The organism is Pseudothermotoga thermarum DSM 5069 (assembly GCF_000217815.1).
GTDB lineage: Bacteria > Thermotogota > Thermotogae > Thermotogales > DSM-5069 > Pseudothermotoga > Pseudothermotoga thermarum.
This window is the reverse complement of record NC_015707.1, coordinates 115,344-173,014: the sequence shown is the minus strand read 5'-3', so window position 1 is coordinate 173,014 and position 57,671 is coordinate 115,344. Positions and strand designations below refer to the sequence as shown.

Annotated in this window: 48 protein-coding genes and 4 pseudogenes (2 of these 52 cut by a window edge); 19 read left to right on the top strand and 33 right to left on the bottom strand. The window is 40.2% G+C overall.

The features are described 5' to 3' along the window. Positions 1-1,459: the 5' portion of an adenosylcobalamin-dependent ribonucleoside-diphosphate reductase gene (locus THETH_RS00860; protein WP_013931497.1), read on the bottom strand. It extends 1,058 nt beyond the left edge of the window; 1,459 of the gene's 2,517 nt are visible here — the first part of the coding sequence; its start codon is at positions 1,457-1,459; the stop codon falls past the left edge of the window. 53 nt (positions 1,460-1,512) lie between these two features. Beyond that, positions 1,513-2,136: a redox-sensing transcriptional repressor Rex gene (locus tag THETH_RS00855; protein ID WP_013931496.1), complete on the bottom strand. Its 624-nt coding sequence runs from the start codon at positions 2,134-2,136 to the stop codon at positions 1,513-1,515. A 101-nt stretch (positions 2,137-2,237) separates the two neighbouring features. Here THETH_RS00855 and rlmD point away from each other — a divergent pair, with 101 nt between their 5' ends. The 3 genes from rlmD to THETH_RS00840 all read left to right on the top strand — a co-directional run bounded on the left by rlmD (position 2,238) and on the right by THETH_RS00840 (position 5,585). Beyond that, positions 2,238-3,569 carry a 23S rRNA (uracil(1939)-C(5))-methyltransferase RlmD gene (gene rlmD / locus THETH_RS00850; protein ID WP_013931495.1) on the top strand — a complete coding sequence of 444 codons (1,332 nt, stop codon included), beginning with the start codon at positions 2,238-2,240 and terminating at the stop codon, positions 3,567-3,569. Between the two features lie 65 nt (positions 3,570-3,634). Next, the gene (locus THETH_RS00845; RefSeq protein ID WP_013931494.1) at positions 3,635-4,597 is read left to right on the top strand and encodes a redoxin domain-containing protein; all 963 of its coding nucleotides are present in this window, start codon (positions 3,635-3,637) and stop codon (positions 4,595-4,597) included. A gap of 316 nt (positions 4,598-4,913) precedes the next feature. Next, on the top strand, positions 4,914-5,585 hold the full coding sequence (locus tag THETH_RS00840; RefSeq protein WP_013931493.1) for a SagB/ThcOx family dehydrogenase: 672 nt from the start codon (positions 4,914-4,916) through the stop codon (positions 5,583-5,585). Between the two features lie 65 nt (positions 5,586-5,650). Here the strand turns inward: THETH_RS00840 and THETH_RS00835 are convergent, their stop codons facing one another. Together THETH_RS00835 and THETH_RS00830 are read right to left on the bottom strand one after the other, a co-directional pair. After that, a complete protein-coding gene (locus THETH_RS00835) occupies positions 5,651-6,643 on the bottom strand; it encodes an AIR synthase family protein (protein WP_013931492.1) in 993 nt (330 codons plus the stop codon). 11 nt (positions 6,644-6,654) lie between these two features. Next, positions 6,655-7,101: a hypothetical protein gene (locus THETH_RS00830; RefSeq protein WP_013931491.1), complete on the bottom strand. Its 447-nt coding sequence runs from the start codon at positions 7,099-7,101 to the stop codon at positions 6,655-6,657. 179 nt (positions 7,102-7,280) lie between these two features. On the opposite strand from THETH_RS00830, the gene THETH_RS00825 reads away from it, so the two are divergent. Next, positions 7,281-8,522 carry an MFS transporter gene (locus tag THETH_RS00825; RefSeq protein ID WP_013931490.1) on the top strand — a complete coding sequence of 414 codons (1,242 nt, stop codon included), beginning with the start codon at positions 7,281-7,283 and terminating at the stop codon, positions 8,520-8,522. Positions 8,523-8,549: 27 nt separating this feature from the next. Here THETH_RS00825 and THETH_RS00820 read toward each other — a convergent pair whose 3' ends face one another. Beyond that, positions 8,550-9,689, bottom strand: coding sequence for an ATP-binding protein (locus THETH_RS00820; protein WP_013931489.1), 1,140 nt, complete (start codon positions 9,687-9,689; stop codon positions 8,550-8,552). A 226-nt stretch (positions 9,690-9,915) separates the two neighbouring features. On the opposite strand from THETH_RS00820, the gene THETH_RS10890 reads away from it, so the two are divergent. The 3 genes and pseudogenes from THETH_RS10890 to THETH_RS10880 all read left to right on the top strand — a co-directional run. After that, positions 9,916-10,347 (top strand): ATP-binding protein, encoded by a 432-nt coding sequence (locus THETH_RS10890; protein ID WP_052295949.1) that lies wholly within the window; start codon positions 9,916-9,918, stop codon positions 10,345-10,347. 139 nt (positions 10,348-10,486) lie between these two features. Then, a complete protein-coding gene (locus THETH_RS10885) occupies positions 10,487-10,708 on the top strand; it encodes a hypothetical protein (protein ID WP_245530512.1) in 222 nt (73 codons plus the stop codon). Next, positions 10,651-10,860: pseudogene (locus tag THETH_RS10880) on the top strand (ATP-binding protein); the annotation flags it as partial. The gene THETH_RS10885 and the pseudogene THETH_RS10880, both read left to right, overlap by 58 nt. 258 nt (positions 10,861-11,118) lie before the next feature. Here the strand turns inward: THETH_RS10880 and THETH_RS11125 are convergent. After that, positions 11,119-11,373: pseudogene (locus THETH_RS11125) on the bottom strand (integrase core domain-containing protein); the annotation flags it as partial. Positions 11,374-11,448: 75 nt separating this feature from the next. Then, positions 11,449-11,565: pseudogene (locus tag THETH_RS11120) on the bottom strand (IS3-like element ISKol7 family transposase); the annotation flags it as partial. 81 nt (positions 11,566-11,646) lie between these two features. On the opposite strand from THETH_RS11120, the gene THETH_RS00805 reads away from it, so the two are divergent. Beyond that, positions 11,647-12,876 (top strand): IS256 family transposase, encoded by a 1,230-nt coding sequence (locus THETH_RS00805; protein ID WP_041446485.1) that lies wholly within the window; start codon positions 11,647-11,649, stop codon positions 12,874-12,876. On the opposite strand, the gene THETH_RS00800 is transcribed toward THETH_RS00805, so the two are convergent. The 13 genes from THETH_RS00800 to THETH_RS00740 all read right to left on the bottom strand — a co-directional run bounded on the left by THETH_RS00800 (position 12,873) and on the right by THETH_RS00740 (position 29,132). Then, the gene (locus tag THETH_RS00800) at positions 12,873-13,109 is read right to left on the bottom strand and encodes a hypothetical protein (protein WP_013931487.1); all 237 of its coding nucleotides are present in this window, start codon (positions 13,107-13,109) and stop codon (positions 12,873-12,875) included. The two genes, THETH_RS00805 and THETH_RS00800, sit on opposite strands and share 4 nt — an antisense overlap. A 126-nt stretch (positions 13,110-13,235) precedes the next feature. Then, complete coding sequence (locus tag THETH_RS00795; protein WP_013931486.1) at positions 13,236-14,831, bottom strand: glycoside hydrolase family 2 TIM barrel-domain containing protein; 1,596 nt, start codon at positions 14,829-14,831, stop codon at positions 13,236-13,238. 12 nt (positions 14,832-14,843) lie between these two features. After that, positions 14,844-16,304, bottom strand: coding sequence for a xylulokinase (gene xylB, locus THETH_RS00790; RefSeq protein ID WP_013931485.1), 1,461 nt, complete (start codon positions 16,302-16,304; stop codon positions 14,844-14,846). 12 nt (positions 16,305-16,316) lie between these two features. Continuing rightward, positions 16,317-17,642 carry a xylose isomerase gene (gene xylA, locus THETH_RS00785; protein ID WP_013931484.1) on the bottom strand — a complete coding sequence of 442 codons (1,326 nt, stop codon included), beginning with the start codon at positions 17,640-17,642 and terminating at the stop codon, positions 16,317-16,319. Positions 17,643-17,663: 21 nt separating this feature from the next. Further along, positions 17,664-18,764: an aldose epimerase family protein gene (locus THETH_RS00780; RefSeq protein ID WP_013931483.1), complete on the bottom strand. Its 1,101-nt coding sequence runs from the start codon at positions 18,762-18,764 to the stop codon at positions 17,664-17,666. Positions 18,765-18,779: 15 nt separating this feature from the next. Beyond that, positions 18,780-20,822, bottom strand: a complete 2,043-nt coding sequence (locus tag THETH_RS00775) for an alpha-glucuronidase family glycosyl hydrolase (protein ID WP_041446337.1) — start codon at positions 20,820-20,822, stop codon at positions 18,780-18,782. A 49-nt stretch (positions 20,823-20,871) separates the two neighbouring features. After that, on the bottom strand, positions 20,872-22,830 hold the full coding sequence (locus THETH_RS00770) for an ABC transporter substrate-binding protein (protein ID WP_013931481.1): 1,959 nt from the start codon (positions 22,828-22,830) through the stop codon (positions 20,872-20,874). Between the two features lie 15 nt (positions 22,831-22,845). Continuing rightward, the gene (locus THETH_RS00765) at positions 22,846-23,901 is read right to left on the bottom strand and encodes an ABC transporter ATP-binding protein (protein ID WP_052295946.1); all 1,056 of its coding nucleotides are present in this window, start codon (positions 23,899-23,901) and stop codon (positions 22,846-22,848) included. Next, positions 23,871-24,875, bottom strand: coding sequence for an ABC transporter ATP-binding protein (locus tag THETH_RS00760; protein WP_013931479.1), 1,005 nt, complete (start codon positions 24,873-24,875; stop codon positions 23,871-23,873). The genes THETH_RS00765 and THETH_RS00760 overlap by 31 nt, the downstream gene beginning before the upstream one ends. 15 nt (positions 24,876-24,890) lie before the next feature. Continuing rightward, positions 24,891-25,934, bottom strand: coding sequence for an ABC transporter permease (locus THETH_RS00755; RefSeq protein ID WP_083815758.1), 1,044 nt, complete (start codon positions 25,932-25,934; stop codon positions 24,891-24,893). A gap of 74 nt (positions 25,935-26,008) precedes the next feature. Continuing rightward, on the bottom strand, positions 26,009-26,992 hold the full coding sequence (locus THETH_RS00750) for an ABC transporter permease (protein ID WP_013931477.1): 984 nt from the start codon (positions 26,990-26,992) through the stop codon (positions 26,009-26,011). A 279-nt stretch (positions 26,993-27,271) separates the two neighbouring features. Further along, the gene (locus THETH_RS00745; RefSeq protein ID WP_013931476.1) at positions 27,272-28,237 is read right to left on the bottom strand and encodes an acetylxylan esterase; all 966 of its coding nucleotides are present in this window, start codon (positions 28,235-28,237) and stop codon (positions 27,272-27,274) included. Between the two features lie 25 nt (positions 28,238-28,262). Further along, on the bottom strand, positions 28,263-29,132 hold the full coding sequence (locus THETH_RS00740) for a fumarylacetoacetate hydrolase family protein (RefSeq protein WP_013931475.1): 870 nt from the start codon (positions 29,130-29,132) through the stop codon (positions 28,263-28,265). A gap of 122 nt (positions 29,133-29,254) precedes the next feature. Here THETH_RS00740 and aglA point away from each other — a divergent pair, with 122 nt between their 5' ends. From aglA to THETH_RS00695, 9 genes are all read left to right on the top strand, one after another. Further along, the gene (gene aglA / locus THETH_RS00735; RefSeq protein WP_013931474.1) at positions 29,255-30,664 is read left to right on the top strand and encodes an alpha-glucosidase AglA; all 1,410 of its coding nucleotides are present in this window, start codon (positions 29,255-29,257) and stop codon (positions 30,662-30,664) included. A 20-nt stretch (positions 30,665-30,684) separates the two neighbouring features. Further along, entirely contained in the window at positions 30,685-32,295 is a 1,611-nt protein-coding gene (locus THETH_RS00730) for a mannitol dehydrogenase family protein (RefSeq protein ID WP_013931473.1), read from the top strand. 7 nt (positions 32,296-32,302) lie between these two features. After that, positions 32,303-33,391, top strand: coding sequence for a mannonate dehydratase (uxuA, locus tag THETH_RS00725; protein WP_013931472.1), 1,089 nt, complete (start codon positions 32,303-32,305; stop codon positions 33,389-33,391). 236 nt (positions 33,392-33,627) lie between these two features. Further along, positions 33,628-35,499, top strand: a complete 1,872-nt coding sequence (locus tag THETH_RS00720; protein ID WP_013931471.1) for an ABC transporter substrate-binding protein — start codon at positions 33,628-33,630, stop codon at positions 35,497-35,499. A gap of 98 nt (positions 35,500-35,597) precedes the next feature. Continuing rightward, on the top strand, positions 35,598-36,605 hold the full coding sequence (locus tag THETH_RS00715) for an ABC transporter permease (protein WP_013931470.1): 1,008 nt from the start codon (positions 35,598-35,600) through the stop codon (positions 36,603-36,605). A 15-nt stretch (positions 36,606-36,620) separates the two neighbouring features. Continuing rightward, the gene (locus THETH_RS00710; RefSeq protein ID WP_013931469.1) at positions 36,621-37,481 is read left to right on the top strand and encodes an ABC transporter permease; all 861 of its coding nucleotides are present in this window, start codon (positions 36,621-36,623) and stop codon (positions 37,479-37,481) included. A gap of 4 nt (positions 37,482-37,485) precedes the next feature. After that, complete coding sequence (locus THETH_RS00705) at positions 37,486-38,478, top strand: ABC transporter ATP-binding protein (RefSeq protein ID WP_013931468.1); 993 nt, start codon at positions 37,486-37,488, stop codon at positions 38,476-38,478. After that, positions 38,475-39,434, top strand: a complete 960-nt coding sequence (locus THETH_RS00700) for an ABC transporter ATP-binding protein (RefSeq protein ID WP_013931467.1) — start codon at positions 38,475-38,477, stop codon at positions 39,432-39,434. Before THETH_RS00705 ends, THETH_RS00700 begins: the two co-directional genes overlap by 4 nt. Before the next feature lie 27 nt (positions 39,435-39,461). Next, positions 39,462-41,786 carry a glycoside hydrolase family 3 N-terminal domain-containing protein gene (locus tag THETH_RS00695; protein ID WP_013931466.1) on the top strand — a complete coding sequence of 775 codons (2,325 nt, stop codon included), beginning with the start codon at positions 39,462-39,464 and terminating at the stop codon, positions 41,784-41,786. Between the two features lie 54 nt (positions 41,787-41,840). Here the strand turns inward: THETH_RS00695 and THETH_RS00690 are convergent, their stop codons facing one another. From THETH_RS00690 to malE, 4 genes are all read right to left on the bottom strand, one after another. Next, positions 41,841-43,001 (bottom strand): ROK family transcriptional regulator, encoded by a 1,161-nt coding sequence (locus THETH_RS00690; RefSeq protein ID WP_013931465.1) that lies wholly within the window; start codon positions 42,999-43,001, stop codon positions 41,841-41,843. 83 nt (positions 43,002-43,084) lie between these two features. Then, positions 43,085-45,562, bottom strand: a complete 2,478-nt coding sequence (locus THETH_RS00685; RefSeq protein WP_013931464.1) for a sugar ABC transporter permease — start codon at positions 45,560-45,562, stop codon at positions 43,085-43,087. After that, the gene (locus THETH_RS00680) at positions 45,562-47,301 is read right to left on the bottom strand and encodes a DUF4896 domain-containing protein (RefSeq protein ID WP_013931463.1); all 1,740 of its coding nucleotides are present in this window, start codon (positions 47,299-47,301) and stop codon (positions 45,562-45,564) included. Before THETH_RS00680 ends, THETH_RS00685 begins: the two co-directional genes overlap by 1 nt. Positions 47,302-47,358: 57 nt before the next feature. After that, positions 47,359-48,534 carry a maltose/maltodextrin ABC transporter substrate-binding protein MalE gene (gene malE / locus THETH_RS00675; RefSeq protein WP_013931462.1) on the bottom strand — a complete coding sequence of 392 codons (1,176 nt, stop codon included), beginning with the start codon at positions 48,532-48,534 and terminating at the stop codon, positions 47,359-47,361. A gap of 239 nt (positions 48,535-48,773) precedes the next feature. Here malE and THETH_RS00670 point away from each other — a divergent pair. Further along, a pseudogene (locus THETH_RS00670) lies at positions 48,774-49,006 on the top strand (hypothetical protein). Here the strand turns inward: THETH_RS00670 and THETH_RS10750 are convergent. After that, entirely contained in the window at positions 48,950-49,096 is a 147-nt protein-coding gene (locus THETH_RS10750; protein ID WP_169310332.1) for a hypothetical protein, read from the bottom strand. The pseudogene THETH_RS00670 and the gene THETH_RS10750 overlap by 57 nt on opposite strands. 145 nt (positions 49,097-49,241) lie before the next feature. Beyond that, positions 49,242-49,469 (bottom strand): hypothetical protein, encoded by a 228-nt coding sequence (locus THETH_RS00660; protein ID WP_013931459.1) that lies wholly within the window; start codon positions 49,467-49,469, stop codon positions 49,242-49,244. A gap of 142 nt (positions 49,470-49,611) precedes the next feature. Between THETH_RS00660 and THETH_RS00655 the strand changes: the two genes are divergently transcribed. Beyond that, positions 49,612-50,835, top strand: a complete 1,224-nt coding sequence (locus tag THETH_RS00655; RefSeq protein ID WP_013931458.1) for a sn-glycerol-1-phosphate dehydrogenase — start codon at positions 49,612-49,614, stop codon at positions 50,833-50,835. Here THETH_RS00655 and THETH_RS00650 read toward each other — a convergent pair. From THETH_RS00650 to mutS, 7 genes are all read right to left on the bottom strand, one after another. Then, the gene (locus tag THETH_RS00650; protein ID WP_013931457.1) at positions 50,832-51,701 is read right to left on the bottom strand and encodes an acetamidase/formamidase family protein; all 870 of its coding nucleotides are present in this window, start codon (positions 51,699-51,701) and stop codon (positions 50,832-50,834) included. The two genes, THETH_RS00655 and THETH_RS00650, sit on opposite strands and share 4 nt — an antisense overlap. Then, complete coding sequence (locus tag THETH_RS00645; protein WP_013931456.1) at positions 51,685-52,998, bottom strand: replication-associated recombination protein A; 1,314 nt, start codon at positions 52,996-52,998, stop codon at positions 51,685-51,687. Before THETH_RS00645 ends, THETH_RS00650 begins: the two co-directional genes overlap by 17 nt. Before the next feature lie 18 nt (positions 52,999-53,016). After that, a complete protein-coding gene (locus tag THETH_RS00640; RefSeq protein WP_013931455.1) occupies positions 53,017-53,940 on the bottom strand; it encodes an SDR family oxidoreductase in 924 nt (307 codons plus the stop codon). 2 nt (positions 53,941-53,942) lie between these two features. Further along, entirely contained in the window at positions 53,943-54,479 is a 537-nt protein-coding gene (locus tag THETH_RS00635) for a metal-dependent transcriptional regulator (RefSeq protein ID WP_013931454.1), read from the bottom strand. 5 nt (positions 54,480-54,484) lie between these two features. Next, the gene (locus THETH_RS00630) at positions 54,485-55,072 is read right to left on the bottom strand and encodes a uracil-DNA glycosylase (protein WP_013931453.1); all 588 of its coding nucleotides are present in this window, start codon (positions 55,070-55,072) and stop codon (positions 54,485-54,487) included. Between the two features lie 146 nt (positions 55,073-55,218). Next, positions 55,219-56,034 carry a hypothetical protein gene (locus THETH_RS00625; protein WP_013931452.1) on the bottom strand — a complete coding sequence of 272 codons (816 nt, stop codon included), beginning with the start codon at positions 56,032-56,034 and terminating at the stop codon, positions 55,219-55,221. A 1-nt stretch (position 56,035) separates the two neighbouring features. Further along, positions 56,036-57,671, bottom strand: partial view of a DNA mismatch repair protein MutS gene (gene mutS / locus THETH_RS00620; protein ID WP_013931451.1) — the 3' portion only. 797 nt of this gene lie beyond the right edge of the window; only the last 1,636 of its 2,433 coding nucleotides appear in the window; its start codon lies off the right edge, out of view — the gene reads right to left on this strand; the stop codon is at positions 56,036-56,038.

Below are 57,671 nucleotides of genomic sequence, written 5' to 3'. Positions count from 1 at the left end.
CAACATTTCTTTTGTATTTCTTTGCAATCGTGTTGAAATGTTCGCGTATTTCATCGTCGTAATCGCTCACATCCATCGAAAACGGAATAAATCCGTTTGGATATCTGCTGTACTCAAAAAGCGGGAAATTGCCTTTTTCCTGTCCCAACCTTGAAGACTCTTCATGCGCATGAAGAGCCATGAAAGCCATCAAATTCTTTGCCAAAGAACGAGCTTGCTCGCTGTTGTAAGGGATCTCCATTTTGTAAAGCATGTCGGCAAATCCCATTATTCCAAGCCCAAGCCTTCTTGATTCCTTTACAGCTTGGGTTATCTTGTCTATTGGAAAAACGTTGACGTCTATGACGTTATCCAAAAAACGAACGGCCGTTCTTATCACCTTTGCAAAGCTTTCCCAATCGAATACACCCTTATCGTCGCACAGTTTTGCCAAATCTATCGAGCCCAGATTGCAGGCTTCGTATGCACTCAAACCTATCTCACCGCATGGGTTTGTGGATATGATCTCTCTGTACGGATAAAGTGCGTAGTATTTGTTCATTTCGCCTAGAAAGACCATACCGGGATCTCCAGTTTCCCAAGCGTTCTGCGCCATTTTCTTGAAAATTTCGCGAACCTTAACCTTCGTCGGATGATGCCACTTTGGATGTTTTAACTCTATTTCCTCGTCATTCTCGTACATTCTTAAAATTTCCAGCCTGTCCATCGGTATTCCAACAGAGATGTTGAAGAACTTCAAAACCCTTTCACCGTCGTTTCCCTTCTTGGCATCGATGAACTCCATTATGTCTGGATGGTCGATGTTCAAAATGCCCATCAAAGCGCCTCTTCGTCTGTAACCTTGCTCAACGATTGAAACAGCTGTGTTGAAAACGTGCATGAAGCTAACAGGTCCGCTTGCCTTGCCATGCGTTCCGGCCACAAAGCTTCCCTTAGGCCTTAGTGCGCTGAAATTGCTTCCTATTCCTCCTCCAGCTTTTGTGATGAGCGCAAATTCTTTGACAGCGTTGAAAATGCCTTCTATGCTGTCCTCAACTGGTACGACGAAACACGCTGAAAGCATGTGTAAGTGGTTTCTTGAATCGAGAATTTTTTGGTAATCTTCTAGTTTCATCTGCTCAAGTGGCTTGTACAAAAGTTCGTAATCTGCTCCTATGCCGGCGTTGAACAGCGTAGGACTGTTTGGCAAAAAGATCCTGCTCGCCAAAAGGTCAAAGAAGTCTGACTCAACTTGCCTTACAAAATCAAGCTTTTCTGCAGCTGTCATTTTCTCAAGTCTTGGGTTGTTTATCAGCTCGGCAGCTGCAACAACACGTGCAACCCTACGACAGACATCGAACCACGAATTTTCAACGAATTCCCCCGAAGGTTTTTTGAAGAAATAACGTTCCTTCAATATCTTGAGTGCGTTTTCCGACAAAGGCTTTTGCTTGTACCTTTCGATCAACTGTCTGTACATAAAAATCAAAACCCCCTTCCGGGGGTAAATTATACTATATATTGTGTTACTATCTATTGTATACCACGGGAAATGAAGTGGACCAAGGTCTTGAAAAAGACGGTTATGTCCACGTACTCAACGGGTATAGAACAGGTCAACGTAACCGGAGCAAAACATATTATACCCTTTATACCAAGTTTTTCCAAACGTTCTGCAAGTGGATTGGCGGCATCGGCTGGAACGGCTAAAACCGCTATTTCAGGCTTGTTCTTTTTGACAAATTCGTCAAGTTCATCCAAACTTCTAACAGTTAACTCTGGTGTGATTTGAGTACCTATCTTTCTTTTGTCAACATCAAAGACTGCCACAACTTTGAAATTGTCTTTTTCAATTTGCTTGTACCTTGCTATGGCCTTTCCGATGTTTCCAGCCCCAAGGATTATCACCGACCACTGTTTGTTCAAACCAAGTATTTCCTTGATTTTTTCCTTAAGTTCTTTGACGTTGTATCCAACACCACGACGTCCAAAAGTTCCAAAATAAGAAAGGTCCTTCCTAACCTGTGAATCTTTTATTTTCAACATTTTTGACAATTCTTTTGACGAAACTTTCTCAACGTTCTTTTGTTCCAGTCTTTCCAAACATCGATAGTAAACAGCTAGTCTTCGTATCGTTGGTTTTGGAATTTCCTGCAACTTTCCTCCCCCCTCATTTGTTATTCTTTTCACGAATAGATTATACACGAAAATATGCCATAATTATGTTGTTGGCAGTGTTGTTCAAGGAGGAGAAATATATGGCCAAAGTTGAAATTTTGCAGATAGAAAAAATAGTTCACGGTGCGAAGGGAATTGGAAGGCTTTCAAACGGAAAAGTTGTTTTGGTTGAAAACGCCTACCCTGGAGAACTTGTTAAGGTTCAGATAATCGAAGAAAAAAGCGACGTGGCTTTTGGACAACTTGTTGAGGTGATAAGGCAATCAAAGGAGAGAGTTAAGCCGCGTTGCAAGTACTTTGGCATCTGCGGTGGATGCCACATGATGGATGTAAATTACAAATACCAGTTGCAGTTGAAAAAAGAAATGGTTGAAGATCTGATAAAAAGAATTGCAAAGTTAGATATACCGGTTGCCGAAACGGTCGCAAGTGATCTTGAATTCGAATACCGCAACAAGATGGAGTTTGATTTCTTTTACGCAGGAAAAACATCTCTTGGGGTGAACAAAAGAAGGTCTAACGAATTGGTCGCCATCGATGAATGTCCAATATCGCCAAAGATATTCTCGAAGCTTTTAAAAGAAGTTCCGCAAATAGTTGACCTGCATCGCGTGAGCATATACGACAGACAAACTGGTCAGGGAAAGTTGAAACATTTGGTTTTAAGACATTCCCATTCCAACGATGAAACGATGGTGATATTTGTGACAAAAACCCAAGGTTTTGCCGAACTCAAAGAGCTGAAAAACTCCCTTTTGAAGAAAGTTCCACAGATAACTTCGATAATTCACGTCATGAACTCTTCAGACAGTGTGGTCTTAAGGGGACCTTACAAAACAGCTTACGGTGAAGGTGTCTTAACAGTGGAGTTCGACTATGAAAAGTTGCAAATTCCTCCAACTGCTTTCTTTCAAAACAACTACTTCGTTGCGAAAAAAATGGTGGATTATGTTTCAAAAATTTTGGAATTGAAAGGCAACGAGCTTATCCTTGACCTTTACGCTGGAGTTGGAACCTTTTCTATAAGACTTGCCATGCTTTCAAGATACGTTGTGGCTGTGGAAAACTCCCGCATAGCTGTAAAAGCCGGAAGAGCGAATGCAAACATAAACCGCTTGAAAAACATAAGGTTTGAAGAAGCCGACGTTTTGGAGTTTTTGAAAAACTTCGAAAAAAAGCCAGACGTGATAGTCTTAGATCCACCACGAACAGGTGCGGACAAAAAGGTGGTTGGAGAAATACTCAGGCTTGAACCGGAAAAGGTCGTTTACATTTCCTGCGAACCTTCAACGTTTGCTAGAGACCTTTCCTTCTTCATCGAAAAGTACAATGTTCTATCCATCCAACCCTTCGATATGTTCCCGCAGACATACCACGTGGAATGCGTGGCTTTCATGAAAAGAAAACAGTGAGCAGGTTGCCTCTTTCTTTTGCGACAATGGTTTTATAATTTTTTATAAAAAAAGGAGGTATAACGATGAAAACAATTCCAGAGTTTGTTTTAAAGGATGCTTATGGAAAAGAATTTAGCTACAAAAACCTATTCGGCGATTATTGGGTGATCTATTTCTATCCAAAGGCAGGTACGCCTGGCTGCAGCATGGAAGCAATTGATTTTACCTCACACATTGAAGAATTCGAAGGAAAAGTTGTGGGAATTTCGCCAGACAAGCAGCCTGCGCTTTGTAGGTTCATCGATTCGAGAAAGCTGAAAGTAATACTTTTGAGCGATCCAGACAAAGCCGTTGCGGGGAAATTCGGTGTGGTGGAAAATGGAAAAATAGTTCGTTCAACCTTCATCGTTGATCCACTTGGAAGGATAAGAAAATCTTGGTTAAAGGTCAAAGTACCAGGCCATGTGAAAGAAGTTCTTGAAGAGTTCAAAAGGATAAAGCAAGAGGACAAACAGATAAGCCCAGATATCTTGGCAAGAAGAGCTTACAGAGGTTTGAGAAGTGATCCAATACCAAAGGAAGATCTAATTAGATTGATAGAAGCGGCTCACCTTGCACCTTCTTGTTTTAACAACCAACCTTGGAGGTACATTATTGTGACCGACAAACAAACGCTTGAAAAACTTTGGGAGAGTTTGACAAGTGGAAACTATTGGATGAAAAACGCACCGGCAATGATAGTTGTCTACACAAAGGAGGATTTTGACTGTAAACTCAGCGATAATCGAAATTATGCACTTTTTGACACAGGACTTTCCGTAGGCTTTTTGATGGTACAAGCCACGAGAATGAATTTGGTGGCTCACCCCGTTGCAGGGTACGATCCATTGAAAGTCAAGGAAATCTTTGGTATCGACGGCATTGTGATAACTTTGATAGCAGTTGGGAAACGAGGCAATTTTGACAGTTTAAACGAGAAACATTTGGAGCGTGAGTTTGGAGAAAGACAAAGAGAGCCATTTGAGAAGATTTTAAAAATTTTTTAGAATCATCTTCTTATTTTTCAAACTTTTCTCGATTTTTCTGTAACTATTGTTTGTTTTGGCAATTGAAGAATAACCGCGTTAATGAAAGATGAAAAATTGTTTTTATTTGTTAAACATCTTTTGCGGTAAAAATATTTTAAAGATTTTTAGCTAAGACAAAATTTTTCTGCCAGATAGGACAATCCGCCTATGGTGGGCTTATGAGAATATCTGAAGAAATAGCTTGACAAAAGTGGAAAGTTCATGTATATTAATACACAGGAAAAGTGTATTTTTTCACAAATTGCAAACAACATTTTTAAAGGGGGGATAACAGGTGAAAAAGGTTTTTGCGGCAGTTCTAGTAATGATCTTTGTCTTCGCAGCTATTGCAAGTGCCACAGTCATCAAGCTTCCAGATCCAGCTTTTGATGGAACAATGTCTCTTGAACGAGCTCTTTATCTGAGAAGGTCTATCAGAGACTACACTGATCAGCCTCTAACACTTCAACAACTTGCTCAACTTTTGTGGGCAACATATGGAATCTCTGAACCTGAGCAAAAGCTTAGAACAGCGCCTTCTGGAAGAAGGGCTTACCCACTGGAAGTTTTCGTTATGGTTTCTGAAAACGGTGTAGTGGGTCTTGAAGCTGGTGTCTATCAATATGATGCAATTGAGCATTCTTTGAAGCAGATTCTCAAAGGCGATGTACGCGCTCAACTTGCTCGCACAGGATCCGCTGCAATAGGAGTAGCCCCAATAAGCGTTATTATAGCTGCAGACATGGAGAAAGCAGCACAGGTGCTTGGTAATCCTGATGTTGCTCCAAAATACGTGTACTTAGAAGTCGGTCACGCTGCACAGAACCTTTATCTGCAGGCAACAGCTCTTGGACTTGGTTGTGTGGTAACAGCTGGATTCAGAGCAGAACAAGCCCAAGCTGTACTCAAGATACCTGAAAAATACACACTCATCTACATAACACCAGTAGGTTATCCAAAACAATAACGAAGTTTATAGATACAAAAATGCGGGGGGATGCATCCCCCGCATTTTTATCAACAAGGTGTTTATCACCTTTGAAATCTTTCTCTAACCTTGTAAATCTCGTCGGTTAAATCCTCGCAAATGATTCTTTTGTGTACTCCATCGACCAAGTAGAAACCTTTCTCGATGATTTTCCCTATCACCGTCGCTTTTATGGAATGTTTTTCAAGCGTTTCGACAAGCTTATCCGGCTCGAAAGTGCATATCAACATTGATCCACTGGAAATAAGTTTTAAAGGATTGATATCAAGAAATTCGCATACAGCTTTGGTTTCATAAAGAACTGGAATTTTCTCTTGATAAACTTCAAACCCAACTTTCGACGCTTTTGCAACTTCACAAAGTGCCCCGATTAAGCCTCCTTCGGTTATGTCGTGCATTGCAGAAACGTTCAATTGAGAAGCTATCAACCCTTCTTCGACAACACTTATTTGCTCTAAAAGTTTCTTACAGTTTTCTATGAAATCCTTTGAAAATTTCTTTGAAAGTATTTCTTCAAAATCGTAAGCCAATATAGCTGTTCCTTCCAACGCAACGTGTTTTGTAACGACTATCCAATCACCTGGTTTGGCATTTGAAGATTTCACAAGTCTGCCTTTTTCAACACTGCCAATCGCTGTTGTACAGATCAAAGGTTTGCGAACGACATCGGTGACTTCTGTATGTCCTCCAACAACTTCTATTTGAAGTTTTTTGCAAGCTTTGTCGATTTGTTCCATAAGTTCGACAAAATCTTTCTCTTCAAGTTCCGGTGGTAAAAGTATCGTCGTCAAAATGGCAACAGGTTTTGCACCGCAAGCTGCAAGGTCGTTGCATGCCACGTGAACTGCAAGATAACCACTTTTTGCATCGGCGCAAGTTATAGGATCGGTCGTAACAACAGCTAGATTTTGTCCAAGGTCTATGGCAGCACAGTCTTCACCGTATTCGGCGTGCAGAACAACCTCGTTTCTTCTAAAACCGGTATGTTTAAATATCACTTCTTTCAAAAGCTTTTCAGAAACTTTTCCAAGTTTCATAGGCTGTCCCTTTAAATTTCATCGAAATCGGTAAACTCTTTTTCTAGTCCTTGTTGTAACTTTTGCATCATAATCATTTCCATTTGAAAATCTTTGTAGAGCATTCTTGAAATGTGCATCAGGTAAAGAATATCCATCACATAGCGGTTTAGGTTACCGATTTTACTTTGGTAATTTTTTTCATCAGAATTAGAAACTATTTTGACAACGTATGGAAAACCATATCCATACTCCAAAACAAGGTTGACCTCACATTCGTTTTCATCCACAAGTCCATGAAAGTTTTCTCTGGATTTCAAAATATCATTCAAACCAGCGATAAATTCACTTGAGAAATTTCCCTTGATCTCGACAATCACTTTTATTGGCAATTGAACAACACTTTCAATGGATGAAAGTTGTGAGATAAAGCTTAAAATTGATCTTTCATAAACTTCTTTTTCAGTTAAGTTGGCCATAAAAAGTCTGTTTCCTCCCTTAAAACGATTTGATGTTTCACGTTGAATTTTAACATCAATCATATTCTACATCGATTTTTGTTTGATGCTTGATTTGCTGTTTGATTGCCTTTGTTCTTGACTGCGCCGTTAGTGATGTTTTAGACTAGAAGTGCTATTTGGCTGTAGAGGGATTGGACATGAAGCTGAGCGAAAAAGATTACAAGTGGAACTTTTTCGTCAACTCGATAGACATGGCTTTTTTCAACGTGGGAATGACCATGGCATCTATATCCACGTTGCTTCCTTTGTACATAAAAAACCTTGGTGGAACGAACTTTGAAATCGGTCTTGTTCCTGCCATAGCAAATCTTGGATGGGGCTTGCCGGCTTTGATCGGTGCCAGGTATGCAGAAAGATATCCTAGAAAGCTTGATCTTGTTCTTCGTGTTACCGCTGGTGAAAGGCTGCCGTACTTTTTCATGGCTCTGACCAGCTTTTTCATAGCTGGCTTGAACCAAAAGCTTGCCATTTATTTGGTACTCCTTTTGCTTGCCGTTGCAACCTTTTCGATGGGTTTTTTGGGACCCCCGTGGATGAGCATGATCGAAAAGGTTATAGATCCCAAACAACGTGGCACCGTGTTTGCCATGGGAAGCGGTCTTGGTGCCATAGCCAGCATAGGAGGATCTGCAATCGCAAGGTATTTGTTGCAAAGGTATGGATTTCCGTATAACTTTGGATACTGCTTTCTCTATGCTTCGCTGGCTTTTGGCCTTTCTTTCATTTTCCTTTGTTTGAACAGAGAACCACCCGATGAAGTAAAAATCGAATCGCATAAAAGATTTTCAGAATACATTGCGGCTATCAAAGATATCTTGAGAGATACAAATTATCGAAACTACATAATAGAAAGAGCTATCACCGTTTTTGGTCTAAGTTCAAATGCTTTTGTGGCAGTTTACATAACCGGGAAACTCTCCATACCCGACTACAGGGCGGCAGAATTCACAGCCGTTCTTATGGTTTCTCAGGCCGTATCTTCTTTTTTGTTGGGACCTCTTGGTGACAAAAACGGACACAAAATCAGTCTTGCAATCGGTAAAGTTGCCCAAATAGCAGCGACGATAATCTTGTTGTTCCACACCAATTTGTTTCTTGCTTACTTTGTATTTGTCTTTCTTGGAATAGTCAACAGTTCAGGAAATGTCAGCAGCTTGGCTTTGACAATAGATTTGGTTTCCGGCAAAAGAAAGGAACTGTATGTGGGAATTCAAAACTTTATCCTTTCACCTGTTTCGTTCGTTGCACCTTTGATTTGCGGATTTGTGGCCGATCGATTTGGCTACGAACTTTTGTTCGTGTTCTCGTTGATTTTAACCACAGCCTCACTTGCGTTTCTTGCAGTATTCGTAGTTGATCCAAGAAGATCTTTGAAATAACCATAGCACAAGGGTTTGCAAGGTCGTTTAAACTATTTTCCCGGTTATCTTGACATAACCTTCTTTTTGAACCAAAAGCCCGTTTGTCAAAAATTTTTCGAAGATGTCGTACGCGGTGGATCGTGCAAAACCTTTTGATGTCAGCAAACTGACAAATTCCTCACGAGTTCCAGAAAAACCTTTCAACACGTTTAAAGCTTTTCTTTGAAGTTCGGTTAGAGAAAGCATTCGCAAAAATTCCTCTGACACTTCTTTAATAGTTTCTATTACACTGTCATAAGTTAGTTTCTTGTCTTTGATATGTTTAATCACAACCTTTTGGGTTATCCAAAGTGCATCCCTTGGATTTCCATCGGAAAAATTCGCAAGAACGTCCAATATGGATGTATCTTCAAGCCATTCTAGATCTTTGTCAAACCTTCTTATCAGCATTTCTTTGATGTGATGTTCTTGCAAATCTTTGATAAGTACCACGTCTTTTATAACGTTCTCAAGATTTCCCACTCCGTTCATCCTCAACCTGTCTTGTATGTACTCTTTGTAAATGCTTTGGGGTAAAGTAACTATGGTAACCACGTCTTCTTGAAGAAGTTCAAACTTCAAAGAATCCAAAATTTTTATCACTTCTTCTTTCTTTTCTTTGTCCAGCTCGTCGATCAACAGAACTACCTTTCCAAACTCTTTTTTAGCCTGGATCAAAATCTTTCTCAGATATTCGTGCGCTTTGAAAATGTTGAAACGCGGGGTGGTCGTTTTTCCACTGTCAAGGTTTGCAGAACCTACAAGCGAAACTCCTAGGCTAAAGCCCCTCACCGTCGACACTTCTTTGGTAATCCATTCTTTTATTTGTTTTGCAAGTTTTTCCAAACCTTTGGTTTTCAAAAAATTTTCAGCAAGAGAGTAAAGCATGTTGTACAAAATTGAATCTGAACTTTCACGGTAAACCAAAGATATGGGAACTATTTTTTCCTCTTTGGAAGACACCATGTTGAGCAGTGTGGTCTTTCCAGAGCCAGTTCTTCCACAAAGTCCAAAGATGCCAAAAGAGTGATATTCAACTATTTCCTTCAGCAAATTCATCTCACTTTCCCTGTTGACGAACAAATCCGTTTCTTTTCTGCTCAATGGCTTGTCGCTCAGTCTTTTCAAAAGCTCAACTTTGCTCATCTTTTCATCTCCTTTTAGTCATTTGCTTCAATTATACCGCAGATTCTAATTTCGACACTAATGACAAAAGCGACAAAGTTTGGACGGGGGTAAGGAAAAGATTAAGTGACATGTTCCAAGTTCGAACGGCAAATGAAATGTTGTCGATTTCCAATTTTACCGATCGTAATCGGTAAATTTGGCCATATTTACCGATTTATATTTGCATACTCGTGACAAAACGTCTTTGCACAAGGTTACTTCAAAATACACCATTCGAGGACCAAGACAGGTTGGAAAAACTACCTTCTTGAAACTTTACATCAAAAAATTGCTTGAAAGCGGTATTCCACCGTCAAGAATTTTGTTTTTAACCTGCGATGATTTGAAGGATAGATTTGAGTTAATAGAAGTGATAAAGAACTTCTTTCAACTGTACGGAAAAAGCGGCGGGATATCTTACATGTTCATCGACGAGATAACGATGATTCAAGATTGGCAGAGCGGCATAAAGTACCTTGTGGATATCGGACTTTTGGAAGATTGCTTGGTGGTTCTAACCGGATCGTCTGCGTATGATTTAAAGATCTCAAGCGAACGACTTCCAGGAAGAAAGGGTTACAACAGAGATTTGTTTTTTTTACCCAAAGGTATGGACACGTTGTTGAGTACTTTCTGAAATACACGACAACTGGGGCTTTCCAAAAGCGATAGCCGATTTTCTCAAAGAGGGACGCATCGGTGAGGTCACAAAGATTGCATTTCAAGATTTCTTGATAGGTGACGCACAAAAGTATTTGGGTTCTCGAACAAGTGTTTTGGAAATCTTCAAAAAGTTACCAGACATCGTAGGGCAAAGGTTTTCATGGAATTCTTTAAAAGATGTTTTTTCTGGAAGGATACAGAGTGAAGAAACTATTCAAAAGTATTTTGAATACCTTGGTTATAGCTTTATTCTTGCAAACGTCTTCTACGTGGACATATCAAGCAAGACGGTGAGGATGAAGAAACAGAAAAAACTTACCCGATTGATAGGATGATAGCAGAAGTCGTGATGGAAATCAGCGGTAAGACCATTGAAATGCCGAAAATTATGGAAGCGTTGATCTTAAGACATTTGTTGAAAGAAAGCGATACTATTAGTGGACTGAACCTGTACAGCGGACCGTACTTTTGGTATTCGGACAAGGGCAAAGAAATTGACTTTGTATGCGAAACAGATAACTTGCTGATACCCATAGAGCTGAAGTATCAAAACACGATAAACAAATCCGATTATTCCACGGTGAGGCACGTTTTTGGAAAAGGGATAGTCATAACAAAAGACATTATATTCAAGGACGACAACATCATTGGAATCCCGGCTTGGCTGTTTTTGGCTGTTGTTGATATGCAGCCTTTTCTTGGAGGACAATTACCTGTAATGCTCCCCGAATTTTTAGACAGTCTTTTACGCACTTTCGCTAAACTCATAGCTCTCATAATACTCCCTCGGACTCTTGTATCCCAAACTGCTGTGTGGATAACTCCCGTTGTAAAATCCTTCAAACTCCTCCGTCTTCTTCACCAATTCCATATAACTCATCTCCCCCTCTGCCCATACCACCTCCTCCTTGTACGTCCTAAAATACCGCTCCGTTAGTGCGTTCCCTTTCGGATTGTTGTAGCTCGTAAATACCTGCTTTATCCCTAAAACCCCGCACTCCTCCGCCTCCATTCTGTATGACTGTTTTTTTAATGTCTCTATTACTATGGCTTGCTTACCTATGATCTGCTCAAGCTCTTGGATCTTCTTCTCAAGTTGTTGAACTTGGTTGGCATTCTCTGGGCTTTCCAATGCACTTCTACCAGCTTCCAAAAACCTGTCTCTCCATTTGTAATACTGCGCTTGGCTAATCCCATGGGAGTTCGGATAATTTTGTGTCTGGTGGTAAGATTATTGTACAATAAGGAGGTGTCAAGTATGTCGAACAAATTTCTGGAGGACAGGGAATACTTTGAACAAGTCAAGAAAAGGTCTTTAGAGATGTTGCTTAAGGAATATGCGGATGATTCTGATCAAAAGCAAAGGGAAACACTTGCAGATTTGTTTGAAAGGCTTTTGAACACGATAATGCTTTCAGAGAGAAAGATATATCTTGAGACTGAGGAAGGGGACAAAGGGAACGGGAAGTATGAAAGGGATCTTTACAGCACGTATGGAATTTTGGAACTTGAAGTACCGAGGACGAGGAAAGGCGGTTTTAGGCCACATTTATTGAAGGAAAAGTACAAGAGGCTGGACGAATCGTATGTTAAGTTATTGGAATCGATGATAGCGAGTGGGTTTTCGGAGTCTGAGATAATGAGTGTTTTGAAGAGGTTAGGGTTACCATACTCGGAGAAGGAGCTTGAGAGGATAAAGGAAGGGTTGAAGGAAGAATTGAGATGGTTCAAGGAGAGGGAGCTACCGAGTGAGGCATTTGCGCTAATAATAGATGGTTACCACAGTGAGATAAGGGAAGAAGGGAAAGTAAGGTATGGGGTATGTTACATAGTATTGGGGATAGACATGGAGGGGAAGAAGGACATATACGGTTTGTACACGTATTTGGGTAAGGAGAGCAGGGTGGAATGGGGGAAGGTATTTGAGGATTTGGTGAGACGTGGCTTGAAGAGGGTGATGGTAGTAGTAAGCGACGATTTAAGTGGCTTAGGGGAGATAATAAGGATGGTATATCCATTAGCGGATCACCAGCTTTGTGTGAAGCATTTGAAGAGGAATGCGGATAGGCAAATGAAGCGAGAGGATGCGAAGGGGTTCAAGGAAGGGTTGGACGAATTGAAGAAACTCAGCTATGAAGAGGCATTAGGGAAGATGGGGAAGCTGCTTGAGAAGTACAAAGAGGAGTATCCGAGTTTTGTGAGATATTTGGAGGGTAAGAAAGAGAAATACGTGGCATATACGAAATATCCTGAGGAATTGAGGGGATACATATACACGACGAATGCGGTGGAGAGCATAAACAGCAAGATAGAGCGAGTAAGGATTAAAAGTGGGGGATATTTTGGGAGTGTTGAGCTATTGGAGTTAAGCGTATATTTGCACAGGAAGAACCTGAGGGAGACAAAATGGAGGAACGGGATAATGAGGGTAAAGGGATGTATGTATGAGCTGAACCAGATGTTTCAACTGAGGTATTTTGTCCAGACACAAAATTCACCCTAAGTCTCTGCTTTGCCTTTCTCTCGTGTCTTACTGACCAACGCATAGATCACTTTCTTCCTCTTAACCTCATTTATGTTCACCTTCATCTTGTCTATAGCTACTACTGCATTGCCTTCTATCTTCTCAGCAAATATCTCTTCTTTCATTCTTGCCCACCATTTCCTCAAGGCTTCATGACTGACTCCAATTATGGCTGCTGCCTTCCTTAATGCAAGTTCATACTTTCGCCTCATGTGGAACTCTTTGTCTTTGAAAAAGGTTTGGTATAATTTGGTATAGGTACTCGGTGATATTTGTTGTTGTAACTTTCATCTTTACGGAAACCTCCTTTCGGTGAGAAGAGTTGGTTTTTGTTTATTTTATCGTATTTCCCGGCTTAAGTTGACACCTCCAGGTTTTTTCATTGAATCAGTCTTAACAAGCTCTTCAAGTTTTTCAACGTGTGTGTACATTGTACTTAAAATGTCAACAACTTTTCCTTGCTGATCTGGCTCGTAGTGAACAGGGCGTGTTGGATCCAGGCTTTTACAAAGTTTAGCCATTTGTTCGTGATTTCTTCCAAAACCCGATTCATTTCCAAGCGACCACATTATGACAGATGGATGATTTTTGTCCCTTTGAACCATTCTTTCAACACGATCAAGATAGGCTTTTTCCCATGTTGGATCGTCGCTTAACTTGTTTATTTTTCCCACTAACGCAAAACCATGGCATTCAAGATCTGCTTCATCTATAACGTATAAACCATATAGATCACAAAGATCGTAAAAAAGCGGATGGTTGGGATAGTGAGAGGTTCTAACTGCATTTATGTTGTGCTTTTTCATCATCACAACATCTTCAATCATCCATTCGATTGGAACAGCTCGACCAAGATCAGGATGAAAGTCGTGACGATTAACACCCTTCAACTTTATAGGTACACCGTTTAGAAGCATTAAACCATCTTTGATCTCAATTTTTCTAAAGCCAATTCTAATTGGTATGATTTCCAAAACTTGTCCAGTTTGGCTTTTTACAATCACAACAAGAGTGTACAAATTTGGAGTTTCGGCGGTCCATTTCTTTGGATTTTCCACATCAACGGAAATTTCAAATTCCTTTTGCTCTGCATCCAAAATAAATTCATCCCAGATCACAGGCTTGATAACTTCTTTCATTTGTTCGTCAACAAGTTTATATTCAACCTGATAACAAATCTTTTTACCTATGGGATTTTTCCAAAGTGTTTTGACTTTCAGCTTTGCATCTTTATATTCCTCATCTAAATCAGTCTGCACAAATATATCATATAAATGCCCTTTTGGCCTTGCTAAAAGATAAACATCTCTGAAAATACCACTCAACCACCACATATCCTGATCTTCAAGGAAGGTTCCTGCTGACCACTGGAAAACTCTAACTGCTATCGTATTTTCACCAAAACGTACAAAATCGGTTATATCAAATTCCGCAGGAAGTCTACTTCCCGTGCTGTAACCCACTATCTGTCCGTTGATCCACACATCGAAGGCGCTGTCAACTCCTTCGAATCTCAACCAAATGTTTTTGTCCTTCCAGTCCTCTGGGATGAAAAACTTCCTTCTGTACAAACCCGTTGGATTTTCGGCCGGAACCTTTGGAGGGTTCAATGGAATTACGTAAAGAAAACTTGTGTAATGAGGTTTACCAAAACCTTGCATTTGCCAGCATCCAGGAACTTTGATTTGATCCCAATTTGAATCATCAAAATCTTCTTTTGGGAAATCCTCTGGTGTATCATACGGCGTGTTCAAAAGCTTAAATTTCCAAGCTCCATTTAAGAATTGAACCAGCCTGGAACAGCCAGGCTGGAAGTTTAAAGCAATACTAAGATCATGATATGGTATGTAATAAGACCTACTTGGCATCCTGTTAATGTGTAATATATCGATCCTTTCCCAGTGGTTCATGTTGCTATCAAAAAGTAGCTGCATATCCTTCACCTGTTATTCAAGCTTTCTTGTTGTTGACATTAGTTCTTTCAACGATGAATAAAGTTCTCTGTAGTATTTTATTCCTTCCTCATAGACTTTTGTCCATTCTTCAACTGGTAAGAATGTGCTTTCAACTTGGTTCCATTTTTCGATGGGCGCACCATCTGCCATTCCTGCTAGCATTGCAGCCCCTGTTGAAGCTCCTTCGTTCTTTGTCAGCCGTTCAAGTTTAACATTCAAAATACTTGCAATGATTTTAATCCAAAGTTCGCTTCTTGAACCTCCTCCGGTGATCTTCGCAACTTTTGGTGTACTGACTAGATCTTGTATAGCATCTCTACAATCCCTCAAAGCAAAACCAACGCCCTCCAAAATTGCTCTGGTCAAAGCTTTTCTATCCGTGTTTCCGGAAAGGCCGAAAAATACTCCTCGCGCATCAGGATTTTTATGCGGGGTTCTTTCACCACTGAGATACGGTAAGAAAAAGATTCCGTTATGGCAGGGTTTGGTGTTCTCGAGCTCCTCTATCAACGATCCTACATCTTGATTATTCACCAACCGTGCAAACCAATCGAGAGAAAAAGTAGCAGACAGCACCACGCCCATATGATAGAACATATCGTTGATCACATGTCTAAAGGTATGAACTCTTCCGGTTAAATCTGGAACATAACTTTTGTTGGTTAATATTACCGTTCCGCTTGTGCCAACACTTATAACCATCACATTCTCAATGAAGGCGTTCATTCCAAGTGCAGCACAGGCGTTGTCTGCCCCTCCTGCAACGACGAGGGGCCGAGTTTTAAACCCGATCTCCCTCGTCACACCCCCCACCACTTCCCCCACCACGGCCTGAGACGGAACAACCTGTGGGGGTTGTATATGCGAGTCTGAAAAAACCTTTAAGGCTTCTTCGTCCCATTTGTTTTCTTTGACATTGAACAGGGATGTACCTGACGCATCGCTTGGTTCAGTACAAATTTTACCAGTTAATTTCCATGCTATGAAATCTTTTGGAAGCATAAATGTACTTGCTTTTTTGTAAACCTCAGGTTCGTTGTTTTTAACCCAAAGAAGCTTCGGAGCGGTGAATCCAGTGAGTATTGGATTTCCAAGTCTTTCAATAACGACTTTTTCTCCGCCTAATTGATCAGTTAAAATTTTGGTTTCCAGGTAACAGCGCTGGTCATTCCAAAGAATTGCAGGTCTTAAAACATTCCCAGCTTTATCAACTAGAACAAGAGAATGCATTTGACCTGTTAGGCCTATAATTTTGGGTTCAATTTTGGTTTTTGCCAATTTTGACAGTAAAACTTTGACAGCTGCCCACCAGTCCTCTGGATTTTGCTCATACCACCCAGGTTTTGGTGAACTGATTGGAAGTTCTTGCGATTGGCGAAAAACTATGTTCCCTTCCCAATCAAAAACTATAAGTTTTACCGAAGTTGTACCAACATCTATTCCAGCGTACATCTTCTCATCCCCTCAACATTTTACGGTTGTAAGGATGTAATAATTCAACATCATTTCAAGTTCTTCCTGCCTTCCAGAAGCAGGTACCCCAACTTCTTTGTCCAAAACGTATTGCTCAAGTTCTTCAAAGTTCGTTTGGTTGTTTCTTATTTTCAAACCTATTCCCTCGTTGTAACTTGCATATCTTTCTTCTATGATTTTATCTATCTTTCCATCTTTGATAATCCTATGGGCAATTTTAAATCCTAGTGCAAAGGTGTCCATGGCAACGATGTGCCCAAGTACAAGATCACGTAAGGTGTACGATGCCCTTCTTGGTTTTGCATCAAAGTTCAAACCACCTGTTGTAAATCCTCCCGCTTTTATTACTTCGTACATTGCCAAAGTTGTTTCGTAGATATTTGTTGGATATTGATCAGTATCCCACCCCAGCATTAGATCACCTTGATTCGCATCGATACTACAGAATTTACCATTTATTCTAGCATATCTTAGTTCATGCGCAAAAGTATGACCTGCCAAGGTTGCATGGTTTGCTTCAATGTTGAATTTGAAGTAAGGATCCAAACCATAAGTTTTCAAAAATGCCAAACAGTGTGCTGCATCGAAATCATACTGATGCTTTGTCGGTTCCATTGGTTTTGGTTCAATCATGAATTGGCCGTTGAAACCTATCTTTTTCGCATAGTCAACAGCCATACTCAAAAACCTTGCAAGATTGTCAAGCTCGAGTTTCATGTCGGTGTTCAAAAGAGTTTCATAGCCTTCCCTTCCGCCCCAGAATACGTAACCTTGGCCTCCAAGTTCTTTGGTGATCTCAAGTGCCTTTTTAACCTGCGCAGCAGCGTAGGCAAAAACATCCGCGCAAGGTGATGTGGCAGCACCTTGGCAGTACCTAGGGTTAGAAAACAAGTTTGCAGTTCCCCACAAAAGTTTCAAATTGGTTCCTTTAAGCCTTTCTTTTAAATAATTCACAACTTTGTCAAGCATCTGATTGGTTTCACGTAGTGTTTTTCCCTCTGGAGCTATGTCGCGATCATGAAAACAGAAATATTCGATACCAAGCTTTTCACAAAATTCAATAAGCGCGTCTATTCTTGCGAAAGCTCTGTCCATTGGGTCACTGAAACGATTCCAAGGCCTATCAAAAGTGCCATCGCCAAACATGTCACTGCCTGCACCAACAAAGGTATGCCAGAAGGCAACGGAAAATTTAAGATGATCTTTCAAAGATTTACCATCGATGATCTCGTTTGGATTATAATACTTAAAACTCAAAGGATTTGTACTTGTTGGACCTTCGTACTCAATTTTTGGAAATTCCTTGAAGAATTTCATGTTCACCTCTCCTTTCTTTTTTTATTCAAAATTCATCGGCAATTTGTCAAAATATCTAAATTTATAAATTGTTTTGTGATGATAAACTTGTCCAGGTAACAACAAAGCGGATGGAAAATTTTCATGATTTGGTGCATCTGGAAAGTTTTGAGTTTCTAAACATAAACCAGCATATCTGTTGTAGATTCGACCATGCTTGCCACGAACATTTGACAGGTAATTACCAGTGTAAAGTTGCAAACCAGGTTGTGTAGTATAAACTTCCATGCAGATTCCGGTGCTTTCCTCAAATAAAGCAGCTGCAAATCGCAATTCGCCCACTTTGCCTTTGATGACAAAGTTATGATCGTACCCTAAAAAACCTTCTTGAAGTATTTGCGATATACCATCTGAAATTTTTCTCGGTTTTCTAAAATCAAGTGCGGTTCCTTCAACAGGTTTTATTTCACCTGTTGGGATCAGATTTTCATCAACAGGCGTGTAGAAATCACCATTGATAACCAAATAGTGATCCAAAATAGTGTCTTTTGCCGATAGGTTGAAATAAGAATGTTGCGTCATATTGACAACTGTTGGTTTGTCAGTGGTCGCGAAGTATTCCACAACAAGCTGCAAATCGGCAAGAGTGTAAGTCACAGTAACATCAAGATTTCCTGGGAAACCCTCTTCACCATCTGAGCTTTTATATTTCAAAACTAACACCGCTTGTTTGGAATTTGTTTCCTCAAAAGCAGCATCAAAAACAGCACTGTGAAAACCATTTAATCCGCCGTGAAGTGTATTGGGCCTATCACCATCGTTCAAAGGCAGTTGATAAATTTTATTGTCAATTTGAAACCTTCCATTTGCTATTCTGTTTGCATACCTTCCAATAATACTGCCAAAGAAGTAGCTTGAATTAAATTTTTCATATTCTTCTAAAGTATCGAAGCCCAAGACTACATCGATCAATTTGCCATTTTTATCTGGAATCCAAAGTTCTTTGATCGTTCCACCATAATTTAGAATTTTGCATACCAAACCACTTTCAGAGCTTAAGGTATACTGATAAACAGATTTACCTTTGGACGATAGACCAAACAAATTTTTCTGAATCAGCTTGTTTTGGAATATTTTCAACATTTTCACCTCCAAAAATTATGGATAAATTTTGCGACCTTTTTCGTCTTTTATACCTGTTCTTCGATAAAAGTACGTGTTTATAACATCGCGCCATTCAATTGCATGCTCTAATTGAAGTTGCAATTTTTTCTTTACTCTTGAAAATCTTACCGCATCGATCTTACCTTCGAGTTCATCCCACAACTTGATAAATTCTTGCACCTTTTCAACACCCTCAAAGTGTAAGTCGTAGATGTTTTGCAGCAACGTTTTTCCATTTTTCATCTTGAAATTGTATGGAACTCTGTGGAAAAACAGCAATAGCTCTTCAGGACATTTGTGGATGTCATCGTAAATACTTCGCCATGGTTCGTGGTACTGCAAGGTAAAACCGGTCCCTCTGGAAGTTCTATCAACCCCTATTGCCTCCCAATTGGCTCGATGATAGGTACCCCAATGTGAGTACTCATACCCTTCCGGATTTGGACCGTAGTGATGTCCTGGATTTACCATCCATCCAAGACCAAAGGGTGTTGTATAACTTTCATAAACTTCTCTTGAGTTCAAAAGCATATAACTGATATTTCTAACCACTAACTCATCATCTCCAAAGGTGAGTTTTATCCATTCTTCCACGATTTTCTTCACATCTTCATCTGGATCCCAAGCAAGCTTCCCAAAGGTCCAAAGATTTGCTTGGGCAAGATCGTGACTTGTCCAGTTTGGATCATCACCTATATTGGCCACCCCTGCTATTCCATTGTTTTTTCTACCATAAAGTGTACCATCAATTATTCTTTTCACGAAGGAATTATTTCCCTTTGAAAAAGTATCAAAATCCAATATTTCTTTCCACATCGTTCCAAGGTAGCAAAGATGAATTTGCTGACCTGTATACTCTTGAGTTATTTGAAGCTCTAATATTTGATTGGTTTTTTCCATGCCACCAAAGAGAGGGGAAACAGGCTCTCTTATTTGAAAATCCATTGGACCATATTTTATTTGAATTGCAACATTATCAGCAAACTGACCATCCAATGGTTTGAAAATATCGTAAGCCGCTTTAGCTCTATCAATTTTGTAGTCTCTCCAATCTTGCTGACAGTTGTAAACAAATGCTCTCCATATAACCAAACCGCCAAACGGTTCGAGTGCTTCCGCTAACATGTTTGCTCCGTCAGCTTGAGTTCTTCCATACATATGCGGTCCGGGGTTGAATTCGGAATCAGCTTTTATGAGAAATCCACCAAAATTCGGTATATAATCGTAAATTTGTTTGACTTTCTCTTTCCACCACTTCTTTACTCTTTCGTCAAGCGGGTCAGCTGTATCAAGACCTCCAAGATGAATGGGTGAAGCAAAACTGACGCTTAAAAACAGCTTTATGCCATAACGTTGAAACAGTTGTGCAAGCTGCGATAATCTTTTCAAGTAAGCTGGTTCTATCAGTTTTAAAGCAGCATGACGAACATTCACGTTGTTTATCACAACAGAATTTATCCCAATTGAGGCAATTAAACGAGTGTAATCTTTAGTCCTTTGGTTCAGCAAAATCTTGTTGTTTGAAAAGAATATAGATTTTCCAGCGTATCCACGTTCAATTGTGCCGTCCAAATTGTCCCAATGATTGAGAAAGCGAAGTTTGATCTTTGGATTGGAAACAACGTTCAGTTTTCTCAAATCTTCACCAACTCTAACTCTGTTGATGAACTCAAACGTACCATAGAGTACACCAGCAGCCGATATGCCTGTAATGATGACAAATTCGGCGTCTTGCTTTTTTACGTACTTCAACACAAATCCTTCTTCAGACAACTGTTCATCAAGATTCACTTCAACTGGTAAGTCGGAAAGTTTGCCGATCAAAACATGTCTACCTTGCTTTGGAAAAACTTTGAAAAACCTGGGACGAAATCCAAGAAAATCAGTTACAAAGATTGCAAGCTCCTCTTTGACCACTTGAAACTCGTCTGTCGGATCAAAAAGGCAAATGTAGGAAAACCATTTGGAAAGCTCATTTTTATCAACATCGCAGTGCTTTTTGTAATCCAACCAGCACATTTCATAACCGTTTGGCATCATAACATGCCTCCAGAAAACCGGGGGCTTTTTGCCCCCGGAGTTTTTGTCATTTCTGTTTTATGAAGAACTGCATTGGCATTGCGTTGATGTAAGTTCTAAGGATGTCGTCAGACACAATCTTTGCAGGAACATTTTTAAAGTTGTTCTTAACCACAACTGGTGCTATGTCCTCTCCAACTGTTCCAATCATCCAAATGTTTTCCCTGTGAATCTTCGTTATTTCAGCCATGATCTGTTTGAACTTTGCTGGGTCAGTCTCCTTTTTGGCCTGTTCCCATAGATCGACAAGTTTTATGACATCCTCAGGTGGTACAGCTGCATCGGCAGGTGGTTGTTCACCTTTCTTGTAAGCATCAATCCAGCTTCCCCATGCAGCCCACCATGCAGCCGCGTAGGTTGTGCTGCCTGGTATAACCCAAACAGGTTCAGCTTGCGGTATAACTGCTCTATCCATTGACCAAACTTGAGCGTCATAATCGCCTGAACCTATTTTTGATTCATAAAGACTTCTTTCTAAGCTCTGAACCTCTACTTTGATTCCTATCTTTTTCCAATGCTCCTTAACCATTGTCCAAACGTCAACATCAACCTGTCTTGTAACCTGTATTGTGAATTGCAACGGTTTTCCATCCGGTCTGAGTCTGTATTCTTTCTTTGCATCCCACTTCAACCCAAGTTCATCAAGCAGTTGATTCGCCTTCTTCACATCATACTCAGCATATGCCTTCTCCCAAAGAGGATCATAATACGCCGACCCACTGACAAACGACGCTTGCCTCGGCTTCGCCATACCATTGAACAACACTTCGCTTATCTCTTCCCTGTCTATCGCCAACGACAAAGCTTGCCTGAACTTCTTGTTGTTGAATAACTCCCTCAAAACTGGATCTTGATGATTCGGATTGAACATCAATTGGCTGACAGAACCATTTGCGGTTATCCAATTAAGCACCCTGTAGTCGCCCTTCTTTTCGTTTTCTTTCAGCAGCGTGTAGTTACCTGCACCAGCTCCAAGCATACCAATGTGCCTGTGCTGCATATCGATTTCACCGGCTATGGCTTTCAAGAGAATCATTTCATCGCTCATCACATACTCGTGCCTCACATAGTCAATGTACGGAAGTTGATTCCCTTCAATGTCAACTGCCCAAAAGTACGGGTTTCTCTCCATTATGAAGAACTGTCCAGATGGATCAGACGCCGCTTTCCACGTCCAAAGAACTGGTAACTCCAAATTCCTTATCGGATCGTTCTTCAAATTGAACAAGTTCACCCATGTGTCTTGCTTTTCCTGTGCCATGACCTTCTCTATCTCAGACATCGGCGTGTACTTCGGATGGAACTGCTTCAGATAATGCTTGGGCGCACCTGTAAAGCCTGTGCTATAGGCAACTTGTAGCATGAACAAAGCGTTTGGCGCTGCAAACTCAAATTTGATTGTGTAATCGTCTATCTTTTCTACTTTGACAGTTTGACCACCATGTCTGTACCATGCAGGCTTTGTTGGTGTTATATCGTCGTTACCGACAAGATCTTCAACCCAGAAGATGATGTCATCAACTGTGTAAGGATGACCATCTGACCATTTCACACCTTTTCTAAGATGGAAAATGAAGATCCTTCCGTTCTCAAGTATTTCCCAAGACTTGGCAAGACCTGGTAAGAATTCTCCACCATCAGCGCTCCAGTAAACAAGGTGAGGTTCTGCAAGCTTGAAAATCCCCCATCTGTCACCTAGACCTTTCCAGACTCTTCTCCAAGTTCCTCCAAACTGTCCAACTTCTTCTTCCGGCACGATCACAAGCGGTTCTTCTGGTAACCTTTGCTCAACAGGTGGAAGCTTCCCTTGCTTTACAAGTTCTGTCAGCATCGGTGACTCTTTGTACTGTGTGATCCTCTTGCCAGTAGCCTTGTAGTATTCCTCTGGCGTGGCGTAAACACTCCAACCGAAACTCAAGACCACCAAAACAGCCAAGGCTAAAATCAGCAACAACTTAACCCTCATACCAACACCTCCCCCTCAAAGTGTTTTAACAGACATTCCCTTCAAGGCAAGCTTTTCAGCAAAATGGCACGCAACAAAATGTGGTTCTTCGGCTGTGCCAAGGTTTTCAAACTTTGGTGATTCTTCTTGACAAACCTTCTGCGCAAAAGGACATCTTGGATGAAAGTAACATCCACTTGGTGGATTCATGGGATTTGGTACCTCGCCTTCGATAGGTCGAAGATTTTCTGCTCGAAAACTAGGATCAGGCTTTGGAACAGAATTAAGCAAGCTTTCTGTATAAGGATGTTTTGGATTTTCAAAAAGTTCTTCTGTGCGGGCAAATTCAACTATCTTTCCAAGATACATCACTGCAATACGATCTGCTATGTGGTACACCACTCCTAAATCGTGTGAGATGAAAAGATAAGTTAAACCAAACTTTTCTTGTAACTCAGCAAGCAAATTAAGTATCTGCGATCTTATTGATACATCTAAAGCTGCTACAGGTTCATCGCAGATAACAAGTTTTGGATTCAAAGCCAAAGCACGGGCTATAACTATTCTCTGCCTTTGACCACCGCTGAAAGCATGCGGATATCGAACCATGTAGTCTGGATGAAGTCCAACAGCTTTCATTAACTCTGCTACTCTGTCTTCTATTTCCTTACCGCTGGCTACTTTGTTCACCACCAATGGTTCAGCTATTATATCCCTTACCTTCATCCTTGGATTGAGAGAGGTATAAGGATTTTGAAAAACCATTTGCATATACCTTCTGTAAGGCTTCAACTCTTTCTTGGATAGTTTGGCCAGATCAACCTCTTTCCCATCCACTCGAAGAATGATCTGACCTTCTGTTGGATCAATTGCACGAAGAATGCACTTGGCTGTTGTTGTCTTTCCACACCCAGATTCGCCAACCAAAGCCAAAGTTTCGCCCTCTTTTATGTCAAAGCTGATATCATCTACAGCCCTTACATAACCAACAACTTTTTTGAAAAAGCCACGCATCACTGGAAAATATTTCTTCAGATTCTTTACTTCAAGCAATGAATTTTTCACGATCTCACTCCCTTGTACAAAAAGCATTGAACCACATGTCCGGGTTTTACTTCAACAAGCTGCGGTTCTTCTACATCGCACAATCCTTTTATAAATTGCGGACATCTTGGATGAAAACGACAACCTGAAGGTAAATTGTACGGATCAGGTACGTTGCCTTTGATTGTCTCCAACTTCGATTTGCGCGCTCCAAGTCCTGGGATGGAAGCAAGCAAAGCTTTGGTGTATGGATGAAGTGGATTGGAAAAGATTTCATAAACTGCAGAACATTCGACAATCTTACCTAAGTACATCACAGCAACTCTATCTGCCATCTGAGCTATTACTCCCATATCGTGGGTGATCAAGATTATGGAAGTTCCATATTCCTTTTGCAGTTGTTTCATCAAATAAAGTATCTGAGCTTGGATAGTCACATCTAACGCCGTCGTAGGCTCATCTGCTATCAATATCTTTGGATTCATAACCAAAGCAGCAGCAATCATACATCTTTGAAGCATCCCACCAGAAAGTTCAAAAGGATATGCATCGAAGATCTTCTCAGGATTTGGCAGCCTGAGTTTTTTCAACATTTCTATCGTCATTTGCCTTGCTTTAGATTTTGTCACATCCTTGTGCAATAAAATTGCTTCCATTATCTGTTCTCCAACAGTGTAAACAGGAGAGAAAGAAGCTGCAGGTTCTTGAAATATCATCGTTATATCCTTTCCCCTTATCTTCCTCAATTCATCACTTTCTTGATCAAATTCCACCAAATTCAACGTATTTGAACCGTTTGGAGAAAAAAGTATTTCTCCTTCTAAGATCCTTGCGGTTTTTGGAAGTATACGCATTATCGATAAAGCAGTTACACTCTTTCCACAACCGGATTCTCCAACCAGCCCAAAAATTTCTCCTTCTTTTACCTCAAAAGAAATTCCATCAACTGCTTTAACAGTTCCTTCGTCAAGTTCGAAATAAGTTTTTAAGTTCTTTACTTTCAAAACTTTCTGCGTTTCCATAAAACCAACCTCTCCTTATACCTTGTAAGGATCTGCTGCATCCCGCAATCCATCGCCAACAAAGTTAAAGCAAAGCACAGTCACTATCACGAACAAAGCAGGTATCAAAAGCCATGGATATAGAGCTAGTGTTCGGATGTTTTGTGCTTCCTGCAAAAGAACGCCCCAACTGATGGCTGGTGGACGTAAACCTAAACCAAGGAAACTCAAACCAGTTTCACCAAGAATCATCCCAGGTATCGCCAAAGTCACAGAAGCGATCAAATGACTTGTTAAAGCTGGAAGCATATGTTTGAAAATTATTCTAAACTCACTTGCACCCGCAATCCTCGCCGCTACAACGTAATCTTCCTCTTTAAGAGCTAGGAATTTGCTTCTAACAACCCTTGCCAAACCAGTCCATCCAACCAAAGAAAGGATAACCGTTATAGCAAAATAAACTCTTACCTGGGACCAATGTCTTGGCAAAGCCGCTGCCAACGCCATCCAAAGTGGTATAGTTGGTATGCTGATGATGATCTCGATAATTCTTTGAATGACGTTGTCCACCATACCACCATAATAACCAGAAATGCCCCCGACTATTATTCCCAAAATCATACTGATTGCAACACCCACCAAACCAATTGTCGTGGATATTCTTGCACCGTGGAGTATCCTTGAAAACATATCTCGACCCATTCTGTCAGTTCCAAACAAGAAAATTGTTCCTTCTTCAACCCCAAAGAAGTGAACATCTACCTTCCAAATGCCAAGAAATTTGTATGGATCCCCTTTAACGAAAAATTTTATCGACAAAGGCTTTGTTTTGTCTTCTGTATAGATTCTCCTCAAAGTTACAGGATCTCTTTCTATCTTATAGGCGTACACAAAAGGCCTTACTAACTTACCATCTCTGAAGATATGAACTTTTTGTGGAGGTGCATAAACATATCTTGCGAACGTTTTATTAGGATCATAAGGTGCAAAAAATTCACAGAAAATTCCTAAAACATAAAGTACAAACAGAATTATCAAACCAGTCACTGCTAATTTGTTCTTTTTGAACCGCCACCACATCAGTTTCCATTCTGGAGCAAGATATAATTCTTCTGATCTTTCTTCAAGATCTTTTCTTGCCACGCTTTTTCACCTCATTCCAAGCGTATTCTTGGATCTAACCAGGCTAAAAGAATATCTGAAATTACTGTACCTATAACGGTGAAAATGCTTAAGAACATCACCAAGCTTCCTGCTAAATACATATCTTGCGACATCAAAGCATCCAAAAGAATTGTTCCAACCGTTGGTAGATTCAAAACAATTCCAGTTACAACAGCACCTGAAACAATACCTGGTAAAGCCCAACCAGCGGTACTGGCAAAGGGTATCACGGCTACTCTAAGTGGATATTTCCAAACTAATTCTTTTTCTGGAACACCCCTTGCTCTTGCAGCCGTAACGTAGGGCTTTTCAAGCTCGTCCAGCAGGTTTGCTCGAAGCGTTCGTATCAACCCTGCCATACTTCCCGTACCTATGACAATTACAGGTATCCATATGTGCTTTAACAAATCCACAAACTTTTCCCAACTCCACGGAGCGTTAACATACTCTGGGGAGAACAATCCTCCAAGAGTCACACCAAATGTGGTGAAGGCAAACCAAAGTAAAATCAATGCCAAAAGAAAGTTTGGAGTTGCAAGCCCAATATAACCAAGAACGGTGAACGTATAATCACCTATTGAATATTGATGCGTACCTGAGTAAACACCTATGAGAAAACCTGTAACCCAAGCAAAAACTGTTGACAACACAGATATGAGAACGGTGTACCAAATCTTTGGTCCAATCAAATCTGCCACAGGTTTTTCCCACATGAAAGAATAACCAAAATCACCTTTGAATAAACCTGTAAACCACTTGAAAAACCTGACTAGCAAGGGTTTGTCCAAGCCATATCTTTGCCTCAAAATTTCTAGTTCTGCTTCATCTATAGGTTCACCGCTGCCTCTTAAATTTGCTACATAAGTCGTGAGATAATCACCTGGCGGCAGTTCGATGATTATAAAAGATATCACTGCAATTGCGAACAAAGTAGGTATCGCCGCAAGAATTCTTCTTCCAATGAATCTAAGCATTATCAGCCCCCCAAGTTATTAACAGATTTTGTTAAGGATATTTACGTTTAGTTCATAAGTATTTATACTGGTGATAATCAGAATAGTCAAAGGCCATAATTCCCAATTAATTAAAAAGATTCCCAATTATCGGCAGATCAACCTTGGTCAGCTTTTTCTAGCTTTGTGTAGCTTGTTATTGCTTCAGAAATCTTTCTTTTTCTTTGCATGAAATTTTGTTCCTTCTGGGAATGATTATTTAAACATTTAAACAAAAAAGACGACCCCGCAAGATGGGGGTCATTTAAGCATTTCCATGAAATACATGAAGATCTTATCGTTCAAATAAGGTATGTTTTCATGACCATAATCAGGATAGATAAGCATTTTCTTTTTACTTTTGATCTTATTGTAAATCGCAAATTGTGTTGATGGAGGACAAATAGTGTCCATCAAACCTGTCACCATCAAAACCTCTGCTTTAATCCATTTTGCAAGATGCTGAACATCTATATATCCAAGCTTCATGAAAATCTCATCTTCTCTTTCATGAAGCGGATCTTTGAATCTAAAGTACATTCGAATTTCCTCATAAGCATCCTTTGCAAGATCCATTTCCCAAACTCTCTTGTAATCACTTAAAAATGGATAAACTGAGACTACTCGTGAAACATAGGGAGATAAAGCTGCACACGCCAACGCTAAACCGCCACCTTGCGAAAATCCAAAGGTTGCTATTCTTTCTTTATCAACTTCTGGAAAATTAACAAGAATTTTGACAAGTTCGGCTGCATCCAGAAACACATGCCTAAAAAGCAAATTGTCTTTATCTCCGTCAAGCCCTCTTATGATGTGACCAAAAACAGTGTTCCCTTTATGACCACCAACATCTTCTGACAATCCGTTCTGCCCGCGTACATCCATAGCCGCAACTATAAACCCTGCTGCAACTAATGCAAATTTATCGGACCAGTCCCCTGCTTCACGTTGATAACCGTGGAATCGCACTACAACAGGGCAAGGTTTGTCGATTTTCTTTGGCTTAATAAATTGTGCTCTGATCCTTGCCCCTCGAACCCCGGTGTAAAAAAGATTATAACATTCAGCATAAGGTGCTTCAATAGATTTTTCTTTTATAAGTTCAATTTTTGGATCTATGCTATTCATTTCTTCCAACGCTCGTTGCCAATATTCATCGAAATCTGGCGGGCAAGGATTCGTCCCCATGTAAGTTTTCAGTTTTTCAAATGGCATTTCAAAGACCATATTTACCAACCTCCTGAAATGTCTTTCATCCAACCATTTTGTTTTCAATGAATCCTATTTTTTCTATTTCTATCCTTACAACATCGCCACTTTTGAGAAACTTTGGAGGAGTAAATCCTGCTCCAACACCAGCTGGTGTTCCTGTTGCAATCACATCTCCAGGTAACAAGGTCATACCCTGTGAAAGGATACTTATTAGCTTAGATATGGAGAAAATCATGTGTTTTGTGTTCGAATTTTGTCTAAGCTCCCCATTGACAAAACTTTTTATATCAAGTTCTACAGGCCATCCTATTTCGTCTTTTGTTACAATCCATGGTCCCATTGGGCAAAAGCTATCCAAGCTTTTTCCTTTAAACCACTGCTCGTGGTTCTTTTGAAGATCCCTTGCGGTGAGATCGTTTATTATCGTATAACCGAATATGTATTCATAAACTCTATCCTCAGGTATGTTCCTTCCTGGTTTACCTATGACAACGGCTAGCTCTGCCTCATAATCAACTTGAGATGTAACCTCGGGATGAATGTAAACATCATCATAAGGTCCTGTAACGGCTGTTGTTGCCTTAGTGAAAAATTGAGGATGCTTAATCTCAAGGTCTTTCTTGGACAATTCTCTTACGTGATCTTGATAATTTCTTCCCACACAAAATACATTTCTCACAGGTTTTGGAAATGGAGCAAAAAATTTTACTTCTTGAAATTTGATCCAACTGCCTTTGTCTTCTGGAATCTTGATTTTAGAAAGATCACCATGGCTGATTGCCAAAAACTCAAGAAGAGTCGACGGATAAGCTCCTTCAAACAGTCTTTCCGCTGGACAGACCAACTGATTTTCAGCATCGACAATACCCCAAAGCTTTTTGCCTTTCCATTCAAAGCTGGCAAAGCGCATACACAGCCCTCCTTGAAAAAATTTAAATTTTCGGTTTTAACTATTAGTTTAGCATATTCATCAATTTCATAAAAGATGATATCATCAATTTGATGTCGGTTGAACCATCAGGAGGGATATGTGTGAAAATCTCCATAATTGGTGCGGGAAGTGTTAGATTTGCCCTGCAGTTGGTTGGAGACATAGCGCAAACTGAAGAACTTTCAAACGATAAAACTGAGGTTTGCCTTATGGATATCGATGAAGAAAGGCTTAACACCTCTTTTGTCCTTGCCAAAAAATACGCTTGTGAGCTTGGTTCGACGATAAACATTCAAAAAACCCTGTCACTTGATGTAGCTGTTGATGGCGCAGATTTCATAATCAACACTGCTTATCCTTATGACAGAAGATATCTCAAAGACGGTTACGAACGTTGGGACCGTGTAACAGAAATAGGAGAGAAACATGGATATTATAGAGGTATAGACAGTCGCGAGTTCAACATGGTCTCAACCTATTCTTACGTTTTGGCTTCTTATCCAGATGTGATGCTGGCCTTGGAAATAGCTCGAAAGATGGAAAAATTGGCACCCAACGCATGGTTGATGCAAACTGCAAATCCTGTTTTCGACATCACTCAAATTGTTACGAGACTTACAAACGTCAAAATTGTAGGTTTTTGTCATGGTGTGGCTGGAGTCTACGCAGTATTCGAAGCCCTTGAACTTGACCCAACTAAAGTGGATTGGCAGGTAGCAGGTGTAAATCACGGCATATGGTTAAACAGATTTCTGTACGAAGGAAAAAACGCATATGAACTTTTCGATGAATGGATCAAAAAGAAATCAAAAAACTGGGAACCAAAAAATCCTTGGGATACGCAACTTTCACCAGCTGCAATAGATATGTACAAGTTTTATGGAATGCTTCCGATAGGTGACACCGTCAGGAATGGCTCGTGGAAATATCATTACAACCTTGAGACAAAGAAAAAATGGTATGGAAAATTTGGTGCTATAGATAACGAAGTGGAAAGACCAAGATTTCACGACGCAATGAGAGAGGCAAGAAAGAAAATGATCGAGCTTGCAAAGGAAGTTGAGAAAGATCCAAAAATAGAACTTACCAAAATTTGGCCACAGGTTTTTAGAAAAGGAACATTAAGTGGTGAACAACATATACCTTTTATATGTGCCATCACATATGATAAAAAAACTAGATTAGTTCTAAACGTTCTGAACAATTCCTCAATAGAAAAACTTCCGAAAGATCTCATAGTAGAAGTTCCAGTTTGGGTTGATAAAAATGGTTTGCGAGCTGAAAAAATTGATCCCCCTTTGACAGATAGGATTGTGTATTTTTATTTGTATCCAAAAATAATAGCGATGGAATTTGCCTATGAAGCCATAGTTTCAAGAGATAAAAATGTGTTAATTGAAGCGTTGATAAGAGATCCAAGAACGAAATCGTATGAACAAGCTGTTGCAGTTCTAGACGAAATCATGGAACAACCGTTCAACGAAGAAATGAGAAAATATTTCAATTGGTGATAAAAGGAGGGGGTATTGGAATGAGACTGAACAAGTCTTCCTTGAAGAATGCAGATTTTTGGGAAAAAGTTGGTGTAAAAGTACCAAAGTTCGATGTTGAAAAAACTAAAGAGAATACGATGAAAGAACCAACCTGGCTTCATTTTGGGGCTGGCAACATCTTCAGAGGTTTTATAGCTGGACTTGCGCAAAATCTTTTGGAGCAAGAATTATCCAACAAAGGTGTGATTGCTGCCGAACTCTTTGATTATGAAATAATCGACAGAATTTTTGTTCCATATGATAATTTGGCAATAGCAGTTACCTTGAAAAATGACGGTTCTATGGATAAAGAAATCATAGCAAGCATCACAGAAGCTTTAAAGGCAAATCCAGCTACAAAGGATTGGAGCAGGTTAACAGAAATCTTCCAAAATCCATCCTTGCAAGTCGTTTCCTTCACTATCACCGAAAAAGGGTACAATTTGAAAGATGCAGCTGGAAACTTTTACAAACAAGTTGCCGAAGATATGAACAATGGGCCGAGCAAACCGCAATCTTCCATGGGAAAGGTTCTAGCGCTGCTGTACGAAAGATTTAGAGCAGGTAAGTATAAACTTGCGCTTTTGAGTTTGGACAATTTTGCAAGAAATGGGGAAAAACTTTTCTCATCTTTAAGGGAAATTGCAGAAGGCTGGGTACAAAAGAAATTAGTTGAAAAAGAATTTTTGGATTATTTGTCCAACGAAATTGCTTTTCCTTGGTCGATGATAGATAAAATCGTGCCTGGCCCTTCTAAAATCGTTGAGGAACATCTTAAAAGTTTGGGAATTGAGGGCATGGAACCAATACTGACAGAAAAAAATACTCACATTGCACCGTTTGTGAACATGGAAGAAACACAGTATTTGCTGATAGAAGATATGTTCCCAAATGGAAGACCTATTTTTGAAAAATCTGGAAAAAATGTCTTTGTAACCGATAGGGAAACCGTTGAAAAGGCAGAAAGGATGAAAGTTACAGCATGCTTAAATCCATTGCACACAGCAATTTCAATCTACGGTCATTTGTTGGGTTACAAAACAATTGCAGAATGTATGAAAGATCCTTTGATATTCAAACTGGCAAAAGGTGTGGGAGAAGAAGGGCTTGTGGTTACACCAGATCCAGGGGTGATATCTCCAAGAAAGTTTTTAGAAGAGGTTTTAAACCAACGATTGTCAAATCCACACATACCGGATACACCACAGAGGATTTTGATAGATACCTCTCAAAAGGTTCCCATAAGATTTGGAGAAACCATAAAATCTTACGCAACAAGAAAAGATTTGAATCCAAGGCAACTTAGGTGCATACCACTTGCGATAGCAGGGTGGTTGAGATATTTGATGGGAATCGACGATAATGGAAATCCGTTGACTTTAAGTCCCGATCCATTGTTGGACGATTTGAGAAAATATGTCTGTAAAGTTTCATTTGGTCATCCGGAAACGGTTGGAGATAATTTGAAAGATGTGTTAAGCAACGAAAGATTGTTTGCAGTTAATCTTTACCAAGTAGGAATTGGTGAAAAAATTGAAGAAATGTTTAAATCCTTGATAGCTGGTACTGGAGCTGTAAAAGCTACTTTGGAAAAATATTTTGGAGGGTGAAAAAACAATGCACGTGGTTTTTAGATGGTTTGGAGAGAAATTTGATACGGTGACATTAGAACAAATAAGACAAATCCCAGGTGTTGAAGGAGTTGTTGGAGCACTTTTTGACATACCGGTTGGAGAAGTGTGGCCCTTTGAAAAGATTGTTGAGCTGAAGCACAAAGTGGAACAAGCTGGTTTGAAGCTTGAAGTAATTGAAAGCGTCAACGTTCATGAAGACATCAAACTTGGCTTACCAACGAGGGACAAATACATCGAAAATTACTGCCAAACGTTGATCAACCTTTCAAAGATAGGAATTAAAGTTGTAGTATATAATTTCATGCCAGTTTTCGATTGGGTAAGGACAAATCTGCACAAAACATTACCTGATGGCTCAAAGGTTATGGAATACGATCATAAATTCATAGCAGGGCGCGGGCCAAAAGAACTTGTGGAAGAAGTTAAAAGTGGCTCGCAAGGTTTTATCTTGGCTGGTTGGGAATGGTCAAGACTTGAAAAACTAGCTGAAGTGATGAAGATGTACGAAAATGTCGATGAAGAAAAGTTGTTTCAAAACTTGGTTTATTTTCTGAAAAACGTGATACCAGTTTGTGAAAAAGTTGGAATCAAGTTGGCTATTCATCCAGATGACCCACCGTGGTCTGTTTTTGGACTACCAAGAATCGTCACTTGTAAGGAAAACATTGAAAGAATACTCAAAGCGGTGGATAGTCCATACAATGGTTTGACTTTTTGTGTGGGTTCGCTCGGTGTGAGAAAGGACAACAATTTGGTAGATATGATAAAGTACTTTGGTAGCATGGGACGAATACACTTTGTACATCTAAGAAATGTCAAAATCGTTGGGGAAAAAGTGTTTTACGAAACAGCTCATCCATCCTTTTGCGGTTCTTATGATATGTTTGAAATAATCAAAGCGCTGTATGAGATTAAATTCGATGGATACATCCGTCCAGATCACGGACGAACGATATGGAACGAAAAATCGATACCAGGTTATGGATTGTATGACAGAGCGCTTGGAATAACTTACATAATTGGACTGTGGGAAGCTGTAGATAAAATGTGCACAAAATACGTTAAATGCTGATTTTAAGCACCCCAACCGGGGTGCTTTGTTTGTGATATGTTAATTATTTTCGGGAAAGAAAAAACGAGAAATTCAAAGAAAAAAGTAGATTTTGGAAGATTTAGGCAGTATCTCTAGGAAAATTTCAGAATTATTTTGTCAGCTCAACCATAATTCCAGATAATCAGGCTTGCTTAGCTTGGAGTGGACATCTATAATTGTAAACGATCCTTAAAATTAAAAGGGGGTGTATCAAGGTGAGGAAACTGCTAGTAGCTCTTTTGATCATTTCTTACACACTGTTAGCACTTGCCCAATTAGATGTTCCACGCCATGAAACTTTCATCACCAACCAACTGACCGGCCGTGTTGGAACACCTGGTAACTTTAACTTGTGGGTCGGTTGGAAATGGTTTGACAGAGGATTGCACAACTTGTTGCTTGAGCCTCTTTGGTGTGTCGAATACGCAACTGGTGAAATCATCAACGCACTAGCGGCAGAGCCACCAATTTATAACGAAGATTTCACGCAACTCACGATCAAGCTCAGAAAAGGCGTGTATTGGAGCGATGGGGTGCCATTCACGGCAGATGATGTGGTTTACTCAATTGAACTTTCTAAAAATACGCCTGGTTTTGCATACAACTCGCAAATGCAAGAAGTTAAGAGCGTTAGAAAAGTGGATGACTACACCGTTGTTGTAGAGCTTAACAAGCCGAACTCAAGATTCCATACTTACTTTCTTGACAGATGGGGTGGATTTAGACCTCTTCCAAAACATGTATTTGAGAAAGTAGCAGATCCACTGACTTTTGAATTCAACCCACCAGTTGGAACAGGACCATATGTACTTCATAGTTATGACGCTGGAGGTTACTGGACAATCTGGGTAAGAAGAGAAGACTGGCAAAGAACACCAACAGGAATGCTTTATGGTATGCCACAACCCAAGTATGTGGCATTTGTGACATACGGAGATCCAGCCAAACAAGTGCTTGCAATGGTTCGACACCAGCTTGACGCAGCAGACCTTACAATGGAAACTCTTAGAGCAGTCCTTATGAAAAATACAACTGCAAGAGCTTGGAGAAAAGATTATCCATGGACTGTCAACATAGACCCATGCATCACAGGTATAACATTCAACAACATGGTAGAACCATTCAACAACAAAGAAGTTAGATGGGCTTTAACTCTTGCCATTGATATAGTTGAATATGCTGCCAATGCATTCGACGGTGCCGTTACGTTGAGCCCAATACATATACCATTAACCAAAGCTTATATGGACTGGTACTTCAACAAATTAGAGCCTTGGTTGAAAGAATTTGAATTGGATCTTGGTGGTGGACAGAAGTTCAAGCCATATGATCCAACAGCTGGTCAAAGACTGGCAGAGTATGCGAGAAAGAGAGGTTATCCAGTACCAAAAGATCCAAACGAAATTAAATACATCTTTGGTCCTGGTTGGTGGAAGTACGCACCCGATGTTGCTGAAAAGCTTTTGATCAAGAACGGATTCAAGAGAGATCCAAGAACACGTGGTTGGCTGTTACCAAATGGTGAACCTTGGAAGATAACGGTTTACTGCACCAACACTAACCCAGCTCATCCAGCGTACAGGAACGCATTTGCAGTTGCACAAGAATGGAGAAAATTCGGTATAGATGTGGATGTTGTGGTTTTCGATCAACCAACCGTTGTGCAGCAAGGTAATTTCCAAGTGAGTTCGGACTGGCCAGCAGCAGAACCATGGGGTGGTCACCCTGATCTTTACAGAGTCTTGAATCCATTCCACTCACAATACATGGTACCAATTGGTGAAAACGCAGCTTGGGGTAACTATGCAAGATGGATGAACCCGAAGATGGATGAAATCGTCGAAAAACTTAAGGTAACCGACTGGAATGATACAGAAAATATCATAAAACTTGGTATTGAAGGCTTGAAATTGCTGGTAGAAGAAATGCCGTCGATCCCGACCTTCAACTATCCAGGAGTCATAGCTTGGGACGAATATTACTGGACAAATTATCCTGGAGCCGAGAATATGTACGCACAACCATACCATCACTGGCCGAACTTCAAGTACATGTTGCCGTTCCTCAAACCAACTGGAAAGAAATGATGAAAGTTGTAAAAAAACAAGCAAAACCGGGGGGTCTGTCCCCCCGGTTTTGTTAGAATTGCTATTGACAAGCACAAATAACTGGGGAGGGCTCAAGATTGAATTTCGTCAAAAGATATCTTTTACCAAGATTAATAATCTACTTTTTAGTAATTTTCATTGGAATAACCATGGTTTTTGTTATACCACGTTTTCTCCCAACTGATCCTGTATTACAAACAATTGCTCGAATAAGAGCTCAAGGAGCTTATATGGATCCAGAAGCCATGCAAAAAACCATTGAAACTCTTCAAGAACTTTATGGGCTAAAAGGAAGCATTTGGGAGCAATATATTAAATTCTGGAATAGATTTCTCCGCGGCGATTTTGGACCTTCTTACTTTCAATTTCCAACACCTGTAATAGTTTTGATAAAACAATCTTTGCCATGGACAATTGCTTTACTTTTAACTACAACGCTGCTTTCTTGGATATTGGGAAATGTTTTAGGCGGATTTGCAGGTTATTTTTCAAATCGCAAATGGGGTAGAGTTCTTGATTACATAGCTATGATTATAAGACCAATGCCATATTACATTCTTGCTCTTGGACTTTTGATACTTTTAGCTTACATCTTTCCAGTCTTTCCTTTGGGTGGGGGTTATCGAATTGGTATGCGGTTAACTTTCAATTTGGATACGATTGTAACTCTTTTAAAACACGCATTTTTGCCAGCTTTATCGTTGCTTTTGATCGGTATCTTTGTTTGGTTTCAAGCTATGAAATTGGTGGTTCAGAGTGTCAAAACGGATGATTTTGTAAAATATGCTGAAGCTGGGGGAATAAAACCGGCAACAATCGCTCGGAAATATGTGATAAAAAATGCAATGTTGCCCCAAATAACAGGATTGGCACTTTCGCTTGGTCAGATTTTCAGTGGTGCTTTAATCACAGAAATGGTCTTTTCCTATCCGGGACTAGGAACACTTTTGTACAATGCTATATTCACGGGTGACTATAACCTTTTGATGGGGATAACAACGATGTCAATTTTGGTGGTTACAACCAGCATTTTGGTTATAGATCTTCTTTACCCATTATTCGATCCAAGAGTTAGATACAAATAATGAAGGAGTGAGACTATGAAAGTTTTGAAAGACTTGTTGAGAGATGGAAAGTTTGCATTCGGATTTTTTGTATTGGTAGTATTGGTTTTCTTGGCTATCTTATCTTTCTTTTCACCTTATGATCCTTACAGGTGGAATGTTGTTCCAAGAGACCTTCCTCCAAGATGGCCTCACATTCTTGGAACAAGTTCTAGAGGTCAAGATGTGTTCTGGGAACTTTGTTTTGCTGTGAGAAATTCTTTAGTTATGTCCTTAATAGCAGGTGTATTTTCCAGAATTATAGCTATCCTAGTTGGAATGATAGCTGGCTATAAAGGTGGAAAAACCGATAGATTGTTGATGTTCCTCAGTGACTCGTTCTTGGTGTTGCCTCTTTTCTTGATAATCGTTTTGATAGGTTCGATGGCAAAAGCACGATTAAGTTTGGTTTCGTTGGGGCTTTTGTTAGGTGTTTTTGGTTGGGCTTGGGACGCTCGAGTTATTAGGTCTCAGGTTTTAAGCTTACGGGAAAGAGATTTCACATACACTGCTCTTCTCAGCGGTTCAAAAACTTTGTCTTTGGTTTTCAAGGAATATATGCCATTTTTAACACCTTTGATATTCGCCACTTTCATAGGGAACGTTTCTTGGGCAATAGGCATGGAGATAACTCTCGCAATACTTGGCGTTTTCAGAGTTGAAATTCCAAGTCTTGGAACAATGCTTCAATGGGCTTTGAATTATCAAGCTTTGCTGCTTGGATATTGGTGGTGGATAGGAACACCCGTTGTAACCTCAATCATGCTTTTCATAGCTTTGTATTTGCTTTCCATAAGCATAAGTGAATACCTTGATCCACGCATGAGAATACAAAGAATAGGTAAAAGCACGAGGTGATAGGATGCAAACAGTGATTGAAACACAGGATTTGAAAAGCTACTATATTCTCGATGTTTTTGGGAAGGAAAAAGTGGTAAAAGCTGTTGACGGTGTGAACATAAAAATACACCAGAACGAAATATATGGTATAGCCGGAGAAAGTGGGTGTGGAAAAACGACTCTTTTAAGAGCTATATTTGGTATTATTGATCCTCCACTTAGGCTAATTGGCGGAAAAGTTTTGTACCACCACGATGGACAGGTATACGATTTATACGCTTTAGATCCAACTGAAAGGCGCAGCTTAAGGTGGAAATTTGTCTCATACGTCCCACAGGGTTCAATGAGTGTTTTGAATCCCGTGGTAAAAATAAAAGAAACTTTTAAGGACTTTTTGAACAGTCATCTGAAAGGCAGAACGAAAGAGGAATATTACGAGCTTGCCAAAGAGCATTTGAAAGGGTTGGGACTTCCACCGACGATCTTAGAGGCATATCCTCATCAGTTGTCAGGTGGGATGCGTCAAAGGGTCACGATAGCGCTTGCAACTCTTTTAAAACCTAAGGTTATCATTGCTGATGAACCAACAACCGCTCTTGATGTGGTGACACAAAGAGGGGTTATTCAACTTCTCAAAGATATCCAATCCACTTACATGAACACAATTGTGTTAGTAACCCATGACATGGGAGTTCACGCAAGTTTGTCCACTAGAATAGCCGTTATGTACGCTGGAAAGATCATAGAAGAAGCACCAACTTCCAAACTTTTCAAAAATCCCAAGCATCCTTACACAAAATTCTTGATAAATTCTCTTCCAAGGTTTGGAGACAAATCAAGAAGGACAAGTGCCCCAGGAAGTCCTCCATCGCTTGCTGCATTGCCACCAGGTTGCAGTTTCCACCCGAGGTGTCCTTATTGTTTTGAAAAATGCAAAGTTGAGGTTCCTCCTTTGAGAGAATACGAACCAGACCACAAAGTTGCATGCTGGTTAATGGAGGAAAGGATAGCATGAGGGAACTACTTGAGGTGAAGGGGTTAACAAAGATTTACTCACTTGGAAGTATTTTTTCCAGAATTAAGATAACAGCCGTTGAGGATGTTAACTTTGAAGTCATGCAGCCTGAGATATTCACGCTTGCCGGGGAAAGTGGTTGTGGGAAAACAACTACTGCTAAGATAATTCTTGGTTTTGAAGAACAAACCTCAGGAATGGTTTTTTACAGAGGCAAACCGATAAACGAGTTAAGAAAAAAAGATAAAATCCAAATGTTGAGAGAAATTCAAGCTGTTTTTCAAAATCCATTTTCGACTTTCAATCCTTTGAGAACTGTTGACAGCTACTTTTACGAAACGTTGCTAAACTTGAAAATTGTGTCAAGCAAAAAGGAAGCAGAAAAGAAAATCGAAGAAAAATTGGCTGCCGTTGGTATTTCGTTCGAAGAGTTCACTCAACGTTATCCAAACGAATTTTCCGGTGGCCAACTGCAAAGATTATCCATAGCAAGGGCTTTGTTGACCGATCCGTCATTAATCGTTGCGGATGAACCAGTTTCAATGGTTGATGCTTCTTTAAGAATGTCCATTGTTAACTTGTTCAAAGATTTAAAGGAAAAATACTCAGTCAGCGTTATCTACATAACACACGACTTGACAACAGCTTATTACGTGAGTGATAGAATTGCAATCATGTTCAGAGGAAATATAGTAGAAATGGGGCCAGCAGAGGAAGTGCTTTCTAATCCAAAACATCCTTACACTCAACTTTTGAGAGAATCTGTTCCAGAACCAGATCCAGAGAAAAGATGGGGCACTAAAGTTGTGCTTGCCGACACAGAACATGAAGAATACTTGAGAATCGGTTGCAAGTTCGCTGGAAGGTGTCCTTCTGCTATGGAAAAATGTAAGAAAAATAACCCGCCGTACTTTAAGGTCAACGATGTGCTTGTAAAATGTTTTCTTTATAAATGAATTGAACTTTAAAGAGGGGGTTGGAAAATGGATCTTTACAAGAATCCAAATGTACCAGCAAAGGTAAGGGCAAAAGATCTTCTGTCAAAGATGACCTTGGAAGAAAAAATAGCCCAACTTGGTTCGGTATGGAGTTACGAGTTGCTCACAGAAGATGGAAAATTTTCAGTAGAAAAAGCGAAAGAAATTCTAAAGCATGGTATAGGACAGATCACACGTCCTGGTGGCGCAACGAATTTTGAGCCTCCCGAAGTGGCAAAATTGGTAAATGAAATTCAAAAATTTTTGGTTGAGAACACGCGTTTGGGAATACCAGCGATAATGCACGAAGAGTGCCTTGCAGGATACATGGGACTTGGAGCAACAATCTTTCCACAACCAATTGGAATGGCCAGCACATGGGATCCAGAATTGGTTGAAAAAATCACATCAGCTATAAGGGAAGATCTAAGAAAACTTGGTATCACTCAAGGTCTTGCCCCAGTACTTGATGTTGCCAGAGATCCAAGATGGGGTAGAACTGAAGAAACGTTTGGTGAATCTCCATACCTTGTTGCAAAAATGGGTGTGGCATACGTAAAGGGATTGCAAGGAAGTGATATCACAAAAGGTGTGGTAGCAACAGGGAAACACTTTGCTGGTTACAGTGCTTCGGAAGGTGGTAAGAACTGGGCACCAACCAACATACCTCCAAGGGAGTTAAGAGAAGTTTTTCTCTATCCGTTCGAGGCAGCTGTTAAAGAGGCAGGTTTGTTATCTATAATGAATTCCTATAGTGAAATAGATGGGATTCCATGTGCCAGCAATAGAGAACTTCTGACTGATATTTTAAGAAGAACGTGGGGATTTGAAGGAATAGTTGTTTCAGACTATTTTGCTGTGGATATGTTGGCCGCTTATCATAGGATGGCAAAGAATAAAGCCGAAGCTGCAAAATATGCGTTAGAAGCAGGCATAGATATTGAGCTTCCAAAAACAGACTGTTATCTACATTTGAAATCCCTGGTTGAAAATGGCATCATCTCAGAAAAACTGTTGGATGAAGCAGTTCTTAGGGTATTAACTTTGAAATTCCTATTGGGACTGTTCGAAAATCCATACGCAGAAGGTGGTAGTCTCAACGATCATAATGATATAGCTTTGGAAGCTTCAAGAAAGTCAATAGTTCTTTTAAAAAACAATGGAATATTGCCGTTAAAAAACGATGTTAAGATAGCGCTAGTTGGACCAACCGCAAATGATGTGAGAAATTTACTTGGAGATTACTCTTACCTAGTACATATAAAGACACTTCTTGAAAATGTCAACGCTACCACTTTCAACGCGCCAAAGTTTAACTTGAAAAAAGTGGAAGAACTTGTTGAAGCTCACTTGAAGAAAATTCCAAGCATACTTGCAGAGTTTGCAAAAAGAGCTAAAGAGATCTATTACGCAAAGGGATGTGACATCACTGATCCATCAAGAGAGGGATTTGCAGAAGCCTTAGAAGCAGCGAAAAAAGCCGATGTTGTGGTTGCGGTGGTTGGCGATCGCTCAGGTTTAACGATTGAATGCACAAGTGGTGAATCCAGGGATATGGCCAACTTGAAGCTGCCAGGGGTTCAAGAAGAGTTCATTTTGGAGCTGACAAAAGTTGGCAAACCCATTGTTGTTGTTTTGGTCACAGGAAGACCATACTCTCTGAAAGCTTTTGTGAACAAAGTAAACGCAATCGTTCAGCTTTGGCTGCCCGGTGAGACAGGTGCACAAGCCCTTGCGGAGGTAATATTTGGTCAAGTTAACCCAAGCGGTAAACTTCCGATAAGCTTCCCTGCGAGTGCAGGTCAAATACCTGTGTTTCACTATGTCAAACCATCCGGAGGACGGTCCTGCTGGCATGGAAACTACGTCGATGAGGACGTTAAACCTTTGTTCCCGTTTGGTCACGGGCTTTCTTACACAACATTTTCATATACAAACTTAAGGATTGAACAACAAGAAATTCCAATCGCTGGTTCGGTAAAACTCAAAGTAGATGTTCAAAATACAGGGGAAATCTACGGCGAAGAAGTTGTACAACTTTACATTTCAAGAGAGCATGCAAGTGTTACAAGGCCTGTGAAGGAACTAAAGGGATTTGCAAGGGTAAAATTACAACCAAAGGAAACAAAAACGGTTGTTTTTGAAATTCACACAGATGTGCTTGCTTACTACGATAGAGATATGAAACTTGTTGTAGAACCTGGTGAATACAAGGTTCTAATTGGAAGTTCTGCAGAGGATATCAGATGTCAAGGAAACTTCAAAGTCGTTGGAGAAAAAAGATTGGTTCAAGACAACAGAGTTTTCTTCACAAATACAAAGATCGAGTAATTTGTTATGTGCACATAAACCAAAGCGGGGAGTTACTTCCCCGCTTAAATTTTATCAAGAGACCGAATAGCTCACGACTTTATCCAAATACCTTTCTATTGCGTACACAGCCGCCCCAACCAAGTTGCTTGAAGGTTCGGTGAAAATGGTCGGGCGAATCTTTAGATCTTTAACTGCCATCTTAAGAGCTCTTTCTTTTACTATCTCTTCAACCTTGGAAAAGTACCAATCAGGGGCGGAAGAAAGAGAACCACCAATTATAACCACTTCTGGATTTACCCCGTTCACAATGTTTACTATACCGATTGCCACGTTGTACGCGTGTTCCATAAGCACAGATTTGGCTTTCTCATCACCTTGCTTTGTTAAGCTCAAAAGTTCTTCAAATTTGTCGATGTGATTGTTACCGTTTAACAGTCCATACCTTTGGTTTGCCCATCTAATGCTTGCAAAAAGTTCCCAACAACCTTTGTTTCCACAATGGCAAAGTTGCTGCGAATCGATTGAAACTATCATATGACCGAATTCTCCTGCCGAAAAGTTGTTACCTCTGACAACCTTCCCATCGATCATTACGCCTGTACCAACACCTTCTCGTACTATTACAAACACCGCATTCTCAACGTTCAAAAGATCCGTGGCATATCTTGCTTCAGCCATCATCGACAAATTTGCCTCGTTGTCGGCAAGGATTTCAAAATCTCCGCTGAACAGCTCCGTAATCTTTACGTTGTACCATTCCAAATTCGGAGCCAAAATGATTTCCTTGGTTTCACAGTTGACTATGCCAGGAACGGAAAAAGAAACGATGTCAAAGTTGTAGACATTTCTCATGGTGTTGACTTTTTCAAGTGCAAAATTGAAAAACTCTTCTACAGAGCGCGGTGTTTTGAAATGTGAAACCACATCTATTTTTCCATTCAAAAACGCTATACCCAAAGACGTTTTGGTAACTCCAATGTCGAAAACAGCAGCGACAGGTTTTTCGCTCAAACTGAGAACTTCTCCCTTACGTCCTGGTTCGTTTTTTTCCTCAAATTGGATGACCGAAACTATTCCGTCTTCCATTAGTTCTCGAATCAATCTGGTAACTGCACTGGGTGCCAAACCTGATTCACGTGCCAAATTTGCCCTTGTTTTGGGACCAGTAGTTATAAGCAACTCTATTAAATTTCTTTTATTACCGGCCTTCATGGAAATGTGGTTGTGCTTCATCCGATCACCTTTCTTTTCTGCTTAAAACTTTTTATCGCTAACAATTTTACAACAAAATATTCTAGAAGCAATAGTGCTTTTTGCTACTCTTTAACTGCTCCCCTGGTCAAACCGCTCACCAAAAATCTTTGCATCGATAAGAACAAGATCACCATTGGTGTCATACCAAGCAAAGCGGCGGCTGTGAACAAACCCCATTCGGTTTCATATGGACCTACTGCGAAGGTTTGCAATCCCAAGGCATAGGTGTAGTTCCTAACGTTTTGCAAAACTATTCTTGCGACGACGAACTCGTTGAATGTTCCTATGAAAACAAGCAAAAATACCACGACCAAAATAGGCCTTGAAAGCGGGAGAATTATCTTGTAAAAGCTTTGAAATCTTGTGGCTCCATCGACAATTGCAGCTTCTTCAAGAGAAGGTGGTATTGTGTCGTAAAAACCCTTCATCAAGTACATGTTGTAAGCGATGCCAGTTAAGTAAGAAAAGATCAGACCGCCAAGCGTGTCGATCCCCAAGAAAGGAACGTATTTTCCAAGAAAGTTGAGCAGGTTGTATATCGCTATCATGAAAATTACGGCTGGGAACATTTGAATCAAAAGGAATGCGAGCAAACCATACCTTCTTCCAAAAAATCTCATTCTGCTGAACGGATAAGCTGCCACAGCACAAACAGCGGTTGTTATCAAACCGACAACGGTGGCAACGATAACAGAATTCAAAACCCAATTCAAGAAGTAATGCTTTGGCTTTTGCTTCCATATGTTGTCGATCCTGTAAAGTTGCTTGTCGATATTTTTATAATCAGCTTTTAGCGAATTCGTTGGATCCAAATCCATCAAATTGCCGGATCTTCTGGTGACAACTGCCATATCTGCCTTCACTTTGCTGACAAAATCAGTTTTAACAAGGTCAAAAAACCTGTTTAAAACATCTGATCTGACAAAAACACCGGCGAAAGAAATCGCCAACAAACCATCGTAGGTTTTCTTAAAATCATCGATCAAGGTACGTGAATTTGAAAGAACTTCATTCAAATTCTTAGAGACATTTTCAAATCTTCTGATAAAATCTCTATACTCCTCTATCCATCTCAAATTCTTTACAACCTTCGATAGTTGTAACGAAATTTGATCCTTTGCCTCGTATGAGTTTGCAAAGTTTCTGAGAAATGTTAAGACAGCAGAATACCTTGTCAAATCGGCTGAAGATAACGATCTTATGTTCTTGATCGTGTTGATCCTGTCTTCAAGCTGGTTCACGAAAATTTTAAGTTCGGCAACCGTTCTACAGTGTTTCATAGAATCGTCTAAATTTTTCAGCAAAATTTCTACGCTATTCTTGTTTGCCATTTCATTTTCAATCTCACGTTGAAGATCAACAAGTTGGTCGTTTATACTCTTCAAAATGACGATTTTCTCTCCAGTCTGCAGGAAAACTTCTTCTAGCTGTGAAAGCACTCTTTCAAGCCTTGGCTTTAAATCTTCAAATATGTTCACAACTTGAAGGTATTGAGATTTTCTCACAATGGATTCGTCGCGCTTTAAAAGCTCAGTCAAAGATTTTTCCAAGCTTGCCAAAGCTATTTCCAACTGCTTGTAATCGCTGTAAGTTTGAACCAAGTCTAGAAGAAATGAAACCTGTGAAAGAAGTTGTTGAGTTTCCAAAAGCATTTTTGAATCGTCAATCGAAAAAGGAGATAAGATCTTTGTAGAATCAACCATCGTTTTCAATCTAAGCAAGCTATCGAAAGACTGGGAAAGAGATGTTAGCTGAGGAAGAACAACTTCGTTTATGAACAGATTTGCCGTGATAACCTCGTTTTGCACACTCACTATCTTATTTCTAATTTGCGTTGCGGCAAAATTCAGCTCAGAAATTCTTCTTTCGTGGTATCTAAGTTTTTCAAGATGAGAACCGATGATCTTTTCGTACACTTCGTTCAACTTCGCCAAAGCGTCTTTGAAAGTATCTGCATCGTTTATTTGACGACCTACGTAAGCCTCAAGATCCTTTTTTAAAGCGGCAAAAACTAAAGAACCGAACTTTTCATTCTGAAGTTTTTCGTAAAGCGCCACCGCGTACAAATCATCGATTGGAAGCTTTGGCAAATTGTTTTGAACCACTGCTTTGAGTTCTTCAAGATCTTTAACTATATTTTCTTTGATTTTTTCAGCGTTTTGCTGCATTTTTGTCGTTATGTTCGAATAAGATTGTCTTGCAAGCTCAAAACGTTTGTCAGTTTCGTCAAGATAAAGTTCCAGCTTTTGGATGTACTTTTCTACCAATTCCCTTGCGCGTTGTTGGGAGATTTTGTCGTATGGTTTGACTTTTGAAACGATGTTCTGCAATTCTTGAATGAGTACAGGTATGTTCTTTTCTGGCATCAAGAGATCCACGTAATTTTGCAGTGTCACCCGAGAGGTGAAAAGTTTTGTCGAAAATGCCGCTTCGTCTCTTCTTATCGAAGTAGAAACGACCCAAACGACGGGGAAGAGTATTATCGCTATCAAAAAAATCAATATGGCATGGGTGAGAAAGGTTATCCTTTTTTGGACCATTATCTTCCCACCTCTTCGAATGCACCAGAAAATTTAAAGTTGAAGAAACTTATCGTTCCAACAAGGAAAAAGATCAATATCGATATGGCGCTCGCAAAGCCGAAGTCTTGACCGGTACCAGCTTGGAAAGCGAGTTTATAAACGTAAGACATAAGTATGTCGGTATAACCAGTGGGTGTAACTGAACCAGGGATCGGTGGGCCACCCGCGGTAATCAAGAATATGATGGTGAAGTTGTTGAAGCTGAAAGCAAAACTGCTCACCAAAAGTGGCCCGATAACCGTCATCAAAAGCGGGAAGGTGATGGCTGTAAACCTCTTGAACTTGCCAGCACCATCGATCGATGCTGCTTCGTAAAGTTCGTGTGGTATCGACTGCAAAGCCCCAAGGGAAATGGTCATCATGTACGGAAAGGTCAGCCAAATGTTCACAAGTAAAACGCCCACTCTGGCCCAGAATGGATCGTTAAACCATCGAATGGGTCCCAGTTTAAACAACGGCAGAAGGAATTTGTTAAAAAGCCCATAGGTTTCGTTCAAAAGCCCGTTTCTCCAAACCAGTGCCGATATGAAAGCCGGAATAGCCCATGGAATTATCAAAAGGGTTCTGTAAAGATTCCTTGCTCTCAGCCTTGGATCGTTCAAAACAAGGGCAAAAGGCAAACCAACGGCTAGCGATAACACAACACTCAAAGCAGCCCAAGTGAATGTCCATGCAAAAATGCTCAAGAAAGGGCCTGTAACCCTTTTGTCCGTGATTATTCTAAGAAAATTCTTCCAACCAACGTAATCTATGAAACCAACCAAGAAAACCTCTTCGCCTTTTTCGTTTATATCGTAAAAAGCCCCATCTTTTTCGATCACTTTTCGATTGGTCAGGTTGTTGACTAGAACCATTTTCAATCTCGTTCTGCCATTTTCATAAACTTCTTCGTATGCCAATCTGTATAGTCTTTCCACTTGAACAAATCCCCACGTGCCATCGGGAAGGATCCTCAAGGTATATTTTTTACCAGTTGATGGTTCAACAAAATCGCTGTTCCAAAGGTAAACTTGCGCTATACGGCTTTTAAAGTAAGAAGCGTTTACGTCCAAGAGTGGATCGTCTGGGGTGTAAAACAACCTGTAAGATTTCCCAACGGTTACAAGCAACTTGATATCCTCAAACGTCGCTGGCCAAGGAATGATTCTAAAACTTTGACCTTGGTAAAGGAAAGATTCTGTCTCAATCTTTTGCAAAACCCCTTCGTTCAAAAGTATTTCTCTTCCCTTTCTTTTGACTGGTGTTGGTTTTGAAGCAACAAAAATTTTTTCATCGATTTTGAAAAGTATCAAAAAATCATCTGTGGGATTTATACCATCGTAAACTACAAATACTTTGTAAGAGATTTTTTCACCGCTTTCAACAACATAGGTGTATTTTGAACTGTACAAAAGTCTTTCTACTGCTTCTTCTTTTGGCATGAAATGACCTGTTCCATAGTTCGTAAAGGCTGTTTTCACCGTGAAGTAAATTGGATACAAAACAAGGATGAAGAGCAATATCAAAGCAGGAATGATGTAACGATACGGATAACCTTTCGGATTGAAGATGAAGAAATCTATCAGAAATATCAAAATTGCAAAAGTTATTCCGAGCTCATAGTACCTGTTTTGAATCAAAAAAACTGCCATCCAAAAAAAAGCAACGTTGAGTATTAAGAATAAAAACCAAAGGAAGGCTTTGATAAACTTTTTCATCCCATTGCCTCCTTTTTGAATTAGGCAAAACCCGGGGAAGCCCCCGGGTTTGGTTTTTCACTGTGTTTGAGCTTTGATTCTTTCTACAGCTGTTTTTGCAGCTTCAGCAGGCGTTGCTCGACCGTTGACAACCAAATTCAAAGCGTCGTCCATAGCTCCCCAGACAAATCCCATCTGTGGAACATTTGGCATTGGAATACCATTTGCCGCGCTGTGTGTAAACGCAACAACATCTGGATTGTCTTTCACAAGCTCAAGAACATCTTTCCTTGCTGGAAGTCTTGGATCTGCAAGGTAAATGCGGTACATGGTATCCTTTTTGGCAATGTAGTTTATCAAGAATTCTTTTGCAAGAGCCAAGTTTGGAGATTTCGTGTTGACCATGAAGCCCTGAACACCAACGAATGGTCTGGCGACAAGCCCTGGTGCAAGATCTGGAATAAGTGCGACACCGTAATCGATACCTGCATCGGCATAAGCTTTTATCGCCCACGGGCCGTTGATTATCATAGCGGCTCTGCCTTCTCTGAACATCGAGTCCATTATTTCATAGTTATCGCCTGGTGTGATGATGCCTTCATCGACGAACCTTTTGAGCAATTCCAAACCCTTTATTGCTCCTTCGTTTGCAAGACCGATGTCTTTTACATCAAGACCAGCTGGTGTGCTCTTGAAGACGTATCCTCCATATCCAAAAATGAATGGAACTACGAAGTAGAAAGTAGTCGCTGGGATAATGAATCCTCTAACTTCTCCACCAAATTCTTTGTCAATCTGCTTTGCAATCGCGATCAATTCATCTATCGTTTTTGGAGGTTGCGGCACGTAGTCTTTGTTGTAGATCAACGCTATTGCCTCAAGAGCGTACGGAAGACCATAGAGTTTTCCACCGTAGGAGAACGCTTCCAAACCCGTTTCAAAGAATTGGTTGATTTCTGCAAAGCTTGAGATTGGTTCAAGCAAACCGTTGGCAACCAGTTCACTTACCCAGTCGTGTGCACCGACGATGATATCCGCACCTTGACCTTGAGGAGCTGCTGTCAAGAATTTAGGTTTGATGTCTCCAAATGGAACATACTGAACCTCCACTTCAACCCCGTACCTTGCTTTGAACTCCTGACCAAGAGCTTGTAGGATGTCGACCTGCTTTTCCGAACACCATATGACGAGTTTTTGCTGAGCAAAAATCAAGGTTACAAGAGCCACAAGAAGTATTACCGCAAATTTCCTCACAAAACCCACCTCCTTTTAGATGTGTTAACAAATCCACTGATATTTTAGCTTTTTTATTACCAGATTGTCAACATGCGATGAGTCTGTTCGAGAGGTGTCAACTTAGGCTGGGAAATACGATAAAATAAACAAAAACCAACTCTTCTCACCAAAAGAAGGTTCCCGTAAAGATGAAAGTTACAACAACTAATATCACCCAGTACCTATACCAAACCTTTTTCAAAGACAAAAAGTTCCACATGAGGCGAAAGTATGAACTTGCATTAAGGAAGGCAGCAGCCATAATTGGAGTCAGTCATGAAGCCTTGAGGAAATGGTGGACAAGGAGGTTTGGAAAGAAAAGTCTTGTTGAGAGCGTGATAGGGATAACAAGATACAGGATGAGGACATAGTGAAGTGGTTATTTCCATTTCTCTTATTGGTGCAATGTATCCCTCACCAAAAACAGCACAAGTTCCGCCCTCTCAAGTAATTTCTCCAGTAACTCCACACTCATCCTGTAAAGCGCATTCCCTATCACACATCGAGTCTTTATTTCCTCGTCGATGTATGCAGACCCCATCATCACCCCTACAACTTTCGCTTCCCCTTTTTCTTCCTTCCCCTCATCCAACTCAGCCTTTGCTTGTCGTACTATCCAAATCCTGTTCCATCAACTACTTATCTGCTCAAGCTTATCGCCTACCAATAACTTCTCAATAACCTTCTCATAACCTGGAAAACCTATAGTGAAGCGTTGAAATCGCCGGCATCTTATTTTTGAATATCTCTTCAAGATAAAAAACCGTGTCTCTAAACGACCTTCTCTCAGAGTATTCTCTTGGTCTGCCACGTTTCTTCTTACAACAAGTCTCTTTCAGCTCATCCTCAATAAGTTGCAGTAAACTCTTAATCATCTTCACGGATAATCTTTTCAGTGAATATTTCTTAGTCATACAGAGTCTTCCTTCGGTGAAGTGTTTTTAAGGATTATATCTCATCTTCGGAATAATCAGACCCTTTTTTTGAACACACTCACATGCGATTATACTCGTTGCGTTTTTATCTGATTTAAAATACAACAAAGGGAGTGATATTATGCCAAAAACAATCAAATGCGGATGTGGCAAGGACCATGAGGTGCCTGATGTAAAGATTGTCTGGAAGGTCAACTCAGCCAAGAATATTGTTGAGTTTTTCAAAGACTCTCTTCTTGTTGCAGACAAAAGTACTGCAAAGTTAGTAAAACCGTCTGAGGATTTTTTTGTTTTCGAACAAAGCAGAATTTTGGCAAGCATGGAAAATGTGGAGAAACTTCTAAAAGTGGCAAAAGATTATCCTTCGTTGGTTTCAATCGGTTCTGGTTCGATCACCGATGTCGTTAGATACGCCGCATACCTTTTGAAAAAACCATTTTCAGCCTTTCCAACTGCACCATCGGTGGATGGTTACACATCTTCCGTTGCGCCCTTACTTGTTAACAACATAAAGAAGACTTTACCTGCCAAAACACCAACGGTTATTTTAATTGACCTAGAAATTTTGAAAAATGCGCCAATCGATCTTTTGAAAGCAGGTATAGGTGATATCGCGGCAAAAGTTACGGCACGACTCGATTGGATGGTGGCAAACAAGCTTTTAGATGAAGGCATTTGCGATTTTACCTGGGAAAATCTCAAGGATTATTTGGTGGATGTTCTGAAAAATCCAAACCGGATATTGGATAGAGATGAAATTTCGATCAAAAGTCTTATGGAAGGTCTTTTAGTTTCTGGACTGAACATAGCAACGGTAGGACATTCTCGACCTGCATCCGGTGCAGAACATGTGATATCGCACTTTATAGAGATGTACCACGAATTTCACGGTGAATATCCACCATTCCATGGAATCACGGTTGCAATGGGAACTTTCATAACGCTGAAAGCATACGAAGTTTTGATGAACAACGTAAAGCTTCAACAAAAAAGAATCCCATTGGACTACAAAAAGGAAAAACTGAAAACGCTTTTCAACACCGAGATAGCAGATGAATTCTGTAAAATTTATGAAACAAAAAGAAGAGCAGAAAAAATAAATCTAAGAGAAATTGTAAAAACAATTAAGCCAGTTTACCAAGAATATTCAAAATCTGCGTTCGAAGCACTTTCACAGATTAGTGTACACGAGTTTTTCAACAGATATGATAAAGATTTTCTCAAGCAAGTTATTATTCTAACGAACATGACGCGCGATCGATACAACATTTTAGATGTGCTTGATCAATTGGATCTTCTAGAAAGCTTCGCGGAATGGGTTATTGAAGAACAGCTGAATTTTTAAGCTAAAAGTGTTTTTGGTATAACCGCTTTTGCTGTTTTGTTTGGATCTACAAGTTGACTTATCCTTATATCCACAGCCAAACTCGCCAGCATATAGGCTTCGAGTGTGGACATGTTGAGCTTTTGACTAAGAAATCTTACAGCCTGGTGCGTTGCTTCTTTGACAGCCTCATCCAGCGTTGGAAGGGAAACTATGATGCAGAAAGAATCTTTTGTTTCAACGATTGGCCATTCGATCTTTTCAGCGGTTACATCGATTTTCACCGTGACCTTTGCGTTAACTTCACATGCCGAAACGCACACTTCTCCATCTGCCATCAAAGCGTGAACGTCTCCAAGCGCAAGGAGTGCTCCCTCTTGAAAAATTGGAAGATAAAGAATGTTTCCTTTTGATATTTCTTTTGTATCCATGTTTCCACCATGTTTGTGTGCGGTGCCGGTTGGAAATTCTTCGTTTTCCGGTGCAACACCAATGACGCCAACCATGGGGTTGATCAAAAGTTTTTTACCCGCAAAGTCTACAAAGTCATTTTCTATTTTCAAAATCTTTGCGACAAAGCCTTTTGCGACATCTTGCAAAACTCCGAATCCCTCTTCGGCTACTATGACACCTTGGTTGTCGATTTCTATGTCCAAGATCTTCACAACCAAAGTCATGCCAGGTTTTGCCCCTTCAACGTACACAGGCCCGGTGGCCGGGTTGACCTTTGAAAAATCAAGCTGCACGACATCACTTTCTTTTTGAATCTGTCCTCCGAGGGCATCCAAAGTTTCAAAAACCACCACTTCCTGAGGTTTCGCAGATAAAACGGCTTTCATGCTCGGTGAAAAAGCGTGTATCAAATTTTTCTTATCGACTATCTTCACTTTGATCCTCCCCTTTGTACTTCTCTTCTCCCCAGAGTTCCATCAAACGCTTTTTTATTTTGACTTCTTTTCCAATTTCCTTAGGAATGTATATCTTCACCTTTTTTAATTCATCCGGAAGATAGTTTCTTTTTACGAATCCACCCGCCTCGTGGGGATAAATGTAACCCTCACCATAACCAGCTTCTTTCATCAACTTTGTCACAGGATTTCTCAAAAACAGCGGAACTTGCACATTTGCTGTTTGTTTGACGATCCTTTTTGCACGTTCTACAGCAAGGTAAACAGAATTACTCTTTGGAGCGGCGGCAAGGTAAATTGCAGCTTGCGCAAGGTTAAGTACGCATTCTGGAAGCCCCACGTATTCGACAGCTTGTGCGGCAGCTATGGCGACCAATAGTGCCATTGGATCAGCCAAACCTATATCCTCACTTGCAAGGATTACCATTCTTCTTGCTATGAACCTCGGATCTTCACCAGATTCAATCATTCTGATCATGTAATAAAGCGCGGCATCTGGATCGCTGCCGCGCAAGCTTTTTATAAAAGCAGATGCAAAATCGTAGTGATCTTCCTTTGAATAACTCGCAGCTTTTGAACCAATCAATTTTTGAAGGTTTTCAACATCTACAACGGATAAATTGAAAATCCTGGCGTTTTCCACAGCCATCTCAAGGGTGTTTAAAGCAAAACGTGCATCTCCTTGGGACATCTGGGCAATTGCCTTCAAAGCGTTGTCAATAACGGTTATGTTGTAGCTTGAAATTTTTTCATCTACAAGCAAAGCCCTTTTCATTATCTGAACAAGTTCATCGTTCGAAAGTGGTTTAAGAAAGATGACCCTACATCTTGATAAAAGCGGGGGTATTATTTCGAAGGACGGATTTTCCGTGGTGGCTCCCACAAGAATTATTGTGCCATCTTCAACTTTGGATAAAAGAACATCCTGTTGGGATTTGTTGAGTCTGTGTATTTCGTCGATGAAAAGTACTGTTTGCTTGCCGTATTTTTTCATCTCTTGAGCCCTGGTCAAAATCTGCTTTATTTCGTTCGCACCATGAAATGCTCCGCTGAGCATGTAGAACTCCGCATTGACATATTTTCTTATCAACTCACCTATGGAGCTTTTACCACAACCAGGAGGACCGTAAAGTATGCAAGAGAATATTGTTCCCTTTTCAAGGGCCTTGCGAAGTATTCCATCTTTTCCCATCACATGGCTTTGTCCCACCAAATCGTCTAGGTCCTTTGGCCTAACGCGCTCTGCAAGGGGAGCATCACTTGGCCTTTGATCCACCTATAGCTATCCCCTCGCTCATAAAGATTTGAAATATTCAATGGTCAAAGCCAAGCCTTCTTCCAAGTTTGTCTGCGGGCTCCAACCAAGTTCGTTTTTTGCCTTCGTCGGATCAAGAATACTTTTTCTCAAATCACCTTTGCGCGGAGGAGCATAGACAGGTTGTTTTTGATATCCAGTAAGTCTTGCCAGCATTTTGAACAACTGGTTGACGGTCGTACCAATCCCAGTGCCTATGTTGTAAACACCGCTGACGCCATCCTTCATGGCCAAAAGGTTTGCCTGAACAACATCCTTGACGTAAACGTAGTCTCTAACGTATTCCCCATCACCGAAGATGATAACGTCTTCATTCTTCAGCATCCTGGCTGTAAAAATCGCCACCACACCGGCTTCACCGTTTGGATCCTGCCTGGGACCGTAGACGTTACCGTACCTTAAGGAAACATAGTCCAAGTTGTACTCCCGTTTGAAAAATTCCAAGTACATTTCGGCAGATCTTTTGGCTATTCCATAAGGAGAAATCGGTCTAGGTTCAACTGTTTCTGGGGTTGGAATAGGAACATCTTCACCGTAGATCGCTCCACCAGTTGATGAAAAGATGAACTTTTTAACGCCATACTTGGCAGATTTTTCAAGTAAAACAATCGTTCCCAAAATGTTAGTCTGTGCATCGGTGGATGGTTCTTTAACAGAAACGCTAACGCTTGCCTGTGCGGCAAGGTGGAAAACATAGTCAAACTTGTGAAGTTGGAAAACCCTTTCCATCATCTCAGAGTCTTGAATACTTTGTTGATAAAAAAGTGCGGCTCTATTGAGGTTATCTATCTTTCCAGCAGATAGGTTATCAACCACGACAACTTTATGACCTTGTTGAAGCAAGACATCAACAAGGTGTGAACCTATAAAGCCAGCTCCACCTGTAACCAAAACGTTTGCCATTTTCATTCACCCTCTTCTTCCTCTTCTTTTTCACCTCTTTCAATTGCGGCCAAGTCATCCAAAACCTCTTGTGGAAGTTCTGGCGCGTTGACAAGTTCCCTGCTTTCCTTTATGAATTTCTCAAGTTCTTCTGCCTTCGACTTGTCAAAGTTTATGATGATTCTGTAAAATTCTTTAACTCTTTCTCTTGTTCTAGCGGTCAGATAGTGTGAAAGGTGACGAGCAATTTTCTCGGCAGCATCCATTGAAACGCCCAAAACATAGTGGAAGAAGTTCTTAATCCTTTTTTGAAGAACAAGCATTGTTTGGGCTTTTCTTTTTCCCTTTGGAGTGAGTGTTATTAACCCATATTTTTCGTAATCAACGTATCCGAGATCTGCCAATCTTCTAACCGCGTTTGTAACGCTCGGAAAGGTTACCCCTACTTTTCTTGCCACCGTACTTATTCGTGCCGCAGGTTGTTTTTGCTGAATTTCGTAAATAACCACCAAGTAGTCTTCCAAAGTTGGTGTTAAAACTTTTTTCCTACCCCTTGGCATACCTATTACCTCCTTTTGCAACTATCGTAAAACATTCTCACCTTTTTTATATCCTGCCATGTTAAATCTTTTGGAGATCCCTTTTCCTTGGATGGATTTCTCAAAAGATAGCTTGGATGAAACATCGGAAAGAGAATTTTACCACCTTTCCATTCGATCTCTTTTCCCCTGTATTCTGTGATCGAAACGTTTTGACCAAGAAAAAAAGAAAGCGCGGTACTTCCAAGCGGTACTATGTAAACAGGATCGACTATCATTATTTGGGCGTACAGAAAATGTCCACACGCCTTTTGTTCTTCTGCAGTTGGCACTCTGTTCTCAGGTGGCCTACATTTTACAACGTTACATATGTAAACATCTTCACGTCTAAGCTGAACAGATTCCAATATCTTTGTTAGAAGCTGACCTGCTTTTCCAACAAAAGGTCTCCCAGTTTTGTCTTCTTCCTCGCCAGGCCCCTCTCCGACGAACATTATCGGCGCAAAAAGACTGCCTTCTCCAACGACAACGTTTGTCCTTTTTTCCCACAAAGGACATGCTGTACATTTTTCAACACGCTCAGAGACTATTTTCATCAGTTCTTCTCTGGTCATAGAAAATCCCCCTGAAGTCGTCCAAAAAACTATGTTTTAAATCAATAAGCTTCTTAATTATTATACCATGCTTTCAATGTCTTCATTAATTAGTCAGAAAAAACGGGGAAGAAGTTCAAAAAAATACCTTGACAAGTCGTGATTTGTCAACTTTCGATTGCTTTTTCTATTCTTTCAATTAAATCGTCCACGTTGTGTTGGTTGTAAAGCCTGCCAGCATCACGATTCGGAAAATCCCTCAAAACTTTCTGATAAATTTTCTGCATCATGTCTTTTCTACAGTAAACCCAAAGTCCCCAAGGAAGTTTGCCAACGAAAACGGCTATGTCCAAGGGATACATCAACGTATCAATGATGATCAAAAATTCATCATCATCGTCACATTCAACAAAGGCAATTTTTGGTTTTGAAAAGATTTTCATGTTGTTCAAATGTCTTACAAAACTTTGCCAATTTTTGATTTTCCCGGAAAATACAACGGTGAAAACTTCTTCAAGTGGTCTTTTTTTCAAAAACTTTGAAAGATAAAAAAGCTCTTCCTCTTTTGCTGTTTTTAAAAAACCGGTGTCAGTGACAAGAGCAACTGCAAAGACAAAAAGTACATCATCCTCAAGCTTTCCTTCGGATAAATCGTAAAGGTTCATGACATTGGCAGTTCTAGGTTTAACGTATGAAAAGACTGAGCTTTTCAGGAAGTCTTCATCTTCAACTTTGTGATGGTCGAAAACACTGTAGTTGAAAACAAAAAACGGTAGCTTTTTCGAATCGCACGTGTCGTAAACGTGAAAACCAACCACCACAGGAGGAATTACGTTTTTCACCTTTAGCTTTTTCATCAAATTTTGAACTGTTGAGTCTGGTTCTGGTATGTAAAGCCCTCCACCGAAGACTTTATATCCCCAGTAAGCACTAGCAAACCCATCGGCGTCTGCTCTAAGATGAGTAACATGCAAAATTGGCATATTACCAAAGCGTTGTTTGATTCGGATTCACCTTCTTTCTACCAATTTTTCTAAGTCTTTCGGTACTAACAACCTTTAAACGATCTTCCAGTTCGCTTTTCGATGCTATCACGTCCAAAACTTCTCTGGCTCTTTGGACTATTTCTGCAGGAATTCCAGCTATCGCGGCAACATCTATCCCATAACTTTTATCCGCAACTCCGTCCACCACCTTGTGTAAGAAGATAACTTGAGAACCTTGCTCCATAACTTGTATGGTTTTGTTGACGATCCCATCGTAAAGGTTGGCAAGTTCAGTCAATTCGGTGAAATGAGTTGCAAAGATACATTTGCATTTGATCTTTGTGTGAAGGTATTCCGATATGGCCCAGGCTATGCTTATTCCATCGAAAGTGCTCGTGCCACGACCAACTTCGTCTAAAAGAACTAAGCTGTCTTTGGTTGCTTGATAAATTATCTTTGCTATTTCGTTCATCTCGGTTAAGAAGGTACTTTTACCACCTATTATGTCGTCGCGAACACCCATTTTCACAAAGATTCTGTCAAAGATCGGCAGAACAGCTTCTTCGGCGGGAACAAAACTGCCAATTTGAGCCATCAAAGCGATCAGTCCAACTTGTCTAACGAAAGTGGATTTTCCACTCATGTTCGGACCTGTTAAGATCACGAAGCTTTCCTGGTTGGACAAAGTTAGATCGTTTGGTACAAAATTTTCGGTGAATTTTTCGGCAATTGGATGCCTGCTTTTTACAAGAACAAGTTTTCCATCGTTGCTGAATTTTGGTCTGGTGTACTTGTTTAGGTTTGCAGCATAGGCTAGACTTTGCAGAGCATCTATGTTGGCTATGAAATCGGCGATGGCTATTATTTTATCAACTTTTTCAAGGGCTTTTTGACAAAGAGAATCAAAGAGCTCTTTTTCTTTCTTTTCTAGAAGTTCTTTTGCGTGAAGCATTTTCTCCTCAAATTGCTTTAGCTCTTCTGTTACGAACCTTTCAGCATTCACAAGAGTTTGGCGGCGAATGTAATGAGGAGGAACTTTTGACAAATGAGACTTTGTAACTTCTATGTAGTAACCAAAAACACTGTTGTATCCAACCCTTAAGTTCGGTATATTCGTCAAAACCCTTTCCCTTTGTTCGTATTCTGCAAGAAATTTTTCGGAGTTGTAAACTAAGTCTTTGAGTTCATCGAATTCTTTGTCGTAACCTTGACGAATCACCTTTCCTTCTCCTATTACGTTCGACGGCTCATCTTCCAACGCCTTTGCCAGTTCTTCACACAAATCTGTCAAGCAGTCCAAATTCTCCGCTTCAAGAAAGGCATCGTTTGTCAAAAGAAGCTGCTGTATTTGCGGACAAACTTCAAGGGTGGTTCTAAGGGCTACTAAATCTTTTGGGGTTGCTTTGCCATAACGCAATCTGCTGGCAATTCTGTGAAGATCTTTGACAGTGTGAAGATATTCTCTCAATTCACTTAAAAGTATTTGATCCTCAACGAAAGCCTGCACTTTGTCCAAACGACTTGTTATTTCCTTCTGGTCTCTCAAAGGTTGAAGAATCCAACTTTTCAAAAGTCTAGATCCCATAGAGGTTTTGGTGTAATTCAAAACATCGAAAAGACTCTTTCCCTTCGGC

What these genes read in the sequence shown, in the direction of transcription:
- THETH_RS00655 (WP_013931458.1), top strand. Translation starts at nt 49,612, where the DNA reads ATGCCAAAAACAATCAAATGCGGATGTGGCAAGGACCATGAGGTGCCT.
- THETH_RS00730 (WP_013931473.1), top strand. Translation starts at nt 30,685, where the DNA reads ATGAGACTGAACAAGTCTTCCTTGAAGAATGCAGATTTTTGGGAAAAA.
- THETH_RS00705 (WP_013931468.1), top strand. Translation starts at nt 37,486, where the DNA reads ATGCAAACAGTGATTGAAACACAGGATTTGAAAAGCTACTATATTCTC.
- THETH_RS00800 (WP_013931487.1), bottom strand. Translation starts at nt 13,109, where the DNA reads ATGAGGCGAAAGTATGAACTTGCATTAAGGAAGGCAGCAGCCATAATT.
- THETH_RS00770 (WP_013931481.1), bottom strand. Translation starts at nt 22,830, where the DNA reads ATGAGGGTTAAGTTGTTGCTGATTTTAGCCTTGGCTGTTTTGGTGGTC.
- THETH_RS00825 (WP_013931490.1), top strand. Translation starts at nt 7,281, where the DNA reads ATGAAGCTGAGCGAAAAAGATTACAAGTGGAACTTTTTCGTCAACTCG.
- THETH_RS00775 (WP_041446337.1), bottom strand. Translation starts at nt 20,822, where the DNA reads ATGCCAAACGGTTATGAAATGTGCTGGTTGGATTACAAAAAGCACTGC.
- THETH_RS10750 (WP_169310332.1), bottom strand. Translation starts at nt 49,096, where the DNA reads ATGGGGTCTGCATACATCGACGAGGAAATAAAGACTCGATGTGTGATA.
- THETH_RS00710 (WP_013931469.1), top strand. Translation starts at nt 36,621, where the DNA reads ATGAAAGTTTTGAAAGACTTGTTGAGAGATGGAAAGTTTGCATTCGGA.
- THETH_RS00685 (WP_013931464.1), bottom strand. Translation starts at nt 45,562, where the DNA reads ATGGTCCAAAAAAGGATAACCTTTCTCACCCATGCCATATTGATTTTT.
- THETH_RS00795 (WP_013931486.1), bottom strand. Translation starts at nt 14,831, where the DNA reads ATGCAGCTACTTTTTGATAGCAACATGAACCACTGGGAAAGGATCGAT.
- THETH_RS00630 (WP_013931453.1), bottom strand. Translation starts at nt 55,072, where the DNA reads ATGACCAGAGAAGAACTGATGAAAATAGTCTCTGAGCGTGTTGAAAAA.
- THETH_RS00695 (WP_013931466.1), top strand. Translation starts at nt 39,462, where the DNA reads ATGGATCTTTACAAGAATCCAAATGTACCAGCAAAGGTAAGGGCAAAA.
- THETH_RS00660 (WP_013931459.1), bottom strand. Translation starts at nt 49,469, where the DNA reads ATGACTAAGAAATATTCACTGAAAAGATTATCCGTGAAGATGATTAAG.
- THETH_RS00740 (WP_013931475.1), bottom strand. Translation starts at nt 29,132, where the DNA reads ATGCGCTTTGCCAGCTTTGAATGGAAAGGCAAAAAGCTTTGGGGTATT.
- xylA (WP_013931484.1), bottom strand. Translation starts at nt 17,642, where the DNA reads ATGAAATTCTTCAAGGAATTTCCAAAAATTGAGTACGAAGGTCCAACA.
- THETH_RS00750 (WP_013931477.1), bottom strand. Translation starts at nt 26,992, where the DNA reads ATGCTTAGATTCATTGGAAGAAGAATTCTTGCGGCGATACCTACTTTG.
- THETH_RS00635 (WP_013931454.1), bottom strand. Translation starts at nt 54,479, where the DNA reads ATGCCAAGGGGTAGGAAAAAAGTTTTAACACCAACTTTGGAAGACTAC.
- THETH_RS00690 (WP_013931465.1), bottom strand. Translation starts at nt 43,001, where the DNA reads ATGAAGCACAACCACATTTCCATGAAGGCCGGTAATAAAAGAAATTTA.
- THETH_RS00780 (WP_013931483.1), bottom strand. Translation starts at nt 18,764, where the DNA reads ATGTTGAAAATATTCCAAAACAAGCTGATTCAGAAAAATTTGTTTGGT.
- THETH_RS00700 (WP_013931467.1), top strand. Translation starts at nt 38,475, where the DNA reads ATGAGGGAACTACTTGAGGTGAAGGGGTTAACAAAGATTTACTCACTT.
- THETH_RS00745 (WP_013931476.1), bottom strand. Translation starts at nt 28,237, where the DNA reads ATGGTCTTTGAAATGCCATTTGAAAAACTGAAAACTTACATGGGGACG.
- THETH_RS00625 (WP_013931452.1), bottom strand. Translation starts at nt 56,034, where the DNA reads ATGCCAATTTTGCATGTTACTCATCTTAGAGCAGACGCCGATGGGTTT.
- THETH_RS00835 (WP_013931492.1), bottom strand. Translation starts at nt 6,643, where the DNA reads ATGAAACTTGGAAAAGTTTCTGAAAAGCTTTTGAAAGAAGTGATATTT.
- THETH_RS00640 (WP_013931455.1), bottom strand. Translation starts at nt 53,940, where the DNA reads ATGGCAAACGTTTTGGTTACAGGTGGAGCTGGCTTTATAGGTTCACAC.
- THETH_RS00845 (WP_013931494.1), top strand. Translation starts at nt 3,635, where the DNA reads ATGAAAACAATTCCAGAGTTTGTTTTAAAGGATGCTTATGGAAAAGAA.
- THETH_RS00765 (WP_052295946.1), bottom strand. Translation starts at nt 23,901, where the DNA reads ATGCTTTTTGTACAAGGGAGTGAGATCGTGAAAAATTCATTGCTTGAA.
- xylB (WP_013931485.1), bottom strand. Translation starts at nt 16,304, where the DNA reads ATGTACGCTGGAATAGATGTTGGTACAACTTCGGTAAAACTTATAGTT.
- THETH_RS00760 (WP_013931479.1), bottom strand. Translation starts at nt 24,875, where the DNA reads ATGGAAACGCAGAAAGTTTTGAAAGTAAAGAACTTAAAAACTTATTTC.
- rlmD (WP_013931495.1), top strand. Translation starts at nt 2,238, where the DNA reads ATGGCCAAAGTTGAAATTTTGCAGATAGAAAAAATAGTTCACGGTGCG.
- THETH_RS00755 (WP_083815758.1), bottom strand. Translation starts at nt 25,934, where the DNA reads ATGTGGTGGCGGTTCAAAAAGAACAAATTAGCAGTGACTGGTTTGATA.
- THETH_RS00830 (WP_013931491.1), bottom strand. Translation starts at nt 7,101, where the DNA reads ATGGCCAACTTAACTGAAAAAGAAGTTTATGAAAGATCAATTTTAAGC.
- uxuA (WP_013931472.1), top strand. Translation starts at nt 32,303, where the DNA reads ATGCACGTGGTTTTTAGATGGTTTGGAGAGAAATTTGATACGGTGACA.
- THETH_RS00820 (WP_013931489.1), bottom strand. Translation starts at nt 9,689, where the DNA reads ATGAGCAAAGTTGAGCTTTTGAAAAGACTGAGCGACAAGCCATTGAGC.
- THETH_RS00680 (WP_013931463.1), bottom strand. Translation starts at nt 47,301, where the DNA reads ATGAAAAAGTTTATCAAAGCCTTCCTTTGGTTTTTATTCTTAATACTC.